At 71.6% G+C, this 56238-nt stretch carries 54 protein-coding genes and 1 tRNA gene (2 of these 55 running past the window's edge); 42 read left to right on the top strand and 13 right to left on the bottom strand.

Features of this window, described 5'->3' with window-relative positions; all coding sequences use genetic code 11:
- The 10 genes from secY to truA all read left to right on the top strand — a co-directional run.
- Positions 1-58 carry the end of a preprotein translocase subunit SecY gene (secY, locus tag LMU33_RS16920; RefSeq protein ID WP_228621217.1) on the top strand. The gene continues 1256 nt to the left of window position 1, outside the view, so 58 of the gene's 1314 nt are visible here — the last part of the coding sequence; its start codon lies beyond the left edge, outside the window; its stop codon occupies positions 56-58.
- Positions 58-720 carry an adenylate kinase gene (locus tag LMU33_RS16915; RefSeq protein ID WP_228621216.1) on the top strand — a complete coding sequence of 221 codons (663 nt, stop codon included), beginning with the start codon at positions 58-60 and terminating at the stop codon, positions 718-720. Before secY ends, LMU33_RS16915 begins: the two co-directional genes overlap by 1 nt.
- 100 nt (positions 721-820) lie before the next feature.
- Positions 821-1657, top strand: a complete 837-nt coding sequence (gene map / locus LMU33_RS16910; protein WP_228621215.1) for a type I methionyl aminopeptidase — start codon at positions 821-823, stop codon at positions 1655-1657.
- A 158-nt stretch (positions 1658-1815) separates the two neighbouring features.
- Entirely contained in the window at positions 1816-2037 is a 222-nt protein-coding gene (infA, locus tag LMU33_RS16905) for a translation initiation factor IF-1 (RefSeq protein ID WP_003948620.1), read from the top strand.
- Positions 2038-2096: 59 nt separating this feature from the next.
- Positions 2097-2210, top strand: a complete 114-nt coding sequence (rpmJ, locus tag LMU33_RS16900; protein WP_003998809.1) for a 50S ribosomal protein L36 — start codon at positions 2097-2099, stop codon at positions 2208-2210.
- A 196-nt stretch (positions 2211-2406) separates the two neighbouring features.
- Positions 2407-2787: a 30S ribosomal protein S13 gene (gene rpsM, locus LMU33_RS16895; RefSeq protein WP_009300593.1), complete on the top strand. Its 381-nt coding sequence runs from the start codon at positions 2407-2409 to the stop codon at positions 2785-2787.
- Positions 2788-2852: 65 nt separating this feature from the next.
- Complete coding sequence (gene rpsK, locus LMU33_RS16890; RefSeq protein WP_003956432.1) at positions 2853-3257, top strand: 30S ribosomal protein S11; 405 nt, start codon at positions 2853-2855, stop codon at positions 3255-3257.
- Positions 3258-3403: 146 nt separating this feature from the next.
- Entirely contained in the window at positions 3404-4426 is a 1023-nt protein-coding gene (locus LMU33_RS16885; protein WP_003966937.1) for a DNA-directed RNA polymerase subunit alpha, read from the top strand.
- An 85-nt stretch (positions 4427-4511) separates the two neighbouring features.
- Positions 4512-5006 carry a 50S ribosomal protein L17 gene (gene rplQ / locus LMU33_RS16880; RefSeq protein WP_228621214.1) on the top strand — a complete coding sequence of 165 codons (495 nt, stop codon included), beginning with the start codon at positions 4512-4514 and terminating at the stop codon, positions 5004-5006.
- Between the two features lie 91 nt (positions 5007-5097).
- The gene (gene truA, locus LMU33_RS16875) at positions 5098-5952 is read left to right on the top strand and encodes a tRNA pseudouridine(38-40) synthase TruA (RefSeq protein WP_228621213.1); all 855 of its coding nucleotides are present in this window, start codon (positions 5098-5100) and stop codon (positions 5950-5952) included.
- A gap of 1 nt (position 5953) precedes the next feature.
- Here the strand turns inward: truA and LMU33_RS16870 are convergent, their stop codons facing one another.
- Entirely contained in the window at positions 5954-6832 is an 879-nt protein-coding gene (locus tag LMU33_RS16870; protein WP_228621212.1) for a hypothetical protein, read from the bottom strand.
- 257 nt (positions 6833-7089) lie between these two features.
- Here LMU33_RS16870 and rplM point away from each other — a divergent pair, with 257 nt between their 5' ends.
- The 4 genes from rplM (at position 7090) to LMU33_RS16850 (ending at position 10293) form a co-directional block, all read left to right on the top strand.
- On the top strand, positions 7090-7533 hold the full coding sequence (rplM, locus tag LMU33_RS16865; protein WP_228621211.1) for a 50S ribosomal protein L13: 444 nt from the start codon (positions 7090-7092) through the stop codon (positions 7531-7533).
- 41 nt (positions 7534-7574) lie between these two features.
- Complete coding sequence (rpsI, locus tag LMU33_RS16860; RefSeq protein ID WP_228621210.1) at positions 7575-8087, top strand: 30S ribosomal protein S9; 513 nt, start codon at positions 7575-7577, stop codon at positions 8085-8087.
- A 138-nt stretch (positions 8088-8225) separates the two neighbouring features.
- Positions 8226-9584, top strand: coding sequence for a phosphoglucosamine mutase (glmM, locus tag LMU33_RS16855; RefSeq protein WP_228621209.1), 1359 nt, complete (start codon positions 8226-8228; stop codon positions 9582-9584).
- 196 nt (positions 9585-9780) lie between these two features.
- Positions 9781-10293, top strand: a complete 513-nt coding sequence (locus tag LMU33_RS16850) for a hypothetical protein (RefSeq protein ID WP_228621208.1) — start codon at positions 9781-9783, stop codon at positions 10291-10293.
- Between the two features lie 97 nt (positions 10294-10390).
- Here LMU33_RS16850 and coaA read toward each other — a convergent pair whose 3' ends face one another.
- Entirely contained in the window at positions 10391-11359 is a 969-nt protein-coding gene (coaA, locus tag LMU33_RS16845; protein WP_228621309.1) for a type I pantothenate kinase, read from the bottom strand.
- A gap of 170 nt (positions 11360-11529) precedes the next feature.
- On the opposite strand from coaA, the gene glmS reads away from it, so the two are divergent.
- Complete coding sequence (gene glmS / locus LMU33_RS16840) at positions 11530-13377, top strand: glutamine--fructose-6-phosphate transaminase (isomerizing) (protein ID WP_228621207.1); 1848 nt, start codon at positions 11530-11532, stop codon at positions 13375-13377.
- An 84-nt stretch (positions 13378-13461) separates the two neighbouring features.
- Here the strand turns inward: glmS and LMU33_RS16835 are convergent, their stop codons facing one another.
- Positions 13462-14241, bottom strand: coding sequence for an SDR family NAD(P)-dependent oxidoreductase (locus tag LMU33_RS16835; RefSeq protein ID WP_228621206.1), 780 nt, complete (start codon positions 14239-14241; stop codon positions 13462-13464).
- 99 nt (positions 14242-14340) lie between these two features.
- Between LMU33_RS16835 and LMU33_RS16830 the strand changes: the two genes are divergently transcribed.
- The 6 genes from LMU33_RS16830 to tsaE all read left to right on the top strand — a co-directional run bounded on the left by LMU33_RS16830 (position 14341) and on the right by tsaE (position 20365).
- A complete protein-coding gene (locus LMU33_RS16830; RefSeq protein WP_228621205.1) occupies positions 14341-14712 on the top strand; it encodes a holo-ACP synthase in 372 nt (123 codons plus the stop codon).
- Between the two features lie 44 nt (positions 14713-14756).
- On the top strand, positions 14757-16190 hold the full coding sequence (locus LMU33_RS16825; protein ID WP_228621204.1) for an NAD(P)H-hydrate dehydratase: 1434 nt from the start codon (positions 14757-14759) through the stop codon (positions 16188-16190).
- Positions 16191-16318: 128 nt separating this feature from the next.
- Positions 16319-17254 (top strand): L,D-transpeptidase, encoded by a 936-nt coding sequence (locus LMU33_RS16820; RefSeq protein WP_228621203.1) that lies wholly within the window; start codon positions 16319-16321, stop codon positions 17252-17254.
- A gap of 55 nt (positions 17255-17309) precedes the next feature.
- Positions 17310-18473 carry an alanine racemase gene (gene alr / locus LMU33_RS16815; RefSeq protein ID WP_228621202.1) on the top strand — a complete coding sequence of 388 codons (1164 nt, stop codon included), beginning with the start codon at positions 17310-17312 and terminating at the stop codon, positions 18471-18473.
- 154 nt (positions 18474-18627) lie between these two features.
- The gene (locus LMU33_RS16810) at positions 18628-19887 is read left to right on the top strand and encodes an alpha/beta fold hydrolase (protein WP_228621201.1); all 1260 of its coding nucleotides are present in this window, start codon (positions 18628-18630) and stop codon (positions 19885-19887) included.
- Positions 19853-20365 (top strand): tRNA (adenosine(37)-N6)-threonylcarbamoyltransferase complex ATPase subunit type 1 TsaE, encoded by a 513-nt coding sequence (tsaE, locus tag LMU33_RS16805; protein WP_228621200.1) that lies wholly within the window; start codon positions 19853-19855, stop codon positions 20363-20365. Before LMU33_RS16810 ends, tsaE begins: the two co-directional genes overlap by 35 nt.
- A 338-nt stretch (positions 20366-20703) precedes the next feature.
- On the opposite strand, the gene LMU33_RS16800 is transcribed toward tsaE, so the two are convergent.
- On the bottom strand, positions 20704-21252 hold the full coding sequence (locus LMU33_RS16800; protein WP_228621199.1) for a hypothetical protein: 549 nt from the start codon (positions 21250-21252) through the stop codon (positions 20704-20706).
- Between the two features lie 168 nt (positions 21253-21420).
- Here LMU33_RS16800 and tsaB point away from each other — a divergent pair, with 168 nt between their 5' ends.
- The 5 genes from tsaB to LMU33_RS16775 all read left to right on the top strand — a co-directional run bounded on the left by tsaB (position 21421) and on the right by LMU33_RS16775 (position 24083).
- Positions 21421-22077 carry a tRNA (adenosine(37)-N6)-threonylcarbamoyltransferase complex dimerization subunit type 1 TsaB gene (tsaB, locus tag LMU33_RS16795; protein WP_228621198.1) on the top strand — a complete coding sequence of 219 codons (657 nt, stop codon included), beginning with the start codon at positions 21421-21423 and terminating at the stop codon, positions 22075-22077.
- A 17-nt stretch (positions 22078-22094) separates the two neighbouring features.
- Complete coding sequence (gene rimI, locus LMU33_RS16790; protein WP_228621308.1) at positions 22095-22589, top strand: ribosomal protein S18-alanine N-acetyltransferase; 495 nt, start codon at positions 22095-22097, stop codon at positions 22587-22589.
- On the top strand, positions 22582-23670 hold the full coding sequence (gene tsaD / locus LMU33_RS16785) for a tRNA (adenosine(37)-N6)-threonylcarbamoyltransferase complex transferase subunit TsaD (RefSeq protein ID WP_228621197.1): 1089 nt from the start codon (positions 22582-22584) through the stop codon (positions 23668-23670). Before rimI ends, tsaD begins: the two co-directional genes overlap by 8 nt.
- The gene (locus tag LMU33_RS16780) at positions 23667-23924 is read left to right on the top strand and encodes a hypothetical protein (RefSeq protein ID WP_228621196.1); all 258 of its coding nucleotides are present in this window, start codon (positions 23667-23669) and stop codon (positions 23922-23924) included. Before tsaD ends, LMU33_RS16780 begins: the two co-directional genes overlap by 4 nt.
- A gap of 86 nt (positions 23925-24010) precedes the next feature.
- Positions 24011-24083 (top strand) — tRNA-Arg (locus LMU33_RS16775).
- Between the two features lie 41 nt (positions 24084-24124).
- Here the strand turns inward: LMU33_RS16775 and LMU33_RS16770 are convergent.
- Together LMU33_RS16770 and LMU33_RS16765 are read right to left on the bottom strand one after the other, a co-directional pair.
- Complete coding sequence (locus LMU33_RS16770) at positions 24125-24994, bottom strand: COG4705 family protein (RefSeq protein ID WP_228621195.1); 870 nt, start codon at positions 24992-24994, stop codon at positions 24125-24127.
- A 157-nt stretch (positions 24995-25151) separates the two neighbouring features.
- On the bottom strand, positions 25152-27461 hold the full coding sequence (locus LMU33_RS16765) for a beta-xylosidase/alpha-l-arabinosidase (protein ID WP_228621194.1): 2310 nt from the start codon (positions 27459-27461) through the stop codon (positions 25152-25154).
- Between the two features lie 130 nt (positions 27462-27591).
- Here LMU33_RS16765 and LMU33_RS16760 point away from each other — a divergent pair, with 130 nt between their 5' ends.
- The 4 genes from LMU33_RS16760 to LMU33_RS16745 all read left to right on the top strand — a co-directional run bounded on the left by LMU33_RS16760 (position 27592) and on the right by LMU33_RS16745 (position 31739).
- Positions 27592-28623 (top strand): LacI family DNA-binding transcriptional regulator, encoded by a 1032-nt coding sequence (locus LMU33_RS16760; protein ID WP_228621193.1) that lies wholly within the window; start codon positions 27592-27594, stop codon positions 28621-28623.
- 260 nt (positions 28624-28883) lie between these two features.
- A complete protein-coding gene (locus LMU33_RS16755) occupies positions 28884-29927 on the top strand; it encodes an LCP family protein (RefSeq protein ID WP_228621307.1) in 1044 nt (347 codons plus the stop codon).
- Between the two features lie 135 nt (positions 29928-30062).
- Entirely contained in the window at positions 30063-30419 is a 357-nt protein-coding gene (locus tag LMU33_RS16750; protein ID WP_228621192.1) for a YciI family protein, read from the top strand.
- Between the two features lie 42 nt (positions 30420-30461).
- Positions 30462-31739 carry an RNA polymerase sigma factor gene (locus tag LMU33_RS16745; RefSeq protein WP_228621191.1) on the top strand — a complete coding sequence of 426 codons (1278 nt, stop codon included), beginning with the start codon at positions 30462-30464 and terminating at the stop codon, positions 31737-31739.
- Here the strand turns inward: LMU33_RS16745 and LMU33_RS16740 are convergent.
- Entirely contained in the window at positions 31733-32917 is a 1185-nt protein-coding gene (locus LMU33_RS16740) for a class I SAM-dependent methyltransferase (RefSeq protein WP_228621190.1), read from the bottom strand. The genes LMU33_RS16745 and LMU33_RS16740 overlap by 7 nt on opposite strands.
- A 91-nt stretch (positions 32918-33008) precedes the next feature.
- Between LMU33_RS16740 and LMU33_RS16735 the strand changes: the two genes are divergently transcribed.
- The 4 genes from LMU33_RS16735 to groL all read left to right on the top strand — a co-directional run bounded on the left by LMU33_RS16735 (position 33009) and on the right by groL (position 37157).
- A complete protein-coding gene (locus tag LMU33_RS16735) occupies positions 33009-33944 on the top strand; it encodes a polysaccharide deacetylase family protein (protein WP_228621189.1) in 936 nt (311 codons plus the stop codon).
- Positions 33945-33997: 53 nt separating this feature from the next.
- The gene (locus tag LMU33_RS16730) at positions 33998-34798 is read left to right on the top strand and encodes a polysaccharide deacetylase family protein (protein WP_228621188.1); all 801 of its coding nucleotides are present in this window, start codon (positions 33998-34000) and stop codon (positions 34796-34798) included.
- 302 nt (positions 34799-35100) lie between these two features.
- A complete protein-coding gene (gene groES / locus LMU33_RS16725) occupies positions 35101-35409 on the top strand; it encodes a co-chaperone GroES (protein WP_039652762.1) in 309 nt (102 codons plus the stop codon).
- A 122-nt stretch (positions 35410-35531) separates the two neighbouring features.
- On the top strand, positions 35532-37157 hold the full coding sequence (gene groL, locus LMU33_RS16720; RefSeq protein ID WP_228621187.1) for a chaperonin GroEL: 1626 nt from the start codon (positions 35532-35534) through the stop codon (positions 37155-37157).
- 75 nt (positions 37158-37232) lie between these two features.
- Here groL and LMU33_RS16715 read toward each other — a convergent pair whose 3' ends face one another.
- From LMU33_RS16715 to LMU33_RS16705, 3 genes are all read right to left on the bottom strand, one after another.
- On the bottom strand, positions 37233-37940 hold the full coding sequence (locus tag LMU33_RS16715) for an ester cyclase (RefSeq protein ID WP_228621186.1): 708 nt from the start codon (positions 37938-37940) through the stop codon (positions 37233-37235).
- A 77-nt stretch (positions 37941-38017) separates the two neighbouring features.
- On the bottom strand, positions 38018-38791 hold the full coding sequence (locus tag LMU33_RS16710) for an SDR family NAD(P)-dependent oxidoreductase (RefSeq protein ID WP_228621185.1): 774 nt from the start codon (positions 38789-38791) through the stop codon (positions 38018-38020).
- Positions 38792-39017: 226 nt separating this feature from the next.
- Entirely contained in the window at positions 39018-39686 is a 669-nt protein-coding gene (locus LMU33_RS16705; protein WP_228621184.1) for an MOSC domain-containing protein, read from the bottom strand.
- Positions 39687-39766: 80 nt separating this feature from the next.
- Here LMU33_RS16705 and LMU33_RS16700 point away from each other — a divergent pair, with 80 nt between their 5' ends.
- Complete coding sequence (locus LMU33_RS16700; protein WP_228621183.1) at positions 39767-40666, top strand: LysR family transcriptional regulator; 900 nt, start codon at positions 39767-39769, stop codon at positions 40664-40666.
- 227 nt (positions 40667-40893) lie between these two features.
- Here LMU33_RS16700 and LMU33_RS16695 read toward each other — a convergent pair whose 3' ends face one another.
- Positions 40894-41223 (bottom strand): WhiB family transcriptional regulator, encoded by a 330-nt coding sequence (locus LMU33_RS16695; protein WP_228621182.1) that lies wholly within the window; start codon positions 41221-41223, stop codon positions 40894-40896.
- Positions 41224-41603: 380 nt separating this feature from the next.
- Here LMU33_RS16695 and LMU33_RS16690 point away from each other — a divergent pair, with 380 nt between their 5' ends.
- The 4 genes from LMU33_RS16690 (at position 41604) to LMU33_RS16675 (ending at position 47019) form a co-directional block, all read left to right on the top strand.
- Positions 41604-42215 carry a response regulator transcription factor gene (locus tag LMU33_RS16690; RefSeq protein WP_003948568.1) on the top strand — a complete coding sequence of 204 codons (612 nt, stop codon included), beginning with the start codon at positions 41604-41606 and terminating at the stop codon, positions 42213-42215.
- Between the two features lie 1259 nt (positions 42216-43474).
- Positions 43475-44062, top strand: a complete 588-nt coding sequence (locus tag LMU33_RS16685) for a sigma-70 family RNA polymerase sigma factor (RefSeq protein WP_228621181.1) — start codon at positions 43475-43477, stop codon at positions 44060-44062.
- Between the two features lie 164 nt (positions 44063-44226).
- On the top strand, positions 44227-45735 hold the full coding sequence (gene guaB / locus LMU33_RS16680) for an IMP dehydrogenase (protein ID WP_228621180.1): 1509 nt from the start codon (positions 44227-44229) through the stop codon (positions 45733-45735).
- Between the two features lie 159 nt (positions 45736-45894).
- Positions 45895-47019 (top strand): GuaB3 family IMP dehydrogenase-related protein, encoded by a 1125-nt coding sequence (locus LMU33_RS16675; protein WP_228621179.1) that lies wholly within the window; start codon positions 45895-45897, stop codon positions 47017-47019.
- A gap of 64 nt (positions 47020-47083) precedes the next feature.
- Here LMU33_RS16675 and LMU33_RS16670 read toward each other — a convergent pair whose 3' ends face one another.
- Complete coding sequence (locus LMU33_RS16670; protein WP_228621178.1) at positions 47084-47647, bottom strand: hypothetical protein; 564 nt, start codon at positions 47645-47647, stop codon at positions 47084-47086.
- A gap of 153 nt (positions 47648-47800) precedes the next feature.
- Positions 47801-49009: a nucleotide sugar dehydrogenase gene (locus LMU33_RS16665; RefSeq protein ID WP_228621177.1), complete on the bottom strand. Its 1209-nt coding sequence runs from the start codon at positions 49007-49009 to the stop codon at positions 47801-47803.
- A 278-nt stretch (positions 49010-49287) separates the two neighbouring features.
- On the opposite strand from LMU33_RS16665, the gene LMU33_RS16660 reads away from it, so the two are divergent.
- From LMU33_RS16660 to LMU33_RS16650, 3 genes are all read left to right on the top strand, one after another.
- Positions 49288-50997: a glycerol-3-phosphate dehydrogenase/oxidase gene (locus LMU33_RS16660; protein ID WP_228621176.1), complete on the top strand. Its 1710-nt coding sequence runs from the start codon at positions 49288-49290 to the stop codon at positions 50995-50997.
- A 198-nt stretch (positions 50998-51195) separates the two neighbouring features.
- Complete coding sequence (locus tag LMU33_RS16655; protein WP_228621175.1) at positions 51196-53349, top strand: serine/threonine-protein kinase; 2154 nt, start codon at positions 51196-51198, stop codon at positions 53347-53349.
- 163 nt (positions 53350-53512) lie between these two features.
- A protein-coding gene (locus LMU33_RS16650; protein ID WP_228621174.1) for a serine/threonine kinase C-terminal domain-containing protein crosses the window boundary here: on the top strand, positions 53513-56238 show its 5' portion. The gene runs 172 nt beyond the window's last position; the window shows 2726 of its 2898 coding nt (coding positions 1-2726); it begins with the start codon at positions 53513-53515; its stop codon lies beyond the right edge, outside the window.

Below are 56238 nucleotides of genomic sequence, written 5' to 3'. Positions count from 1 at the left end.
GGTGAAGCAGATCGAGAGCCAGCTCCAGCAGCGCAATTACGAAGGGTTCCTCCGCTGATGCGTATCGTCCTCGTCGGGCCGCCGGGTGCCGGTAAGGGAACGCAAGCCGTCCGCCTCGCCGAGAAGCTGGCGATCCCGCACATCTCCACGGGCGACCTGTTCCGGGCCAACATCAGCCAGCAGACCGAGCTGGGCAAGCTCGCGAAGTCCTACATGGACGCCGGCAACCTCGTCCCCGACGAGGTCACGATCGCCATGGCCAAGGACCGCATGGAGCAGCCGGACGCCGAGAAGGGCTTCCTGCTGGACGGCTTCCCGCGCAACGTGTCGCAGGCCGAGGCGCTGGACCAGCTCCTGGAGATCGAGGGCATCAAGCTGGACGCCGTCCTCGACCTGGAGGTCCCGGAGGCGGAGGTCGTCAAGCGCATCGCCGGCCGCCGCATCTGCCGCAACGAGTCCTCGCACGTCTTCCACGTGACGTACAGCCCGCCGAAGAAGGAGGGCGTGTGCGACGTCTGCGGCGGTGAGCTGTACCAGCGCGACGACGACTCCGAGGACACCGTCCGCAAGCGGCTCGAGGTCTACCACACGCAGACCGAGCCGATCATCGACTACTACAAGGCGCAGGGCCTGGTCGTGACGATCTCCGCCCTGGGCCCCGTGGACGAGATCACGCAGCGGGCGCTGGAGGCCCTCAAGCGCGAGAAGGCCGAGCAGTAACAGCCCGGCTCCTTCGGCCGCGGTGCCCGCCCCGGGTGCCGCGGCCGTACTGTTGTACAGATGTCCCAGCCGATGTGAGTGACGGAGAGCGCAGGCCCCCATGGTGCAGATCAAGACGCCCGAGCAGATCGCGAAGATGCGTGCGGCGGGTCTGGTCGTCGCCGCCATCCACGCGGCCACCCGCGAGGCCGCGGTGCCCGGCGCCTCCACCAAGGACCTGGACGAGGTCGCCCGCAAGGTGCTCGCCGAGCACGGCGCCAAGTCGAACTTCCTCGGTTACGGCGGCTTCCCCGCGACGATCTGCACCTCCGTCAACGAGGTCGTCGTCCACGGCATCCCCTCCGACGAGGTCGTCCTCAAGGACGGCGACGTCATCTCCATCGACTGCGGCGCGATCGTCGACGGCTGGCACGGCGACGCGGCCTACACGGCGTTCGTGGGCTCCGGTCATGCCCCGGAGCTGATCGAGCTCTCCCGGGTGACCGAGGAATCGATGTGGGCCGGCATCGCGGCCATGAAGCAGGGCAACCGGCTGGTCGACGTCTCCCGCGCGATCGAGACGTACATCCGCCGCCAGCCGAAGCCGGGCGGCGGCAAGTACGGGATCATCGAGGACTACGGCGGCCACGGCATCGGCACCGAGATGCACATGGACCCGCATCTGCTGAACTACGTCGACCGCCGCCGGGGCAAGGGCCCCAAGCTTGTGCCCGGCTTCTGCCTCGCGATCGAGCCGATGGTCTCCCTCGGCACCCCGCGCACCGAGGTCCTCTCCGACGACTGGACGGTCATCACGACCGACGGCACCTGGTCCTCGCACTGGGAGCACTCGGTGGCGCTCACCGAGCAGGGCCCGCTGGTGCTGACGGCTCCCGACGGGGGCAAGGCCAAGCTGGCGGAGTACGGCATCACGGCCGCGCCCGACCCGCTCGCCTAGAGCGCGCCCGCTCGCTTAAGGATCACCCTGATGGGGCAGACTCCCTCGATTCGCGTTTCCGGGTGGGCCGACGTAGACTGACTCGTCGGCTCTCGTGTACCCGCATGTCCGCATGCCCCTCGTGAGTCGATCAAGGTAGTCGATTCGAAGGGCGAAGCGTGGCCAAGAAGCAAGGTGCCATCGAGATCGAGGGCACTGTCGTCGAGTCTCTTCCGAACGCGATGTTCAAGGTCGAGCTCCAGAACGGCCACCAGGTCCTGGCACACATCAGCGGCAAGATGCGTATGCACTACATCCGCATCCTCCCTGACGACCGGGTCGTGGTGGAGTTGTCTCCTTACGACCTGACGCGTGGCCGGATCGTCTACCGGTACAAGTAGATCTTGCCCGCATCCCGCTCCGGCGGGGTGGTGGCACTGACCCGGAGAACCTCAATCCAATGAAGGTCAAGCCGAGCGTCAAGAAGATCTGCGACAAGTGCAGGGTGATCCGCCGTCACGGTCGGGTCATGGTCATCTGCGAGAACCCGCGCCACAAGCAGCGCCAGGGCTGACGCACGACCGTAACCCTCTGCACCTCTATCGCAGAGATTCGCGCGACGCGAGCTGAATATGTTCATACGCAGGACCCAAACCGTCGCAAGCGGTTTGACACCCCCGGTTCGGAGGCCGGGGACCCGGTTCGTACCTGGTACGGCGGCCGGGATCCGGTTCTGCGGAAGACCTCCGAAGATCACCAGGAGCCATTGAATGGCACGCGTTTCCGGTGTTGACATCCCGCGCGAAAAGCGCGTGGAGGTCGCCCTGACCTACGTGTTCGGCATCGGCCGGACCCTCTCGAAGGAGACGCTGGCTGCGACCGGCGTCGACCCGAACACCCGCGTTCGCGACCTCTCCGAGGAGCAGCTCGTCGCGATTCGTGAGTACGTCGACAACAACATCAAGACCGAGGGTGACCTCCGTCGCGAGATCCAGGCCGACATCCGCCGCAAGGTCGAGATCGGCTGCTACCAGGGTCTGCGTCACCGTCGCGGTCTGCCCGTCCGCGGTCAGCGCACCAGCACCAACGCCCGCACCCGCAAGGGCCCGCGTCGCGCCATCGCCGGCAAGAAGAAGCCGGGCAAGAAGTAGTCCGCAGCGGACACCTGTCCACGGTCTTCGCTGTAGGACCGACCACCTCCCGTAGGAGTTAGTAGATGCCCCCCAAGGGACGTCAGGGCGCTGCCAAGAAGGTGCGCCGCAAGGAAAAGAAGAACGTCGCTCACGGCCACGCGCACATCAAGAGCACGTTCAACAACACGATCGTCTCGATCACGGATCCGTCCGGCAACGTGATCTCCTGGGCCTCCGCCGGCCACGTCGGCTTCAAGGGCTCCCGGAAGTCCACGCCGTTCGCCGCGCAGATGGCCGCCGAGTCGGCTGCCCGCCGCGCGCAGGAGCACGGCATGCGCAAGGTCGACGTGTTCGTCAAGGGCCCGGGTTCCGGTCGTGAGACCGCGATCCGCTCCCTGCAGGCCACGGGCCTCGAGGTCGGCTCCATCCAGGACGTCACCCCGACCCCGCACAACGGCTGCCGTCCGCCGAAGCGCCGCCGCGTCTGAGGCCAGGCTGCTCGTCGGGTTCGGGCGGTACGGCTCCGTAAGGGTCGTACCGCCCGTACCCTTGCAGTACCCGCACTTTTCACGGGGTGCGGTTTCCGTCGGACGTCAAATAGCGGGCGTCCACGAATGAAGGATCTGATCCACACATGCTGATCGCTCAGCGACCCTCGTTGACCGAAGAGGTCGTCGACGAGTTCCGCTCCCGGTTCGTGATCGAGCCGCTGGAGCCGGGCTTCGGCTACACCCTCGGCAACTCCCTGCGCCGTACCCTCCTGTCGTCGATCCCCGGCGCTGCTGTCACCAGCATCCGCATCGACGGTGTCCTGCACGAGTTCACCACCGTGCCGGGTGTGAAGGAGGACGTCACCGACCTGATCCTCAACATCAAGCAGCTGGTCGTCTCCTCGGAGCACGACGAGCCGGTCGTGATGTACCTGCGCAAGCAGGGCCCGGGTCTGGTCACCGCCGCCGACATCGCGCCCCCGGCCGGTGTCGAGGTGCACAACCCCGACCTCGTCCTCGCCACGCTCAACGGCAAGGGCAAGCTGGAGATGGAGCTGACGGTCGAGCGTGGCCGCGGTTACGTCTCCGCCGTGCAGAACAAGCAGGTGGGCCAGGAGATCGGCCGTATCCCGGTCGACTCCATCTACTCGCCGGTGCTCAAGGTCACGTACAAGGTCGAGGCCACGCGTGTCGAGCAGCGCACCGACTTCGACAAGCTGATCGTCGACGTCGAGACCAAGCAGGCCATGCGTCCGCGTGACGCCATGGCGTCGGCCGGCAAGACGCTGGTCGAGCTGTTCGGTCTCGCCCGCGAGCTGAACATCGACGCCGAGGGCATCGACATGGGCCCGTCCCCCACGGACGCCGCCCTGGCCGCCGACCTCGCGCTGCCGATCGAGGAGCTGGAGCTCACGGTCCGCTCCTACAACTGCCTCAAGCGTGAGGGCATCCACTCCGTGGGTGAGCTCGTCGCCCGCTCCGAGGCCGACCTCCTCGACATCCGCAACTTCGGTGCGAAGTCGATCGACGAGGTCAAGGCGAAGCTGGCCGGCATGGGCCTGGCCCTGAAGGACAGCCCGCCCGGATTCGACCCCACGGCCGCTGCCGACGCCTTCGGCGCCGACGACGACGCGGACGCGGGTTTCGTGGAGACCGAGCAGTACTGATCGGTCGTAGCCGGTGAGCATCCGCTCATCGGGTTCCTGACCCCGGTACCTGACACGGCCGGGGCAGACACACAGGAGAAGAACAATGCCGAAGCCCACCAAGGGTGCCCGTCTGGGCGGCAGCGCCGCGCACGAGAAGCTGCTCCTCGCGAACCTGGCGAAGAGCCTCTTCGAGCACGGCCGTATCACCACCACCGAGGCGAAGGCCCGCCGCCTGCGCCCGTACGCCGAGCGTCTGATCACCAAGGCGAAGAAGGGCGACCTTCACAACCGCCGTCAGGTGCTCCAGGTCATCACGGACAAGGGCGTCGTCCACACGCTCTTCACCGAGATCGGCCCGCGGTACGAGAACCGTCCCGGTGGCTACACCCGCATCACCAAGATCGGTAACCGCCGTGGCGACAACGCGCCCATGGCCGTCATCGAGCTGGTCGAGGCGCTGACGGTGCAGCAGAAGGCCGTGGGTGAGGCCGAGGCCGCCACCAAGCGTGCGGTCAAGGAGGCCGACGAGGCCAAGGCTGCGGAGACCACCGAGGCGCCGGCCGAGGAGGCCGCTGCCGAGGAGTCGACGGAGGCCTGAGTCTCTGCCTGACGCCGGAAGCGGGTCCGCCCTTCGGGGCGGGCCCGCTTTCACGTTTTTTCAACGGACACGGCCCTGAAAGAATTCGCGTGTGACTGAAGAAGTACAGCCCGGTTTCGTACGCCTCCGCCTCGACCTCTCCTACGACGGCACCGACTTCCACGGCTGGGCCAAGCAGGCCGGCGGCAGGCGGACCGTGCAGGGCGAGATCGAGGACGCCCTGCGGACGGTGACGCGGTCGAAGGAGACGTACGACCTGACCGTGGCCGGACGGACCGACGCCGGCGTGCACGCGCGCGGGCAGGTGGCGCACGTCGATCTGCCCGAGGAGGTCTGGCGGGAGCACCACGAGAAGCTGCTCAAGCGGCTCGCCGGGCGGCTGCCGAAGGACGTGCGGGTATGGGCGCTCAGGGAGGCTCCCAGCGGCTTCAACGCCCGTTTCTCGGCGGTCTGGCGGCGCTACGCCTACCGGGTGACGGACAACCCCGGGGGAGTGGACCCCCTGCTGCGCAACCACGTCCTCTGGCACGACTGGCCCCTCGACGTGGACGCCATGAACGAGGCCGCGCGGGCGCTGGTCGGCGAGCACGACTTCGCCGCGTACTGCAAGAAGAGGGAAGGGGCCACGACCATTCGGACCCTTCAGGAGCTGAGCCTGGTGCGCGGGTCCGACGGGATCGTCACCGCCACCGTGCGCGCCGACGCCTTCTGCCACAACATGGTGCGCTCGCTGATCGGTGCGCTGCTGTTCGTCGGGGACGGGCACCGCGGGCCGGAGTGGCCCGGAAAGGTGCTGGCCGCGGGGGTGCGGGACTCCGCCGTGCACGTCGTACGGCCGCACGGGCTGACCCTGGAGGAGGTCGGCTACCCCGCCGACGAGCTGCTGGCCGCGCGCAGCAGGGAGGCCCGGAACAAGCGCTCGCTTCCGTCGGCGGGGTGCTGCTGAGCTACCGGTTCGCCGCTGCGGAGGCCTGGGCCTGGCCGCGGCGGTAGATCTGGTTGAAGATGAACTGCTGCAGGTCGTTGCCGGCGGAGAAGACCTTGGTGTCCTTGTTGGTGACGTTCTTGCCGTTGAGGAAGCCGCCGGTGGTGAAGTAGGCGTAGCGGCCGACGGCGTTCGTCGTCGTCAGGCAGATCGCGGCGTTGCAGAAGTTCTTGACGCCCTTGCCGGGCAGGGAGCGCACCACGGCCTTCTTGGCGGCCTGCTTCCTGACCTTCGTGGCCTGCGCCTGGTCGTCGAAGACGGCGACGCCGACGGTGACCGCGACGCCGCCGTTGGTGTAGGTCGCGCGGATCAGGCGGGTGCAGCCGTCCGCGGTGAGGATCTTCGGCAGGTTGCCGCCGGCGGCCGAGGCGCAGTTCGTGGTGTCGGCCGTGGCGCCCTTCTTGTACACGGTGTCGCCCATGGTGAGCTGGGTGCCCGGGAAGAGGGTGTCGGCGCTGAGCGGCGCGGTGTCCTTCTTGGCGCTGGATATGAAGTCCTTGGGGTCCAGCGGTGGCGGGGCGCTGGTGGGCGCGAAGGACGGCGTGGCCGAGCCGCTGGGCACCGAGGCGCTCGCGGGCAGGTTGGTGGGCGCGCCGTGGGCGTCGTTGCCGCTGTTCGCGGAGACGACGGCCATGGCGACGGCCGTGCCGACCACGACCGTGGCGACCGCGCCGACGCCGACGAAGAGCAGCTTGCGGCGCTTGTTGCGGCTCTCCGAGGCCTCGGCGAGCGCCGCCCAGTCCGGGGTTCCGTCATCACCGCCGGTGTTCCAGGACTGCTGCTGGGAATGCGGTTTCCAGGGATCCCACTGAGACTGGGGTCCCCCCTGCCCGTAACTCATGGGGCGCATCTTAGACGGGGGGCGACGGTCGGCACGCTGCGCGCTCGTTTTGACCCTCACCGACGACCCCGGTATTCTGCTTGTTCGTTGTGTATTGGCTTGCTCATTCTCACGGGACGGGCCCTTACACCGGTCCACCGGGCCGATGACCAGCGACCCCACGTACGCGGTATGCGTCGCCGCCGTGCGGTCCAGGCTGTCGTGATCGTTTCGGTGACCTGTTCAGGACCATTCACTCGAAGCGAAGGCTACGAACCGTGCGTACGTACAGCCCCAAGCCCGGCGATGTGACGCGCCAGTGGCACGTCATCGACGCTCAGGACGTTGTCCTGGGCCGTCTCGCCACCACTGCAGCGACCCTCCTCCGGGGCAAGCACAAGCCGATCTACGCGCCGCACGTCGACGCTGGTGACTTCGTCATCATCATCAACGCCGACAAGGTGCACCTCTCCGGCAACAAGCGGACCCAGAAGATGGCGTACCGCCACTCCGGCTACCCGGGTGGTCTGCGCTCCGTCCGTTACGACGAGCTGCTTGCCAAGAACCCCGAGAAGGCCGTCGAGAAGGCCGTCAAGGGCATGCTCCCCAAGAACACCCTGGGCCGTCAGATGCTCACGAAGCTGAAGGTCTACTCGGGCGACCAGCACCCGCACGCTGCCCAGCAGCCGGTGCCGTTCGAGATCACCCAGGTCGCGCAGTAAGTCCGGCCACCCCTAAGACCGAAGAGAATCTGAGGAGAATCGTGGCCGAGACCACTGCCGAGCAGCCGATCGAAGAGATCGACATCGAGAGCTACACCACCGAGTCCGAGGTCCCCGTCGAGGGCGAGTACACCTCGGAGTCCCTGGCCTCCCGCTTCGGCGAGCCCCAGCCGGCCGCCGGCCTGGGCCGCCGCAAGAACGCCATCGCCCGCGTCCGGATCGTTCCGGGCACCGGCAAGTGGAAGATCAACGGTCGCACCCTCGAGGACTACTTCCCGAACAAGGTGCACCAGCAGGAAGTCAACGAGCCCTTCAAGGTGCTCGAGCTCGACGGCCGTTACGACGTCATCGCCCGCATCGCGGGTGGCGGTGTCTCCGGTCAGGCCGGTGCTCTGCGCCTCGGTGTCGCCCGTGCCCTGAACGAGGCCGACGTCGACAACAACCGCGGCCCGCTGAAGAAGGCCGGCTTCCTCAAGCGCGACGACCGTGCGGTCGAGCGCAAGAAGGCCGGTCTGAAGAAGGCCCGCAAGGCTCCGCAGTACAGCAAGCGCTAAGCGTCGCCTGCTCGTACTCCGAACGCCCCGGCGGCACGCCACATGTGCCGTCGGGGCGTTCGTTTATCCCAGTCGAGGGCGTATAACGACACAAGACGCTCAGGTGCTCAAAGGCTTGTGCGATCGGATGGAGGACAAGTGGGACGACTCTTCGGCACGGACGGCGTGCGCGGTGTCGCCAACGCGGACCTGACGGCCGAGATGGCGCTCGGTCTGTCCGTTGCGGCGGCCCACGTGCTGGCCGAGGCGGGCACCTTCGAGGGCCACAAGCCGACGGCGGTGGTCGGTCGGGACCCGCGGGCGTCCGGGGAGTTCCTTCAGGCGGCGGTGGTCGCGGGCCTGGCCAGCGCCGGCGTGGACGTACTGAGCGTCGGCGTGCTGCCGACGCCCGCCGTGGCGTATCTCACCGGCGCGCTCGGCGCCGACCTGGGCGTGATGCTCTCCGCCAGCCACAACGCGATGCCGGACAACGGCATCAAGTTCTTCGCCCGCGGCGGCCACAAGCTCGCCGACGAGCTGGAGGACCGGATCGAGGCGGTGTACGAGTCCCACCGGCACGGCGAGCCGTGGCAGCGGCCGACGGGTGCGGGCGTGGGCCGCGTGCGGTCGTACGACGAGGGCTTCGAGCAGTATGTCGGCCACCTGCTGTCCGTCCTCCCTAACCGGCTCGACGGACTGAAGATCGTCCTGGACGAAGCGCACGGCGCGGCCTCGGGGGTCTCGCCGGAGGCGTTCGCGCGGGCCGGCGCCGAGGTCGTCACGATCGGCGCCGCGCCGGACGGCCTGAACATCAACGACGGCTGCGGCTCGACCCACTTGGGCCTGCTCAAGGCCGCGGTGCTCGAGCACCGCGCCGACTTCGGCATCGCGCACGACGGCGACGCCGACCGGTGCCTGGCCGTGGACCACACCGGCGAGGAGGTCGACGGCGACCAGATCCTCGCCGTGCTGGCGCTGGCCATGCGGGAGCACTCCGCGCTGCGGGCCGACACCGTCGTCGCCACCGTGATGTCCAACCTGGGCTTCAAGCTGGCGATGGAGAAGGCCGGGATCCACCTGGTGCAGACCGCCGTCGGCGACCGGTATGTGCTGGAGGAGATGAAGGAGCACGGGTACGCCCTCGGCGGCGAGCAGTCCGGGCACGTCATCGTCCTCGACCACGCGACCACCGGTGACGGCACGCTGACCGGGCTGCTGCTGGCGGCACGGGTCGCGGAGACCGGGCGCAGCCTGCGTGAACTGGCGTCGGTGATGGAGCGGCTGCCGCAGGTCCTCATCAACGTGCCGGACGTGGACAAGTCCCGGGTCAAGACCTCGGCCGAACTCGCGGCCGCCGTCGCCGAGGCGGAGCGGGAGCTGGGGGAGACGGGGCGGGTGCTGCTCCGGCCGTCCGGCACCGAGCCCTTGGTGCGGGTGATGGTCGAGGCGGCCGACATCGACCAGGCGCGGTCCGTGGCCGGCCGGCTGGCCGACGCGGTGAAGTCGGCGCTGGGGTAGTCCTGCGGGATCCGGCCGGGCCGGAAGCGCTTCCCGCCCGGACGTCCCACACGTGTGCGTCCTTTCGTGCGACGTGAGTCACCCTATGAACGCAATAGAGGATGCGTAATCGATCGCTGTCGGTATCCCTTCCGTCGAGGCCGCCCCGTGTGGCGCGCCCCCCTCGACGGAAGTGAGAAAACGCAGCATGAAGATCGTGAGCAGTACCTTGAAGCGAGTGGTCGGTCCGGCCCTGGTGGCGGGTCTGGTCGTCACCTCGGTCGCCACTCCGGCCGCCGCCCAGGCACCGGGCTCCACGGCGTTCCGCCTCTTCGGCAGCCTCGCCGTGCTCCAGGCGCGCGCCGGCGTGGCGAACCAGGTCACGGCCACCGTTTCCGGCACCCATCTGATCCTCACCGACACCACGGGCATCGCGGTCGGCCCGGGCTGCACTCGGCTGTCCCCCAACACCGCCGACTGCGGCGCTGTCACCAGCCTCGCCGTCCAGCTGGGCGACGGCAACGACACCTTCGACGGTTCCACGGCTCCGATCAACACCACCGTCGACGCCGGTACGGGCATCGACAAGGTGACCACCGGCAGCGGCAACGACACGATCGGTGTGCAGGACAACGCCCCCGGCGACAACGTGGACTGCGGCGGGGGTAGCGCGGACACGGCGTTCCGCGACACCGGCGACACGGTCACCAACTGCGAAAGAGTCTTCTAGAGACCGCCCGCCTCCGCCGTACGCTCACGCTGTCTGGTCCGCAGCCACTTCCGGGCCGGCGGCGTGAGCGGCCTGCGGTCTTCGGGGCGGCCCCTGTCTAGAGCTTGCGCAGTCTCAGCCGCTGGACCTTGTGGTCCGGGCCCTTGCGGACCACCAGGGTGGCCCGGCCGCGGGTGGGGGCGATGTTCTCGACCAGGTTGGGCTTGTTGATCGTCCGCCACAGGGTGCGGGCGTAGTCGAGGGCCTCGTCCTCGGAGACCTGGGTGTACTTGCGGAAGTACGAGTCCGGGTCCTGGAAGGCGGTCTGGCGCAGCTTCTGGAAGCGGCTGAGGTACCAGCGCTCGATGTCCTCGGCGCTCGCGTCGACGTACACGCTGAAGTCGAAGTAGTCGGCGAGACCGACCCGGGTGCGGCCGTCCTTGCCGGGCAGGGCGGGCTGCAGGACGTTCAGGCCCTCGACGATCAGGATGTCGGGGCGGCGGACCGTGAGCTTCTGGTCCCGGACGATGTCGTAGATGAGGTGGGAGTAGACGGGGGCCGTGACCTCGCCCTTGCCCGCCTTGACGTCGGCGACGAAACGGGTCAGGGCCCGGCGGTCGTAGGACTCGGGGAAACCCTTCCGTGACATCAGGCCGCGCGCCTGGAGCTCCTTGGTGGGCAGCAGGAAACCGTCCGTCGTCACCAGCTCCACCCGCGGGTGCTCGGGCCAGCGGGAGAGCAGTGCCTGCAGGAGGCGGGCGACCGTGGACTTTCCCACGGCCACCGAGCCGGCGACGCCTATGACGAACGGGGTGCCGGACTGGGAGCCCTGCTCGCCGAGGAAGGTGTTCAGCGCGCCTCTGAGACCGTCCGTGGCGCCGACGTAGAGATTGAGGAGCCGGGAGAGCGGGAGGTAGATGTCCCGCACCTCGTCCAGGTCGATCACATCGCCCAGACCGCGCAGCTTCTCCACCTCCTCGGCGGTGAGCGGCAGCGGCGTCTTGTCGCGCAGCGCGCTCCACTCGGCGCGGGTGAGGTCGACGTAGGGAGTCGCCTCCGGCCTGTGCCGGTGGGCGCTCCGGGGCATCGAGGAGACCGGTGAGATCACAGTCCATTGTTAACGGAGTTTGAACACGACGGCGGGTGGGCTCCGTCACGCCTTCGGCCACCGGACGGCCCTCGTACGACGGTGGGAATTTCCGATTTCGGGCAGGCGGAGGCCAGTTCCGTCCGTTCACGGGTCGTAGGCTGCGACTCATGTGCGGAATCGTTGGATACGTAGGGTCACAGTCGGCGCTCGAGGTCGTGATGGCCGGGCTGAAGCGGCTGGAGTACCGGGGTTACGACTCGGCGGGCGTCGCCGTGCTGGCCGACGGCGGGCTGGCCGCGGCGAAGAGGGCCGGGAAACTGGTCAATCTGGAGAAGGAGCTGGCCGAACGGCCGCTGCCGGCGGGCCCGACGGCCATCGGCCACACCCGCTGGGCCACGCACGGCGGCCCCACGGACGCCAACGCCCACCCGCATCTCGACAACGCGGGCCGGGTCGGCGTCGTCCACAACGGCATCATCGAGAACTTCGCGGTCCTGCGGGCCGAACTCGCCGAGCGCGGCCACGAACTGACCTCCGAGACGGACACCGAGGTCGTCGCCCACCTGCTGGCCGAGGAGTTCTCCGCGTGCGCGGACCTCGCGGAGGCCATGCGGCTGGTCTGCCGGCGGCTGGAGGGCGCGTTCACGCTGGTCGCGGTGCACGCCGACGAGCCGGACGTGGTCGTCGGCGCGCGGCGGAACTCGCCGCTGGTGGTCGGCGTTGGAGAGGGTGAGGCGTTCCTGGCCTCGGACGTGGCCGCGTTCATCGCCCACACGCGGTCGGCGATCGAGCTGGGCCAGGACCAGGTGGTGGAGCTGCGCCGCGACGGAGTGACGGTGACGGGCTTCGACGGCCGCCCGGCCGAGGTCCGCAGTTACCACGTGGACTGGGACGCCTCCGCCGCGGAAAAGGGGGGTTATGACTATTTCATGCTCAAGGAGATCGCCGAGCAGCCCAAGGCGGTCGCCGACACGCTGCTGGGCCGCATCGACCCGTCGGGTTCGCTGACGCTGGACGAGGTCCGCATCTCGCCCTCCGAGCTGCGCGAGATCGACAAGGTCGTCATCGTCGCGTGCGGTACGGCCTTCCACGCCGGCCTGATCGCCAAGTACGCCATCGAGCACTGGACGCGCATCCCGTGCGAGGTGGAGCTGGCCAGCGAGTTCCGCTACCGGGACCCGATCCTGGACGGCCGCTCCCTGGTCATCGCCATCTCCCAGTCCGGCGAGACCATGGACACCCTGATGGCGCTGCGGCACGCCCGCGAGCAGGGCTCCAAGGTGCTGGCGATCTGCAACACCAACGGCTCGACGATCCCGCGCGAGTCGGACGCGGTGCTGTACACGCACGCCGGGCCCGAGGTCGCCGTGGCCTCCACCAAGGCGTTCCTGACCCAGCTGGTGGCCTGCTACCTGGTGGCGCTGTACCTGGGCCAGGTGCGCGGCACCAAGTGGGGCGACGAGATCCAGGCCGTGATCAAGGACCTGTCCCGCATCTCGGTCGAGGTCGAGCAGGTCCTGGAGACGATGGAGCCGGTGCGCGAGCTGGCCCGGAGCCTGGCGGCGAAGAACACGGTGCTGTTCCTGGGCCGGCACGTGGGCTACCCCGTCGCCCTCGAAGGCGCCCTGAAGCTCAAGGAGCTGGCCTACATGCACGCCGAGGGCTTCGCGGCGGGCGAGCTGAAGCACGGTCCGATCGCGCTGATCGAGGAGGACGTGCCGGTCGTGGTCGTCGTCCCGTCCCCGCGCGGCCGCTCCGTCCTGCACGACAAGATCGTCTCCAACATCCAGGAGATCCGGGCCCGCGGGGCGCGCACGATCGTGATCGCGGAGGAGGGCGACGAGGCGGTGGTCCCGTACGCCGACCACCTGATCCGCGTCCCGGCCACCCCGACCCTGCTGCAGCCGCTGGTGGCGACGGTGCCGCTCCAGGTCTTCGCCTGCGAGTTGGCCACCGCCCGGGGGAACGAGGTGGATCAGCCTCGGAATCTGGCGAAGTCGGTCACCGTGGAGTAGCTACTCGTCTGCCGGGTGCGGTTGTTTGCCGGCTGCGGGTCCGATGGGGCTGGTCGCGCAGTTCCCCGCGCCCCTGCGGGGCGCTCAGTGCACCGAGAAGCCGCCGTCCACGAAGATCGACTGGCCGGTGACATAGGCGGAGGCGCGGCTCGCGAGGAAGACGGCCGCGCCTTCGAAGTCCTTGGCCAGGCCGTTGCGGCCGGTCATCGTGCGGGCGGCCAGGGCGGCCACCTTCTCGGGGTCGGACGACAGCCGCCGGTTGAGCGGCGTCATCACGAACCCCGGCACCAGGGTGTTGACGGTGACGCCGTACGGCGACCAGGCCTCGGCCTGCGAGCGGGCCAGTGACTCCAGCGCGCCCTTCGAGACGCCGTACGCCCCGCTCTGCACGAAGGCGCGGTGGGCCTGCTGGGAGGTGATGTGGATGATCCGGCCGAAGCCGCGCTCCGCCATGCCGGGCCCGAACCGCTGCCCCAGCAGGAAGGGCGCCTGAAGGTTCACGGCCATGGTGGTGTCCCACACGTCCTCGCCCAGTTCGCCCATCGGCGGCCGCAGGTTGATCCCGGCGGAGTTGACGAGGATGTTCGGCTCACCGAAGACACCGGCCGCCTCCTCGGCCGCCGCCCGCACACCGTCGCGCGTGCCCAGGTCGGCCGCGACCCAGCCGGCCCGGCAGCCGTCGGCCGTCAACTCGCCGACGGTCTCCTCCAGTTGCTCCTTGGTGCGGGCCACGAGCACCACGCCGGCGCCGGCCCGCGCCAGCGCCCCGGCGATGGCCCGGCCGATGCCGGAACTGCCTCCGGTCACCACGGCGACACGGCCGTCCAGCGAGAAGAGTTCGGAGAGATAGGCCTGGGACGTCATGAACGGAGCCTAGACGGCGGGGGCCCTGACCGGCAGTCGGGTTTCGGCAGGTGGGCGGGTGCCGCCGGGTGCGGGTCCGCGGACCGTAGGCTGCCCGGCATGAGCATCATCGGAGTGGGGATCGACGTCGCCGAGATCGACCGGTTTCGTGCGTCCCTGGAGCGGACGCCCGGGCTGGCCGACCGGCTGTTCGTGGCGCGGGAACTGCTGCTGCCCAGCGGGGAGCGGCGCGGGGTCGCCTCGCTCGCGGCCCGGTTCGCCGCCAAGGAGGCGCTGGCGAAGGCGCTGGGGGCGCCGCCCGGGCTGCACTGGACCGATGCCGAGGTGTACGTCGAGGACAGCGGGCAGCCCCAGCTGCGGGTGACGGGCACCGTGGCCGCGCGGGCCGCGGAGCTGGGCGTGCGGTCCTGGCACGTGTCGCTCAGTCATGACGCGGGCGTCGCCTCGGCCGTGGTGGTGGCCGAGGGGTGAGCCCCGGGTGTGGGCGGTGGCGGTTGCGGGGCAGACTCGGTGCCATGCGTAGTGCGTACAGCGTGGAGACGGTGAGGGCGGCCGAACGGGCACTGATGGCGCGGCTGCCGGAGGGTGCGCTGATGCAGCGGGCCGCCGCGGGGCTGGCCGCCGCCTGCGCCGAGTTGCTCGGGCGGGTGTACGGCAGCCGGGTGGTGCTGCTCGTCGGCAGTGGCGACAACGGCGGGGACGCCCTGTACGCCGGGGCGCGGCTGGCCCGGCGCGGAGCCGGGGTCACGGCCGTCCTCCTGACGCCCGAGCGGGCGCACGCGGGCGGGCTCGCCGCGCTGCGGCGGGCGGGAGGCGCGGTCGCCGCGGCCGAGTCCGCCGACGGGCTGATCGGGCGGGCCGACCTCGTCGTGGACGGGATCGTCGGGATCGGTGGCAAGGGCGGGCTGCGGCCCGAGGCCGAGGCCCTGGCCCGGCTCGCCGAGCGGTCCCGCGCCGCCGTGGTGGCCGTGGACCTGCCCAGCGGGGTCGAGGCGGACACCGGGGAGGTGCGGGGGGCCGCGATCCGGGCCGATCTGACGGTGACCTTCGGAACCTACAAGCCGGGCCTGCTGATCGATCCCGCGCGGGAGTACGCCGGGGTGGTGCGGCTCGTCGACATCGGTCTCGACCTGCCCGCCGGGCCCGAACTCCATGCCCTGCAACACGCCGACGTGGCACGGCTGTTGCCGGTGCCCGGCGCGGAGAGCGACAAGTACCGGCGCGGGGTCGTCGGGATCGCCGCCGGGTCCGCGCGCTATCCCGGCGCCGCCGTGCTCGCCGTCTCCGGGGCGCTGCGGGGCGGGGCGGGGGCCGTGCGGTACGTCGGGCCCGCGGGGGCGGCGGTCATCGCCCGCTTCCCGGAGACGCTGGTGTCGGACCTGGGGCCGGCGAAGGCGGGGCGGGTGCAGGCCTGGGTGGTCGGGCCCGGCGCCGGGGAGGACGCGGCGACCGTGGCCGAGGTGCTCGGGGCGGACGTGCCGGTGCTGCTCGACGCGGACGGGCTGCGGCTGGCCGAACGGGACGCGGTGCGCGGGCGTACGGCACCGACACTGATGACGCCCCATGCCGGGGAGGCGGCCGCGCTGCTCGGGGTACGGCGGGAGCAGGTCGAGGGGGCCCGCTTGGCCGCGGTACGGGAGCTGGCGGCGGTGTACCGGGCGACGGTGCTGTTGAAGGGCTCCACGACCCTGGTCGCCGACGCCGGGGGCGGGGCCGCGCGGGTGAACGCCACGGGGACCTCCTGGCTGGCCACGGCGGGCAGCGGTGACGTGTTGTCGGGTCTCGCCGGGTCGCTGCTGGCGGCGGGCCTGTCCGCGCTGGACGCGGGGAGTGCGGCGGCGTACCTGCACGGCCTGGCGGGGAGGTTCGCGGCGAACGGGGCGCCGGTGGGGGCGCATGACGTGGCCGAACGGATTCCGGCCGCCTGGAGGGACGTGCACGCGCGGTAGCCGACGGGGGCGCGACCAGCCCCACGCCCCCGCGCCCCGACGACGACCGACGTACCCAGGTCCATCCCCCGGGTGATCCTCCCGCGCGGCGCCGCTGATCCGGCGGAGCCCCGCGCTTGGCTGATCGCATGATCAGCAGACGAATCGCGTCCAGAGGCGTCGCGGTGTTGCTCGCCACCGCGACGGCCCTCCCGGCGGCCGGCACCGCCATGGCCGCCTCGACGGCCGGCGCTCCCGCGGCCACTGCTCCCGCGGTCGGCGCTCCCGTACCCCCCGCCCCTGCCCCCGCCTCCGAGCTGGTCCCCGGTGTCGCCCCCGCGCCCGGCCAGTCCTGGCAGATCGACACGCCCGACCAGGCGTTGCCGCCGAAGGTGTACACGCCCACCGCCCAAGAGGACGCCGTGGAACCGAAGGCCGCGGCGCCGGGGACGTACGACCTCATCGAGTACGTGCCGCTCGCCGACGCCATCGCCAAGGCGACGTGCAGCAAGCAGGCCGGGCCCTATCAGCGGCAGGTGGAGGGGTGGCTGAAGCTGAAGGTCGACGGGAAGCAGTCCACCGCCGACTGCAAGGCCATCCGCGCCTTCCAGCTCAAGTACAAGATCAAGCCCGCCATCGGCTTCGCCGGGCCCGTCACCTGGTCGACCATGATGCTCGTCTCGGCGAAGAAGAACCCGAACGCCGCCAAGAAGTGCCCGGTCCGGTCGTACAAGGTCGCCTGTGTCGATCTGGACCGTCAGCTCACCTGGGTGCAGAAGGGCTCCAAGGTGGTGTTCGGGCCCGTGCCCATGCGCAGCGGGCGCACGGGGCACGTCACGCGCAAGGGCTGGCACACCATCTACTGGCGGCACAAGAACCACTGGTCGACCCTGTACAACCAGCCCATGCCGTATGCCCAGTTCTTCGACGGCGGCGAGGCCTTCCACGCCGTCTACGGCAGCATCTACACCACCGTCGGCTCCTACGGCTGCGTGAACCTGACGCTCGGCGACGCCCGCAGACTGTGGGACGTGCTGAAGAAGGGCGACCACGTCTACGTATGGGGGAAGCGACCGGGTACCTGAGGTTACTGAGACTGCGACCGGGGCCCTCACGGCCCTCTGAGACACTGGGGGCGCGATGAGTGAGACTGCGACTGTGCCGACCGCCCCCCTGCGCGCCCGCGCCGAGATCGACCTGGGCGCCCTGCGGGCCAATGTGCGCGCCCTGCGTGCCCGGACGCCGGGCGCGGCCCTGATGGCCGTGGTCAAGTCCGACGGCTACGGCCACGGGGCGCTGCCGTGCGCCCGCGAGGCCCTCGCGGCGGGCGCGACCTGGCTCGGCACGGCCACGCCCGAGGAGGCCCTCGCGCTGCGCGCGGCCGGACTGCCGGGCCCCATCCTGTGCTGGCTGTGGGTGCCGGGCGGTCCCTGGCGGCAGGCGGTCGAGGCCGGCATCGACGTGTCGGTGAGCGGCCTGTGGGCGCTGCGCGAGGCCGTCGCGGCCGCCAGGGAGGCCGGCCGGCACGCACGCGTGCAGCTCAAGGCCGACACCGGGCTCGGCCGCAACGGCTGCCAGCCCGGGGCGGACTGGGCGGAGCTGGTCGCCGAGTCCCTGCGCGCCGAGGCCGAGGGGCTGGTGAAGGTCACCGGGCTGTGGTCGCACTTCGCCTGCGCCGACGAGCCCGGCCATCCCTCCATCGCCGCCCAGCTCGACCGCTTCCGGGAGATGCTGGCGTACGCCGAGGAACAGGGTGTGCGCCCCGAGGTGCGGCACATCGCCAACTCGCCGGCCACCCTCACCCTGCCCGAGACCCACTTCGACCTGGTTCGCGCGGGTATCGCCCTGTACGGCATCTCGCCCAGCCCGGAGTTGGGCACCCCGGCCGACTTCGGGCTGCGCCCGGTGATGACGCTCAGCGCCTCGCTGGCGCTGGTCAAGCACGTCCCCGGCGGGCACGGCATCAGCTACGGCCACCACTACGTCACGCCCGGCGAGACCACCCTCGGCCTGGTGCCGGTGGGTTACGCGGACGGCATTCCCCGGCACGCCTCCGGCACCGGTCCGGTGCTGGTCGACGGAAAGTGGCGCACGGTCGCCGGCCGGGTGGCCATGGACCAGTTCGTGGTGGACCTCGGCGGCGACGAGCCCGAGGTGGGCAGCGAGGCCGTGCTGTTCGGGCCCGGCGACCGCGGTGAGCCCACCGCCGAGGACTGGGCGCAGGCCTGCGGCACGATCGCGTACGAAATCGTCACGCGGATCGGAACCCGGGTTCCGCGCGTCTATGTGAACGGGTCCATGTGACCGCGTCCATGTGAGCGGGGAAGGACTCGGGTAGCCCGTTCGGGACGCGCGACCTGGATCACGTGTAACTCCGGTCATACCTGTTACAGCGGCAGCACAGGCACCATCGTCGGACCCACCCAGCGAACTGCAGTACGGCGAAGAGGAGCGGTACGTGAGCGAGAGCAGTGCCGAGGCCGTGGCGGACGTCGTCGCCTCGGCGGCCGCCGCCTCCGCCGCGGGGGCGGTCGGCAGCTGGCGCAAAGCGACCGGCATCGCCGGTGCCGCGATAGGCGTGATCGCCGCGGGTGCGGCGGCCGGCGTCGCCATAGAGCGGATGACGGTGGGGCGCGGGATGCGCAGGAAGGCCCGGCTCGCGCTGGACTCCGCGGGCCCCTACGGGACCCTGCGCGGCACCCCCGGCAAGGCGATCGCCGACGACGGCACCGAGTTGTACTACGAGGTCGACGAGGCCGATCCCGACCCTGGCCAGAACCTCTCCCCGCGCCGGCGCCGGCTGTTCGGCCGCAAGGCCCCCGCCCCGGTCACCGTCGTCTTCTGCCACGGCTACTGCCTCAGCCAGGACTCCTGGCACTTCCAGCGCGCGGCCCTGCGCGGGGTCGTGCGCACCGTGCACTGGGACCAGCGCAGCCACGGCCGCTCCGGGCGGGGCGTGGCCCAGACCCGGGACCGGGTGCCGGTCACCATCGACCAGCTCGGCCGCGATCTGAAGGCCGTCCTCGACGCCGCCGTACCGGAGGGCCCGATCGTGCTGGTCGGTCACTCGATGGGCGGGATGACGATCATGGCGCTCGCCGCCCAGTTCCCCGAGCTGATCCGGGACCGGGTCGTCGCCACCGCGCTCGTCGGTACCTCGTCAGGACGTCTCGGCGAGGTCAACTTCGGGCTGCCGCTCGCCGGCGTCAACGCGGTGCGCCGGATCCTGCCCGGAGTGCTGAAGGCGCTCGGGCAGCAGGCGGAGCTGGTGGAGAAGGGGCGCCGGGCCACCGCCGACCTGTTCGCCGGCATCATCAAGCGCTACTCGTTCGCGGGGCGGGACGTCGACCCGGCCGTCGAGCGGTTCGCGGAGCGGATGATCGAGTCCACGCCGATCGACGTGGTCGCCGAGTTCTACCCGGCCTTCAGCGACCACGACAAGACCGAGGCGCTCGCCTGCTTCCGGGAGATGCCGGTGCTGGTCCTGGCCGGCGTGCAGGACCTGGTCACGCCCAGCGAGCACAGCGAGGCCATATCCGACCTGCTGCCCGAGGCCGAGCTGGTCCTCGTCCCGGACGCCGGGCACCTGGTGATGCTGGAGCACCCGGAAGTGGTCACCGACCGCCTCGCCGACCTGCTCACCCGAGCGGGTGCGGTACCCGCAGGGGCTACGGTTATGGGCTATGGAAGCACCAGCAGCACCGCAGGACCCCGCTGAGACCCGGCTGACGATCACCTCGCCCGAGCAGATGCGCGAGCTGGGCCGCAGGCTGGCCAAGCTGTTGCGCGCGGGCGACCTGGTGATGCTCAGCGGTGAGCTCGGCGCGGGCAAGACCACGCTGACCCGCGGGCTCGGCGAGGGGCTCGGCGTGCGTGGCGCGGTCACCTCCCCGACCTTCGTGATCGCCCGGGTGCACCCCTCCCTCGGCGACGGCCCGCCCCTCGTCCACGTGGACGCCTACCGGCTCGGCGGCGGCCTGGACGAGATGGAGGACCTCGACCTCGACGTCTCGCTGCCCGACTCGGTGATCGTGGTGGAGTGGGGCGAGGGCAAGGTCGAGGAGCTGACCGAGGACCGGCTCCAGGTCGTCATCCACCGCGCCGTCGGAGACACCACGGACGAGGTACGGCACGTCACCCTGACGGGGCTGGGGGAGCGCTGGGCGGAGGCCGACCTGGAGACGCTCACGGCCTGAGCGCCGGGTATTCCGACAAGCCGTCGGCAAGATGTTGCGCGGGACGTCCCGGGCATGGTCACATGGTGTCCAGCCCGTGGTTAGGCCTGCCTAACCACGCCCGCCCCCGCACATCAGGAGGCGTCCATGACCGAGTCCGGTCCCACCGCCGTGTCCATGCGCGACCTCTTGGCGTCGTGCGAGGCGGCGAAGGCGGTTTCCCGTGCACCCCGGGCCCCTGAGGAACGCCCCGAAGGGGCGCGCGGCTGCGCTGAGGATGCGGCTGCCGACGCGCGGGCGCGACCAGTGACGACGGACCCGCAGGCGAACGACGTCCCCTCACAGCACCCCACCGCGGCCTAACGAATCACCACCACCCGCACCCCGATCGTCGCGAACACCCACATCGCATCCCCGTCGACCCGCGTCTCCCGGATCCCGCCCGTCCGCACGCCCGGATCGCCGGCGGCCGCCCGCGGAGCGACCGCCGCGCTGAACCCGATCGCGATCCCGTCCACGCTGGTGAACCGGACCACGTGCTCGACGGGCACACCGTCGGTGCCGGTCGTCGCGCTCGACCGGGACGTCACCCAGTACACGCCCGGCGGAGGGTCGACAGTGCCGGGATCGACCTTGAAACTGCGCTCCAGCCGGTTCCCGCCGTCGACCAGCCAGACCCGGTCGTCGTCCACCGAGTACACGACCCGTTCACCCGTACCGGACCCGCCCGGCACCGCGGTCGGGCTGTGCCGGTGTGCCTTGGCGGTCACCGAGACGGACGCGTTCGGGCCGGGCCTGCCGCTCAGGCTCGCCGGTGCGTTCGCCTGGGCCTGGTAGGCGAGGAGGCCGACGGCGCCGAGGGCCGCCGCGGTGAGGCCGGCCACGATCGCCGAGCTGGTCCCTGCCACGTGCGCTCACCTCTGCCTCGTGCGCTCCGCCTTGCGTGCTCTGCGCGTGCGCTGTGTCCCGTGCACTGTGTCTCATGCGATATGTCGTACTTCGTACAGACCGTAGCAGTCAGTGACCGTCCGCCCCGGACGGCCGTGCACGCGGCGCGGGCGCCGTAGGCTGTTCGCGTGCTCTTGCTCGCTCTGGATACCGCAACACCCGCCGTCACCGTCGCGCTGCACGACGGCACGGACGTCATCGCCTCGTCGAGTCAGGTGGACGCGCGCCGGCACGGAGAGCTGCTGCTGCCGGCCGTGGACCGTGTGCTCGCCGAGGCCGGGCTCAGGCTGGACGCCGTCACCGGCATCGTCGTCGGCATCGGCCCCGGCCCCTACACCGGCCTGCGCGTCGGCCTCATGACCGCCGACACCTTCGGTCTGGCGCTCGGCGTCCCCGTCCACGGCGTGTGCACGCTGGACGGCCTCGCCTACGCCGCCGACATCGAGAAGGGCCCCTTCGTCGTGGCGACCGACGCCCGGCGCAAGGAGGTCTACTGGGCGACGTACGCCGACTCCCGCACCCGGCTGACCGACCCGGCCGTGGACCGGCCGGCCGACATCGCCGAGCAGGTCGCGGGTCTGCCGGCGGTGGGCGCGGGCGCGCTGCTCTACCCGGACACGTTCCCGAGCGCCCACGAGCCCGAGCACGTCTCCGCCGCCGCCCTCGCCTCGCTCGCCGCGGAGAAGCTGGCCGCCGGCGAGGAGCTGCCGGCACCCCGGCCGCTGTACCTGCGCCGCCCGGACGCCCAGGTGCCCAAGAACTACAAGGTGGTCACCCCGAAGTGACCGTACGACTGCGCGAGATGCGCTGGTGGGACATCGACCCGGTCCTGGAGCTGGAGAAGGACCTGTTCCCCGAGGACGCCTGGTCCCGGGGCATGTTCTGGTCCGAGCTGGCGCACGCGCGGGGTCCCGAGGCGACCCGGCGCTACGTCGTGGCGGAGGACGAGGACCGGATCGTCGGATACGCGGGCCTCGCCGCCTCGGGTACCGCACCGGACAGCGACTCCGCCGCGGTCGGTGACATCCAGACCATCGCCGTGGCCCGCGGCCTGCAGGGCACCGGCCTCGGCGGGCGGCTGCTGACCGAGCTGCTGAGGGCGGCCACCGCCTTCGAGTGCGCCGAGGTCATGCTCGAGTGCCGGGTCGACAACGTCCGCGCCCAGAAGCTCTACGAGCGCTACGGCTTCGAACCCATCGGCTTCAGACGCGGCTACTACCAGCCGGGCAACGTGGACGCCCTGGTCATGCGCCTGACCGACCCTTCTTCAGTACAAGGAACCGAGATCAATGGCTGACGAACCGCTCGTCCTCGGCATCGAGACCTCTTGCGACGAGACCGGCGTCGGCGTCGTCCGCGGCACCAGCCTGCTGGCGGACGCCGTCGCCTCCAGCGTGGACGAGCACGCCCGCTTCGGCGGTGTCGTGCCGGAGGTGGCGTCCCGGGCCCACCTGGAGGCGATGGTCCCGACCATCGACCGCGCGCTGCAGCAGGCGGGCGTGAGCGCCAGGGACCTGGACGGCATCGCCGTGACCGCCGGTCCCGGTCTCGCGGGCGCCCTGCTCGTCGGTGTCTCGGCGGCCAAGGCGTACGCCTACGCCCTCGGCAAGCCCCTGTACGGCGTCAACCACCTCGCCTCGCACATCTGCGTCGACCAGCTGGAGCACGGCCCGCTGCCCGAGCCGACGATGGCCCTGCTGGTCTCCGGCGGCCACTCCTCCCTGCTGCTGTCGGAGGACATCACCGCCGACGTCCGCCCGATGGGCTCGACCATCGACGACGCGGCCGGCGAGGCCTTCGACAAGATCGCCCGGGTGCTCAACCTGGGCTTCCCGGGCGGCCCCGTCATCGACTGGTACGCGCGCGAGGGCGACCCGGAGGCGATCGCCTTCCCACGCGGCCTGAGCGGCCCCCGCGACCCCGCCTACGACTTCTCCTTCTCCGGCCTGAAGACGGCCGTGGCCCGCTGGATCGAGGCCAGGCGCGCGGCCGGCGAGGAGGTCCCGGTCCGTGACGTGGCCGCCTCCTTCCAGGAGGCCGTCGTGGACGTCCTGACCCGCAAGGCCGTCCGCGCCTGCAAGGACGAGGGCGTCGACCACCTGATGATCGGCGGCGGTGTCGCGGCCAACTCCCGGCTGCGCGCCCTCGCTCAGGAGCGCTGCGAGGCGGCCGGCATCCGCCTGCGCGTCCCGCGCCCCAAGCTGTGCACGGACAACGGCGCGATGGTGGCGGCGCTCGGCGCCGAGATGGTCGCCCGGGGCCGGGCCGCCTCCGGCTGGGACCTGTCGGCCGACTCCTCGCTGCCGGTCACCGAACCGCACGTCCCCGGCGACCACGACCATGTGCACGAGGTCAGCAAGGAGAACCTGTACTCGTGACCGTGGCGCTGATGTGGGAGGCCCGGGCCGTCGAGGGCCGGGGCGAGGAACTGCTGGCCTGGGTGCGGGAACAGCCGCTGGACCCGGAGCCGTTGCGCCGCGAGACCTTCCGCGCGCCGCAGGACCGCGTCCTGGTCATCACCTGGTGGGACGCGCCGTACGACGCGGGGATCCCGGAACTGCCGGAGCCTGCCGAGGAGTTGGTGTCGCGCCCGGTGCACCGCTGGCGGTTCGAGTCGGTGGCCGGCGGCTGAGTTGGCAAGATCCCCCCGATCTGCGCTATGATCATCACACGGCGAACGGGCGGAACCCGGAAACGGAGAACCGCCTCGGACGCAGTGCGTTGGTGGTCCAAGGAAAGACGTCCCGCTTCCTGCGGGGAGATGCAGGTGCAAGGCCTGCCCGGCGCTCCACAGGAACCCCGCCCCCGGTGATCCGGAGGCGGGGTTTCGCGTTATCGGCGCCCGGCCTCCTCGGGCTGGACCGCCTCCGCCCCGGGGCCCCCGAAGGCGTGGCCCGCGGCTCGGCGTTCCTTCACCTGCGCGTACCCCATCAGGCCGAACAGCACCGCGAGCAGCACCGCCGAGGAACCGGCCGTACCCAGGTCCAGACCGCCCTTGGCGACCGGCTTGGTCAGGAAGTCGCCGGCCGTGGCGCCCAGCGGGCGGGTCAGCACGAACGCGATCCAGAAGAGCAGGACGTTCGGCACCGCCGGGACCCTCATCAGGGCCACGAGGAGCAGCAGGAGGCCGGTCACCAGGGACGCGCCGCCCAGATAGCCCAGGCCCGAGCTGTCGGACAGGAAGTCGCCCATCGAGGTGCCGAGGGTGTTGGAGACGAGGATCGCCGACCAGAACAGGGCCTCGCCCCGGAAGGTGACGATCTCGGTGATCTGGAAGGTCATCCCGCTCAGCTTCCAGCCGAGGAAGATCAGCAAGAGGATCGAGACCAGGATCGCGGCGCCCTCGGGATAGCCGAGGCCGAGCCCCTGCGGGCCCCAGCCGAGGCGTGTCGCGCCGTTCGCGAGGTACTTCTCGCTGGCGTCCCGGTTCATGAAGTCGGACATGGTGGTGCCGGCCATGGAGGTCGACAGGATCACGGTCCAGTAGAAGAACGGGTTGTAGCGCGCGGAGCGCAGCTGGACCACCAGCGTCACCACGAAGACCAGGAAGAGGGCGATGGTGGTGAGGAAGTAGCCGAGTTTGAGCGTCTGGGCGAACAGGTCGCCCGCGGTCTCGCCCAGGGTCGTCGCCGCGATCTTCATGATCCAGAACGCCAGGGTGACCTCGGGCAGCTTCTTCATGACGGATTGCGTGGTTGTCACGGGCGTCAAGGTTGCTCCTGTGAGGGGGTGTCAGATGATCAACGACCCTGTCAGGGGCAACCTGAAACCATCCTGAACGCCCGTGTCAGGGATCTTGCGGAAGAGCGTTCACTGTGCTTCCGCCGTGACTCCATACGTGCCACCCGGCCCCTGAGGTTCAATCAGTTCCCCGGGACACCACCACATCGCACCGCAGTCGCCGCTCGGACCCGACCGCCCGGACCGGCCCCGTCAGCCGCAGCCGCACCCGGTGCCGTACGTCCGTGCTCGACGCCGCCAGCCGCAGCTCCAGCGCTCCCGGCTCCACCACGCGTGCCCCCGTGCGGTCCGTGAACGAGGACAGGTCGGCGTGGAAGCGGAAGGCCAGCCGGCGGGACGCGCCCGACGGCAGCTCCACCCGCCGGTACCCGATCAGCCGTACGTCGGGCCGGGTCACGCTCGCCACCGGGTCGTGCAGATACAGCTGGACGACCTCGGCGCCGGCGCGGTCGCCGGTGTTGCGGACGGTCAGGGAGAGCTCGTATGCGCCGTCCGTCGCGATCTCGGCCTCGGGAGCGTGGACGTCCTCCCACGCGAACGTCGTGTACGAGCGGCCGTGGCCGAACGGGTACAGCGGGGTCGGGTCCAGGCTGCTGACCTCGCCGGCCAGGCCCAGCGGGGGCTGGAGATAGGTCCAGGGCTGGCCGCCGGGCACGCGCGGCACGCTCACCGGGAGCCGCCCGGAGGGGTTCACCCGGCCGGACAGCACCCCGGCCACCGCGGATCCTCCCTCCTCGCCGGGGAAGAAGGCCTGGACGACCGCGCCGAGCCGGCCGTGCCAGCGGCCCAGGGCGTACGGCCGCCCGGTGAGCAGGACCAGCACCACCGGGACGCCCGTCGCCACCAGACGGTCCAGCAACTTAGCTTGCACGCCGGGAAGTCGGAGATCGGTCACGTCACAGCCCTCGCCCGAGGTGCCCCGGCCGAACAGGCCCGCCCGGTCGCCGAGCACCGCCACGCACACGTCCGCCTCCGCCGCCCGGGCCACCGCCTCCTCGAAGCCGGCCGTGTCCGGGTCCGAGACCCCGCAGCCCTCGGCGAAGGTGACCTTGGCGTCCGGGAGTTCGGCGCGCACGGCGTCCAGGACCGTGGGGATCTCGATGCCGGGCGGGACGTCGGGGTGGTGGGTGAGGACGTGGGAGGGGAAGGAGTAGCAGCCGAGCATGGCGAGCGCGTCCGCCGCGCGCGGGCCGACCACCGCGATCCGGGAGTCGGGGGCCAGCGGCAGCAGCCCGTCGGGATTGTCCAGCAGGACCACCGACTCCTCGGCCAGCCGCCGGGCCACGGCACGGTTCTCCGCCGAGTCCAGGTCCACCGGGCCCTGCGGTTCCGGCCGCCAGTCCGGATCCAGCAGGCCCAGCTCGCACTTCTGCAGCAGCACGCGCCGGGCCGCCCGGTCCACCAGCGACTCCGGGATGCGGCCCTCGCGTACGGCGGTGACGAGCGGGGTGCCGTAGCACTTCACGGTCGGCAGCTCGACGTCGATGCCCGCGGCCAGCGCCCGGTGCGCCGCCTCCGCCTCGTCCGCCGCGACCCGGTGCAGGGTCTCGAGGAACCCGATGCCGAAGTAGTCGGCGACCACCGTGCCGGTGAAGCCCCACTCCTCGCGCAGCAGCTCGGTCAGCAGGCGCGGGTCCGCGGAGGCGGGCACGCCGTCGGTCTCGGTGTAGGCCGCCATCACCGACCGGGCCCCGCCCTCGCGCAGGGCCATCTCGAACGGCGGCAGCGTGACGTCCGCGAACTCCCGTACGCCTGCCCGCACCGGCGCCAGGTTCCGGGCGCCCGCCGAGGACGCGTACCCGGCGAAGTGCTTGAGCGTGGCGACCACCCCGGCCGACTCCAGGCCGCGCACATAGGCCGTGCCGATCGTGCCGACCAGGTACGGGTCCTCACCGATCGTCTCCTCCACCCGTCCCCAGCGCGGGTCGCGGACCACGTCCAGGACGGGGGCGAGGCCCTGGTGGACGCCGCACGCGCGCAGGTCCTGGCCGATGAGGCGGCCCATCTCCTCCACCAGCGCCGGGTCGAAGGCCGCACCCCAGGCGAGCGGCACCGGGTACGCCGTCGCGCGCCAGGCGGTGAACCCGGCCAGGCACTCCTCGTGGGCGACGGCCGGGATGCCGAAGCGGCCGGCGGCGGCGATCCGGCGCTGGGCGCGGGCCAGTGCCCGGGCGCCGAGGGCGGGGTCCACGGGCGCGGTGCCGAAGGAGCGGGTCAGCTGGCCGAGGCCGTGGGTGATCAACTCCTCCCAGTCGAGGTCGGCGGTCATCTCGCGCTGCAGGGGGGCCACGCCGTCGCCGTCCGTGGCGGCGCCCACCCACACGCCGTACAGCTGGGCGGCCTTCTCCTGAAGGGTCATCCGGGCGAGCAGGTCGGTCACGCGGGCGTTGGCGGGCAGGGCGGGGTCGCGCCAAGGAGCGGTGGTCATGGAACTCCCGTCACTCTGACTGTCGCTCACGTATGTTCCCGAATGTTTCGATGACAATACCGAATGTTCCGGGAACCTATGGCGCACACTGGCCTTCGTCAAGGGGTGCTGCGGGGATACGATCGCGCGCATGAAGCCTGCGAAGCCCACAGAAACGCAGACGGCAACCCTCGCCGAAATCGCCCGTGAGGCCGGGGTGTCGGCTCCGACTGTTTCGAAGGTGCTCAACGGCCGTGCCGACGTCGCCCCCGCCACCCGCACCCGGGTCGAGGAACTGCTGCGCGCCCACGGCTACCGGCGCCGCCGCGCCGAAGCGTCCCGCTCCCCGCTGATCGACCTGGTCTTCCACGAGCTGGAGAGCGCCTGGGCGCTGGAGGTCATCCGGGGCGTGGAGAACGTGGCAAGGGACGCCGGGCTGAGCGTCGTCCTGTCCGAGTCGGCCGGCCGGCTCACCCCGGGCCGCACCTGGGCCGACCAGGTGGCCGCGCGCCGCCCGCACGGCGTGGTGCTGGTGCTGTCCGGACTCGACGAGTCCCAGCGGGCGCTGCTGACCAGCCGCTCCATCCCGTTCGTGGTGATGGACCCGGCGGGCGACCCGGGCCCGGAGGTGCCGTCCATCGGCGCCACCAACTGGCAGGGCGGACTCGCCGCCACCCGTCATCTCGTCGAGCGCGGCCACACCCGGATCGGCGCGATCAGCGGCCCGTCGAGGATGATGTGCAGCCGGGCCCGCGTCGACGGCTACCGCGCGGCCCTGGAGACGGCTGGCCTGCCGGTCGACCCCTCGCTGGTCGTGGCCGGCGACTTCCACCACGACGCCGGCTACCGCCTGGGCCTGCAGCTGCTGCGCCGCCCCGACCGGCCGACGGCCGTCTTCGCGGGCAACGACCTGCAGGCGCTCGGCCTGTACGAGGCCGCCCGTGAGCTGGGCCTGCGCATCCCGGAGGACCTCAGCGTGGTCGGCTTCGACGATCTGCCGGTGGCCCGCTGGGTCGGCCCGCCGCTGACGACCGTACGGCAGCCGCTGACCGAGATGGCCGAGGCCGCCGCCCGCCTGGTGCTGGAGCTGGGGCGCGAGCAGGAGGACCGGGCGGCGACCCGGGTGGAGCTCGCGACCAGCCTCGTCGTCCGCAGCAGTACGGCGGCGCCCGCGGCCGTGTGACGGCGTCGGCCGGAAGCTGTCGTATTGACGGTGGGGTGGGCGCCCCCACACTCCTCCGAAGTCATTCGGTTGCACGACCGAAACTTTCGGCAGCAATGCGCGATGCCGAGGCCGACCGGATCGTCGCCTTCGCCCGGGCCCACCACCAGCAGGTGCGCGGCCACACCGCGGATGAGGAATTCCGAAGAAAACCGACTCACACCGCTTGCGCTAACAGTCCCCTAATAATTCGGACTTACGTTCCTGGCGTGACGCGACACATGGAGCACGACGAGGAGCAAGGCGAAGCAGGCAGACGGGTGGGCCGGCGGCCGGGAGCGCTGAGGATCGTCGGCCTCACCCTCGCGGGCGCCCTGGTGCTGGGCACGGGCGCGGTGGGCTGGGTGTACTGGCATCTCAACCACAACATCAAGAGCGTCGACATCGACAGCGCGCTCGGCGACGACCGCCCGGCGAAGGCGGTGATCGCCCCGGCGGCCACCGCCTCCGCGCTGCCGACCGGCTCCCTGAACATCCTGGTCCTCGGCTCGGACTCGCGCAGCGGCAAGGCCAACAAGGAGCTCGGCGGCGGCGACAGCTCCGGCGCCCGCTCGGACACGGCGATGGTCGTGCACATCGACGCGGGCCGCACGAAGGCCACGGTCGTCAGCATCCCCCGCGACACCCTCGTCACCCGCCCGTCCTGCCCGCTGGCCTCCGGCGGCGCGACGGCGGTGGCCTACGGCGCGATGTTCAACACCGCCTACGAGGTGGGCGGGCCGGTGTGCGCGGTGAAGACCGTCGAGTCGATCACGAACGTCCGCATGGACCACTACATCGAGATCGACTTCTCCGGCTTCGCCAAGCTGGTCGACGCGCTCGGCGGGGTCGACGTCACCACCACGCAGGACATCGACGACGACTACAGCCATCTGCACCTGAAGGCCGGCCCCCACCACCTCGACGGCACGCAGGCCCTCGCGCTCGCCCGCACCCGGCACGGCATAGGAGACGGCAGCGACCTCGGCCGCATAGGGCTGCAACAGATGCTGGTCAAGGACCTGCTGGAGCAGATGGCCGGCACGAACCTGCTCACCGACCCCGCCAGGCTGTACCGGGTCGCCGACGCGGTCACCGCGAGCCTCACCACCGACACCGGCCTGGACTCCCTGAGCGAGCTGATGCGGCTCGGCCAGAGCCTGAAGGGCCTCACGGCCGACCATGTGAGGACGGTGATGATGCCGGTCGTCACCGCCCCCTCCGACCCCAACCGCGTGATCGCGAAGGAGCCGGCGGCGACCGGCCTGTGGGCGTCCCTGCGCTGAGCCGGCACGGCCCTGACGAAGATCGGAGACATCCGCCGGAAAAATCTTCGGTGAGCGTGTCGATCCGGGTGTCTTCCGTTCGACGCATGGGTGAGCGGCGGGGACGGACCCCGCCGCCCGACCGAAGGAGTCACCATGCCCCGCTACCTGTCGCTCGTGCGCATCGACGAGTCCTCCGCCCCTGCCGAGGGCCCCAGCCCCGAGCTGATGCAGCGGATGGGCGAGCTGATCGAGGAGGTCACCAAGGCCGGCGTCATGCTCGACACCGCCGGGCTCACCCCGACCGCCGAGGGCACCCGGGTGCGCTGGGAGGGCGGCAGGATCTCCGTCACCGACGGGCCGTTCACCGAGACCAAGGAGGCCATCGGCGGCTACGCCATCATGCAGTGCAAGGACAAGGCCGAGGCCCTGGAGTGGGCCAAGCGGTTCCTGCAGGTCCACGAGGACTTCTGGACCGTGACCTGTGAGGTGCGGGAGATCGCCGAGGGCTGAGTGCCTGGCGCCGTGCCGTACGGCGGTGTTGCATGGTGGGCTGTGGAACCACAGCCCACCGCCGCGCCCACCGCCGCGCACACGATCGAGACCGTCTTCCGTCTGGAGTCACCCCGGGTCATCGCCGGCGTCGCGCGGATCGTCCGGGACGTCGGCATCGCCGAGGAACTGGCGCAGGACGCGCTGGTCGCCGCCCTGGAGCAATGGCCCCGCGACGGCGTGCCCGGCAACCCCGGCGCCTGGCTCATGGCGACGGCCCGGCACCGCGCCGTCGACCTGATCCGGCGCCGCGAGACCTACGCCCGCAAGCTGCAGGAGATCGGCCGGGACCTCTCGCGGTCGGCTCCGCCGTCGTACGAGGAGCCCGCCGACCCCGACGACATCGACGACGACCTGCTCCGGCTCGTCTTCACCGCCTGCCACCCGGTGCTGTCGCCCGAGGCCCGCACCGCGCTCACCCTGCGCCTGCTCGGCGGCCTGAGCACGGCCGAGATCGCCCGCGCCTACCTCGTCCCGGAGCCGACGATCGCCCAGCGCATCGTCCGCGCCAAACGCACCCTGGCGAAGCAGAGCGTCGCCTTCGAGGTGCCCTACGGCCCCGACCGCGAGGCCCGCCTCGGCTCCGTCCTGGACGTCATCTACCTGATCTTCAACGAGGGGTACGCGGCCACCGCCGGCGACGACCTGCTCCGCCCCGGCCTGTGCGAGGACGCGCTGCGCCTGGCCCGCGTCCTGTCCGCGCTGATGCCCAAGGAGCCGGAGGTGCACGGGCTGACCGCGCTGCTGGAGTTCCAGGCGTCCCGCACGGCCGCCCGTACCGGACCGGGCGGCGAACCGGTGCTGCTGAAGGACCAGAACCGCCGCCGCTGGAACCGCATGCTCATCGCCCGTGGCATCCGCGCCCTGGACCGGGCCGGCGCCACGGCGACCGGCGCCCCGGGCCCGTACGCCCTCCAGGCGGCCATCGCCGCGTGCCACGCGCACGCCCACCGCTACGAGGAGACCGACTGGCGTGCCATCGCCACCCTGTACGGCCTGCTGGCCGCCTGTGCCCCGTCCCCGGTGGTCGAGCTGAACCGCGCGGTCGCCGTGTCGATGGCCGACGGCCCGGCCGAGGGCCTGAAGCTGGTGGACGCCCTGACGGCCGAACCCGCCCTGCGCGACTACCACCTGCTGCCCAGCGTCCGCGGCGACCTGCTCGCCCGCCTCGGCCGTACCGCGGAGGCCCGCACGGAGCTGGAACGAGCCGCCGGCCTGGCCCGCAACGAACGCGAGCGGCAGCTGTTGCTGACGAGGATCCGTTCCCTCGCTGATCACTGAGGGTTCGGGTGGCGCGGTGTCACGGGGGCCCCGATCAGCATGGCCGGTGCGCCCGCGACCCGGGTGAGGAACACCGTCGCCGCGTTCGGCCCCTGTGGCTTGACCTTCCTGCGCAGTTCCTCCGGCTCGACGGCCGACCCGCGCTTCTTCACGGTCAGCGTGCCGACCTCGCGCTCTCGCAGCAGGGCCTTCAACTTCTTGACGTTGAAGGGGAGTCGGTCGGTGATCTCGTAGGCGGAGGCGTACGGGGTGGGGCGCGGTTCGTCGGCGGTGACGTAGGCGATGGTGGGGTCGATCAGGCCGCCGTCCAGCTGCTGCGCAACCTCGGCGACCAGATGGGCGCGGATGACGGCGCCGTCGGGCTCGTACAGGTAGCGGCCCACCGGCCGGACCTCCGGGTCGGGCAACCCCTCGCCGAGGAGGGTGCGCGGGCCGGGCAGCAGGGTGGCACGCACCGCTCCCGGCTCGGTGCCGAACCACACCACGGCCTCCTTCACGTCGCCGCCGTCCGAGATCCACTCGGCCTCGGCGTCGGCGGGGACGGCCTCGTGCGGAATGCCGGGCGCCACCTTCAGTGCCGCGCGGGGTGCCGAACGGGCGGCCTCGACAGCCCAGGACAGGGGCGGCGAGTACGCCTCCGGGTCGAAGATGCGGCCGCGCCCGCCGCGCCGGGCAGGGTCCACGAACACGGCGTCGTAGCCGCCCGTGTCCACCTCGGTGACGTCCGCCTCGCGCACCTCGATCAGCTCGTCCAGCCCCAGTGCCTCGGCGTTCGCCCGCGCCACGGCGGCGGTCGCCGGATCGCGGTCCACGGCCAGCACCCGGATCCCCGCCCGGGCGAACGCGATCGCGTCCCCGCCGATCCCGCAGCACAGGTCGGCCACGGAGGACACGCCGAGACCCCTGAGCCGCTCCGCGCGGTACGTCGCCACACTCGTCCGGGTCGACTGCTCGACCCCGTTCGGCGTGAAGAACATCCGTCCCGCGTCCGCCGCCCCGAACTTCGCCGCCGCCCGCTGCCGCAGCCGGGCCTGGCCGAGCGCGGCCGACACCAGCTCGGCGGGATGGTCGCGGCGCAGCCGGGTGGCGACGGCGAGTTCGTCGGCGGGGGCGGTGTCGCGGACCTCGTCGAGGAGGGCACGGCCTTCGGGGGTGAGGAGGAGAGCGAGGTCGTTCACCGGGTCATTGTCGGCCAGTCGGTGGATCGTGCGCCTTCCGGCCGCGGTGTCGGCCCGGGCTCCGGGTCCTGCCCTGGAAGGATCCGGCACTATGCGAGTAGTCGTACAAAACGATAAAAATCGGTCCCGTCGTGGGCGTCTCACCCTCGGCTGCGGAGCCGCCGCGCTGGCCTGTTCCACACTTCTGTCCAGCTGCGCCGGCTCCACCGACACGACTCGCCCCGTCCCCGCCCAGGGCGGCCCCGTGCATGTCCTGAGCCCCCAGGACCGCCAGGCCGCCGAACATGCCCGCCGGGCCGCCGAACACGCCCGCCTGGTCGCCGCCGCCAGGCGCTGGGGCCTGGCCCAGGTGCCGCTTGCGCCGCCCCCGCCGCCCAGGACCAAACCGGAGATCACCGCCCGGGCCGGTTTCGAGGTCGAACACCAGGAGGACTGGGACCTGCCCCCGGTCTTCACCACGATCCCCACCAGGAAGAAGATCGTCTTCCTCACCATCGACGACGGCTCGGAGAAGGACCCGAAGTTCCTGCGGATGATGCAGGACCTGCAGATCCCCTACACCGCCTTCCTCAGCAACTACCTGGTCAAGGACGACTACGGCTACTTCCGCACGATGCAGTCCTACGGCCACACCCTCAACAACCACACCCTGCACCACCCCTACCTGCCGGGCTTGTCCTACGAGGACCAGAAGCACGAGATCTGCGGCATGCAGGACATCATGAACAAGCGGTTCGGCAGGCGCCCGACGGTCTTCCGGCCCCCTTACGGCAACTACAACCAGGACACCCTGCGCGCCGCCAAGGCCTGCGGCATCAAGTACGCGCCGATCTGGAACGAGGAGGTCTACGTCGACCACTGGGAGTACCGCGAGGACGACCAGAAGATGCGCCGCGGCGACATCGTCCTCACCCACTTCCGCGGCCGCTCCGACTGGAACGGCACGATGATCGACGACATGCGCCGCTTCCTGGACAAGGTCACGCGCGAGGGCTACGCCGTGGCCCGCCTGGAGGACTACCTGTGAGGCCGGGGGCGGGACGCGGGAGACCGGGCCGCGGGCGGCGCCCGGTCCGGTACTTGGGCGCGCTCCTCGTCCCGGCCCTCCTCCTCACCGGCTGCGCCCAGTCCGTCGACCCCATCGAACGCCTCGGCAAGAAGGCCGCCGAGGGCGTACGCCCGCACGGACCCGCTCCCGACCAGACCTACCGCCGCTGGGGCCTGACCGAGCCCCTCGCCCGCCCGCCGCAGCCCGCCGCCCGCGCCCTCCCGCTCGGCCCGCAGACCGGGGACCGTGCCCTGCCCCGCGTCCTGGACCACGTCCCCACCCGCGACCGGGTCGTCTTCCTCACCTACGACGACGGCGCGGAGAAGGACCCCCGCTTCGTCGCCATGGTCCGCGAACTCCGGCTGCCGGTCAGCATGTTCCTCACCGACAGCGTCGCCGGCCCCGGCTACGGCCACTTCGCCCGCCTGCACGGGCTCGGCGCCGGCATCGAGAACCACACCCTCGACCACCGCGCGCTCGCCGGACTGCCGTACGCCGGGCAGCGCGCCGAGATCTGCGGCCAGCAGGACAGGCTCAGGGCCCGCCTCGGCCTGCGCCCCCGCCTCTTCCGCCCGCCGTACGGCGCGTACGACACCACCACCCTGCGCGCGGCGGCCCGCTGCGGCATCTCCACGGTCGTCCTCTGGCGCGCCGCGATGACCCCGACCGAGCTCGTCTACACCCACGGCGAGCACCACCTCCGCCCCGGCGACATCGTCCTGGTCGGCCCGGACGAGACGGCGGGCCCGAGCCGGCGGGAACGCACGGCGAGGCTGCTGCGGAGGGTGCAGCAGGCGGGGCTGACGGTGGGAAGGCTGGAGGACTACCTGTAGAGCACCTTTCCGGTGCCGGCCGGCACATATCAGCCCGTCCGGGGGCGGCAGCCCCAGGGCGGGCGGGGCGGCACAGGCCCGCCGGAAAGCAGCCGGAAGGCAGATCTTCGGCCGACGCGCCGCACGGCATTGGCACTCCGCTTGACCGAGTGCTAATCGCGGTCATAGTCTCGGCTCTGGCACTCCCCCCTGGAGAGTGCCAACAAAGCGACGGGCAGGTCCGGCACCCGCGACGACGGATCGACCTGGTCGCCACCTCAGACAGTTAACCCCGTGAGATCTCCGAAGGGGGAGGTCGGATCGTGACGACCGCCAGCTCCAAGGTTGCCATCAAGCCGCTCGAGGACCGCATCGTGGTCCAGCCGCTGGACGCCGAGCAGACCACGGCCTCTGGCCTGGTCATCCCGGACACCGCGAAGGAGAAGCCCCAGGAGGGCGCCGTCCTCGCCGTGGGCCCGGGCCGGTTCGAGAACGGCGAGCGCCTTCCGCTCGACGTCAAGGTCGGCGACGTCGTCCTCTACAGCAAGTACGGCGGCACCGAGGTGAAGTACAACGGCGAGGAGTACCTCGTCCTCTCGGCTCGCGACGTGCTCGCGATCATCGAGAAGTAGTCACCTCGAGCATTCTTTTGCTCCTGAGCTGCGCCCCTGGCCCCCGCGACCGATAAAGAAGCCGGGCGCCCGGGGCGCAGTTGTCTTTACCACCCATAGATTCCGAGAGGGCTCCCGCTGTCATGGCGAAGATCCTGAAGTTCGACGAGGACGCCCGTCGCGCCCTCGAGCGCGGCGTCAACAAGCTGGCCGACACGGTGAAGGTGACGATCGGCCCCAAGGGCCGCAACGTCGTCATCGACAAGAAGTTCGGCGCCCCCACCATCACCAACGACGGTGTCACGATCGCCCGCGAGGTCGAGATCGAGGACCCGTACGAGAACCTCGGTGCGCAGCTGGTGAAGGAGGTGGCGACCAAGACCAACGACATCGCGGGTGACGGCACCACCACCGCCACCGTGCTGGCCCAGGCGCTGGTGCGCGAGGGCCTGAAGAACGTCGCCGCCGGCGCCTCCCCGGCCGCCCTGAAGAAGGGCATCGACGCGGCCGTCAAGGCCGTCTCCGACGAGCTGCTCGCCTCGGCCCGCCCGATCGACGAGAAGTCCGACATCGCCGCCGTCGCCGCGCTGTCCGCCCAGGACCAGCAGGTCGGCGAGCTCATCGCCGAGGCGATGGACAAGGTCGGCAAGGACGGTGTCATCACCGTCGAGGAGTCCAACACCTTCGGTCTGGAGCTCGACTTCACCGAGGGCATGGCCTTCGACAAGGGCTACCTGTCGCCGTACTTCGTGACGGACCAGGAGCGCATGGAGGCCGTCCTCGACGACCCGTACATCCTCATCAACCAGGGCAAGATCAGCTCCATCCAGGACCTGCTGCCGCTGCTGGAGAAGGTCATCCAGGCCGGCGCCTCCAAGCCGCTGCTGATCATCGCCGAGGACGTCGAGGGCGAGGCCCTGTCGACCCTGGTCGTCAACAAGATCCGCGGCACCTTCAACGCCGTCGCGGTGAAGGCCCCCGGCTTCGGCGACCGCCGCAAGGCGATGCTGCAGGACATGGCGATCCTCACCGGCGCCACCGTCATCTCCGAGGAGGTCGGCCTCAAGCTCGACCAGGTCGGCATCGACGTGCTCGGCTCCGCCCGCCGCGTCACCGTCACCAAGGACGACACCACGATCGTCGAGGGTGCCGGCAAGCAGGAGGACCTCACCGGCCGCGTCGCCCAGATCAAGGCCGAGATCGAGAACACCGACTCCGACTGGGACCGCGAGAAGCTCCAGGAGCGCCTCGCGAAGCTGGCCGGCGGCGTGTGCGTGATCAAGGTCGGCGCCGCCACCGAGGTGGAGCTGAAGGAGAAGAAGCACCGTCTGGAGGACGCCATCTCCGCGACCCGCGCCGCGGTCGAGGAGGGCATCGTCTCCGGTGGTGGCTCCGCCCTGGTGCACGCCTCCAAGGTCCTCGAGGGCAACCTCGACAAGACCGGCGACGAGGCCACCGGTGTCGCGGTCGTCCGCAACGCCGTGGTCGAGCCGCTGCGCTGGATCGGCGAGAACGCCGGCCAGGAGGGCTACGTCATCGTCTCCAAGGTCAAGGACCTGGAGAAGGGGCAGGGCTACAACGCCGCCACCGGCGAGTACGGCGACCTGGTCAAGGCCGGCGTCATCGACCCGGTGAAGGTCACCCGCTCCGCCCTGGAGAACGCCGCCTCCATCGCCTCCCTGCTGCTCACGACCGAGACCCTGGTCGTCGAGAAGAAGGAAGAGGAAGAGCCGGCCGCCGCGGGCCACGGCCACGGCCACGCCCACTGAGCCCGAACGCTCACCACGAAGGCCCGGTTCCCCGCGGGGGAGCCGGGCCTTCGCCCTGTGCGGGACATGCTCCCTCTACCGCTCCAACTCGTCGAGCGCACCCAGCTGTTGCATCAGGCCCAGCTGGTCGTGCTGCCACCACATCTCGGCGATCTTGCCGTCGTCCGTGAGGCGGAACAGCGTCAACCCGGTCATGGTGACCTGCCTGCCGGTGGGCGGGATGCCGAGGAAGTCGCCGTGGTGCGTGGCGTTCCAGGTCCACCGCGCGCAGGCCCGGTCGCCCTGGGTGAGCACGTCCTCGAGCGTGAACGTGAAGCCGAAGCCTCCGCGCCACATCCGGAATTCGCTGCGGGCGTTGTCCAGCCCGATGGTGTCCTGGGGGTTCACCGGATCGTGGCTGTGGATGTCCTCGTCCAGCAGGTCGTTGAGCGGCGGCAGTTCACCGGAGGTCTGCAGCGCCGCGAAGAACCGCCGCACCGTGCCCTCGGCCAGCCGCTCGTCCCGCACGACGTCCAGATCGGTGAACGTCGGGCTCTCGTCGCACAGGGCGACCATCTCCTGGAAGATCCGGTCGGTCTCCGGGAGCTTCGAGTTCCGCATCGCCTCCTCGTACGACGGGAACTCCACCACTTCGACGATGTGCGACGCGTCGGAGCGGTCCTTGCCGACCAGCGCGTGCGTCGCCGTCCGCTTCCCCTTGGTCTGCGCGACCCAGTCGTCCATCAGCCGGTTCATCTCGTCCAGCCGGCTCGTCCTGCACTCGATGAGCTGTACGAAGGTCATGACGCCGCCTCCCGGCCCCCCTGGCCCGGTCTGTGTCACGCTCATTTTCGCACCGGGACGGCAGCGCCACCCGTCCGCTACTGCGGCCCGTACTTGCGCCCCGTCTTCGACGTGATCCCGCCCAGCAGCCCGCGCGGAGCCACCTTCACCAGGCCCATCAGCGCCTTGTAGCGGGGGTCGGGGATCGACAGGGACTTGCCGCGGGCCAGGTCGGACAGGGCAGCCGCGACGAGTTTGTCTGCGTCGAGCCACATCCAGCCGGGGATGTTGTCCGTGCCCATCCCGGCCCGCTGGTGGAACTCGGTGCGCACGAAGCCGGGGCACAGGGCCATCAGGCGGACACCGCTGCCGGCGAGGTCCTTGGCCGCGCCCTGCGTGAACTGCACGACCCAGGCCTTGGAGGCGCCGTAGGTGCCCCGGGGGACGAAGGCGGCCACGGAGGCGACGTTGACGACACCGCCCCGGCCCCGCTCGCGCATCGCCTCGGTCGCCGCCGAGGTCAGCCGGAGCACCGCCTCGCAGTGCACCTTGAGCATCCTGAGCTCGTCGGCCAGCGCCACGTCCAGATAGCGGCCCTTGTTGCCGAAGCCGGCGTTGTTGACCAGCAGGTCGACCGGGTTCTTCCGGTCGCCGAGGCGGTCGGCCACCGCCTCGATGCCCTTGTCCTCGGCCAGGTCGGCGCTCAGCACCTCCACCTCGATGCCGTGCCGGTCGTGCAGTTCGGTCGCCTGTTCGCGCAGCCTCTTGGCGTCCCGGGCCACCAGGACGAGGTCGTGCCCGTCAGCCGCCAGCCGCCGCGCGAACGCGGCACCGATCCCCGCGGTCGATCCCGTAATCAGAGCCGTTGTCATGACCCAAGGTTAGTGACCCGGAGCGAGCGCGTCCGCTGCCCCCGGACACGGGAGTTGGCCCGCGCGGGGCGGGGCGACGGCCCGTGCGACGAGGCGCGCGGGGCTGGGCAGGCCCTCACGGGGGCGGTCCTGCGCGGCGTACGCCCCCTCCCGCACCGGGCGTCCCGGACCTCCCGGTGGGCCCGTTCGGCCCGGCCGGCTCGCCGCGCTCATGGGTGACGGCCGCTCAGCCCGCCTGCTCCGCCATGTACTTGCGGGCCTTCGCCAGTGTCTCCGGGTGCAGCGCCTCGCCCGCCGCGAGCAGCCGCGGCAGCAGCTCCCGCTCGGTGGTGACCGCGCGGAACTGCAGCGCCGCCGTCACCCCGTGGTCCGGCCGGTGAACGATCTCGATCGGATCGCCCGCCCGTATCTCACCCGGTTCGATCACCCGGAGGTAGGCACCTGTTGCGCCCTTCTGTGTGAACCTCTTGACCCAGCCGCGTTCGCCCAGATGGCCCTGGAAGGTGCGGCACGGGATCCGGCCCGAGGTCACTTCCAGGACCACCCCGGAACCGATCCGCCAGCGCTCGCCGATCAGCGCGCCGGAGACGTCCAGGCCGTCCGTGGTCAGGTTCTCCCCGAAGCAACCGTTGGCCAACGATCGGCCGAGTTCGCGCTCCCAGTCGTCCAGGTCCTCGCGCGCGAAGGCGTACACCGCCTGGTCGTCCCCGCCGTGATGCCGCAGCTCGCACACCGCGTCCCCGGCCAGCCCGCTCCCGCCGACCCCCTTGGGGCCCGGCGCCGCCACCCGCACCGGCCCGTCGGCCGGCCTCTTGTCGATGCCCGTCACGCCCTCCGCCTGGTCCGTGTACGGCACTGGCTGCGGGCGACCCAGATTGACCGAGAGAAGCTTCATGACCGCACGGTACGGGACCACACCTCAAAGCGTCGAGCGAATATCGCGCACCATCCCCAAGCTGCGCTTATGCTTTAGGGGTGATCGAGGCCCGTCATCTCCGCGTCCTGCGTGCCGTCGCCGCCACCGGTTCCTTCTCGGCGGCGGGGCGCGAACTGGGCTGCACCCAGCCCGCCGTCAGCCAGCAGATGAAGGCCCTGGAGACCTCGGTCGGCACGCCGCTGCTGGTGCGCAGCGGCCGCGAGATGCGGCTGACCCAGGCCGGGGAAGCCCTGGTCAGGCACGCCTCCGGCATCCTCGCCGGGCTCACCGCGGCCGAGGAGGAGGTCGCGGCCATCGCGGGCCTGCGTGCCGGCCGGGTGCGGCTGGTCTCCTTCCCCAGCGGCAGCTCCACCCTGGTCCCCACCGCCCTGGCCGCCCTGCGCGCCGCCCATCCCGGCACCCGCGTCTCCCTGGAGGAGGCCGAGCCCCCGACCTCCGTCGAGCTGCTGCGCGAGGGCGACTGCGACCTGGCCCTGGCCTTCCGCTACGAGGGTGCGGCGGTCACCGAGGACTGGGACGACCTCGTCGCACGGCCCCTGCTGATGGACCGGCTGGTGGCGCTGGTGCCCGAGCGGCACCGGCTCGCGCGCGCGGAGAGCGTCGCCATCGGCGAGCTCGCCCAGGAGCCCTGGATCGCGGGCTGTCCGCGCTGCCGCGGCCAGCTGGTCGAGGTGTGCGAGGGGGCCGGTTTCACCCCGCGCATCGACTTCGCCACGGACGACTATCCCGCGGTGGCCGGCCTGGTCGGCGCGGGCCTGGGGGTCGCCGTGCTGCCCCAGCTGGCGGTGGAGTCGGTACGGCCCAGGGGCGTGCGCACGGTACGGCTGGAACCGGCGGTCCGGCGCGAGATCGTCGCGCTCACCCTGCCCGACCTGGCACAGGTGCCGGCCGTGGCGGCGACGCTGGAACAGCTGGCCCGGGCGGCGGGGCGCGGCTAGCGGGTCGAGTCCGGCCGACGGCTGGAGGTCCGGGTCCGTCCGGGTGGTCGGGCGCGGCCGGGAGCAGGCGGGGTGCGACGGGCATCCGGCCCGGTGCCATGCGACCGGGGACAGGTCACGCCCCGGGTGCGGGCGGCGCCAGAGTCAAGGGCACGCACGTGGCGAGGCGGCGTGCCCTGGTGGGGGGATGGGTGCACCCGGTGGTCCGTGGGTGCAAAAACGTTCCTTCAGTGGTTGGGGGCGGCGTCCGAGCCGGCGGCCGAAGCCGTCACCAGGCGGTTGCGCGCGCGCCCCATCAACTCCTCACGCTCGTCCTCGGTCAGGCCGCCCCACACGCCGTACGGCTCGCGTACCGCCAGCGCGTGCGCCGCGCACTCTGCGCGGACAGGGCACCTCATACAGACCTCCTTGGCCGAGTTCTCGCGAGCGCTCCGAGCCGCCCCGCGCTCGCCCTCGGGGTGGAAGAAGAGCGAGCTGTCCACGCCCCTGCAGGCAGCCAGCAGCTGCCAGTCCCACAGGTCCGCGTTCGGTCCGGGAAGGCGGGAGAAATCTGCCATTACGTGACCCCTTGTAGCCGTTCTGAGCGGATACGGTGCCAACGACCGTACATCTCCGGTCTAAGGAGATGAAAATATGACTCATTGCGAATCTAGCCTCGGACACCGCAAAACGGGAAGAAAAGGGGCCAAACGGGGCATGGTTGTGATGAAAAGTTGAGGGTCTGTTGGTCGCGTCTGCACCGTGTCGGGGCCCTCACATAGAGTGCCGAAGACGGCCCGTAGCCCCGTAACTCTTTCGAGTGACCGTCGTTGAGAGTGCGGAGGCGGTTGAAAACACAAGAGCTCGGGCAGGCGTCCGAGACGGTCGACCGCACAGGTGACGATTCCGTACCAGCCTGGAGGCTCAAGGTGACGCGCATCAGCTGCGGAGGGCGGTCATGACATCCGTCCTCGTCTGCGACGACTCCCCGCTTGCCCGAGAAGCGCTCCGCCGCGCGGTCGCGACCGTGCCCGGTGTCGAGCGCGTGACGACGGCGGCCAACGGCGAGGAAGTCCTCCGCCGCTGGGGCGCCGACCGCTCCGACCTCATCCTGATGGATGTGCGCATGCCCGGCCTGGGCGGCGTGGAAACCGTGCGCCGGCTGCTGTCCGCCGACCCCGGCGCGCGCATCATCATGCTCACCGTCGCCGAGGACCTGGACGGCGTGGCCCTCGCGGTCGCCGCCGGCGCCCGGGGCTACCTGCACAAGGACGCCTCGCGCGCCGAGCTGCGCGCCACGGTGACGCAGGCCCTCGCCGACCCGACCTGGCGGCTGGCCCCGCGTCGGCTCCGCTCGGCCGAGATGGGCGCCGCGCCCACGCTCACCGCGCGCGAGATCCAGGTCCTGGAGGGCATGAGCCACGGCCGCTCCAACGCCGAGATCGGCCGCGAGCTGTTCCTCTCCGAGGACACGGTCAAGACGCACGCGCGGCGCCTGTTCAAGAAGCTCGGGGCTTCGGACCGGGCCCACGCCGTGGCGCTCGGCTTCCGCTGGGGACTGGTCCGGTAGACGGTGCCCGGCCCTGCGGGGCGGGCGGGGCCGGTCCGGCGCCGGGTGCCACTCCCGGAGCCGGACGCATATCCGCCTCCCCGGGCAGCAGCGCAATGTCTCACCGGCCCCTTCGGGGAGCCCCGGGCCGACTGCCGAACCGAACCCGTCGCACGTACGGCACCGCACGGGGCTCAGGCGCCGAAGCGCCGCGCCTCGGCCCCGCGCGGTGCCGGACGAGCGCGCGCCCTTCGGGGGCGCCGTCGGTCCCGAGGCGGCACCGGCACGCGCGCGTACGCGGAACTGCACTGCGGCTCCGTTGCGGCACGGGCACGTCCTGTCCGGCGCCGCCGCGGGTGGCGCGGACGATCGCCCTGCGCGGCGTGGCGTCCGTGTGCTGCGCGCGGAACGGTCGCCGGTGCAGGGGCGGCTGCCTCGGGCGGGCATGTCCTGCGCAGCTGTCCGGCGGTGCGTGGCGGCGTGGGCGGGCGTGTCATGCGCAGCATTGCCGCGCGTGGCGGGACGACCGCGGTCGCGCGCGGTGTGGACGATCGCCCTGCGGGGCGCAGTTTCCGTGTGCTGTGCGTGGAACGGTCGCCGGTGCGGGGGCGGCTGCCTTGGGCGGGCATGCCCTGCGCAGCTGTCCAGCGGTGCGTTGCGGCCGCGGGCGGGCGCGTCCTGCCCGGAATTGCCGTGTGGGCGACGATCACCCCATGCACTGCGCGCCGCCCCTGCGCGGGGCACGGGTGCGTGCCTCGGCTCCGGTGTCGAATCGACGCGTCCCGGTCATGGTCCCGGTCCGCTCGAAGAGGTGGTCCGGTGACTCTGGGAGGTGGGTGCCGGTGAAAGACCCCGACGGGGGTTCCCGTTGCCCGGGGAAGCGGCCGTGATGCGCCGTCGAGAGGTGGACCCGGTCACACCCGAGGAGCCGGGCGGCAGGCGGTCGGCCGGGCGCGTGAACGGAGATCCACTCCGGCAACACCCGTGGTCGGCGCCGCCCGGTGAGGCCGGGGACGGACACGGCCGGGCCGTCCGCGCCCCGGCCGTACGGCTTCGCAGGGTGCTTCGGAGGGCGGCGTACGGGTCGACCTGGCGGGCGCGCGCTGCTCGTTTCGGCGCGGATGCCGCATCCTTGAGATGTGGAGTCTCTCGGGGACGAGTCGGTCGAGCGGAAGGGGAGGGCGCAGGAGATGAGTGCCGGCGCACCTGCTCATAACGCTTCAGTGCACAACCACGAGCACAATGCGACGGACCGGACGGCCACAAGGCACCATGGACCGATGCGCGACGACGAGGCGGGCACGGCCCACGGGGCGATCGGTGCGCTCGTCCATCGCGCCGTCGACGGGGACCAGCAGGCCACGCACGACCTGCTCGCCCATGTCCACCCGCTGGCGCTGCGCTATTGCCGCACCCGGCTGTCCCGGCTGCCCGGCGACGCGCGTCACTTCGTCGAGGACCTCGCCCAGGAGGTCTGCGTCGCCGTCCTGCTCGCGCTGCCCCGCTACCGCGACACCGGCCGCCCCTTCGAGGCGTTCGTCTTCGCCATCGCCTCCCACAAGGTCGCCGACCTGCAGCGTGCCGCGATGCGCCACCCGGGTTCGACGGCGGTGCCCTCCGACGAGATGCCGGAACGGCCCGACGACTCCCTCGGCCCCGAGGAGCGCGCCCTGCTCAGCAGCGACGCCGAGTGGGCCAAGAAGCTGCTGGCCAACCTCCCCGAGAACCAGCGCGAACTGCTCCTGCTGCGCATCGCCGTGGGCTTGACCGCGGAGGAGACGGGGCAGATGTTGGGAATGTCACCCGGCGCGGTCCGGGTCGCCCAGCACCGGGCACTGAGCCGCCTGCGCGCGCTCGCCGAGCAGTAACACCCTTGTGAGAAGCCTCTGCAGCTCCCTTCGGTGAGCAGGCACGCTTCCGCTTCCGTACGAACATACGAAGCCTGAAGTCACCCCGTACCGTGGAATTTGCTAGCGATGCTTCCCGTTAGCATGGACATCCGCACCGATCAAGGCCATTTGGGGAAGGTGTCATGACTGCCAACGTCGACGGAGTGCCCGGAAAATTCGCGACACTCGGGCTGACCTACGACGACGTGCTGCTGCTGCCGGGCCCGTCGGACATGGCACCCGACGAGATCGACACCGCCTCGTACGTCTCCAAGAACGTGCGGGTCAACATCCCGCTGCTGTCGGCGGCCATGGACAAGGTGACCGAGTCCCGCATGGCCATCGCGATGGCCCGCCAGGGCGGCGTCGGCGTGCTGCACCGCAACCTCTCCATCGAGGACCAGGCCAACCAGGTCGACCTGGTGAAGCGCTCCGAGTCCGGCATGGTCACCGACCCCATCACCATCCACCCGGACGCCACGCTCGCCGAGGCCGACGCGCTGTGCGCCAGGTTCCGCATCAGCGGCGTCCCGGTGACCGACGGCGACAAGAGGCTCCTCGGCATCGTCACCAACCGTGACATGGCCTTCGAGAGCGACCGCGGCCGCCGTGTGCACGAGGTCATGACGCCGATGCCGCTGGTCACCGGCAAGGTCGGCATCTCCGGCCCGGAGGCCATGGAGCTGCTGCGCAAGCACAAGATCGAGAAGCTGCCGCTGGTCGACGACGCGGGCATCCTCAAGGGCCTGATCACCGTCAAGGACTTCGTCAAGGCCGAGCAGTACCCGAACGCCGCCAAGGACGCCGAGGGCCGTCTCCTGGTCGGCGCGGCGGTCGGCGTGGCCGGTGACGCCTTCGAGCGCGCCCAGGCCCTGATCGAGGCGGGCGTCGACTTCATCGTGGTCGACACCGCGCACGGCCACTCCCGGCTGGTCGGCGACATGATCGCCAAGATCAAGTCGAACTCCTCGGGCGTCGACGTCATCGGCGGCAACATCGCCACCCGCGACGGCGCCCAGGCCCTGGTCGACGCGGGTGCCGACGGCATCAAGGTCGGTGTCGGACCGGGCTCCATCTGCACCACGCGCGTGGTCGCCGGCGTCGGCGTCCCGCAGGTCACCGCGATCTACGAGGCCGCGCTCGCGGCCAAGGAGGCCGGGGTCCCGGTCATCGGCGACGGCGGTCTGCAGTACTCCGGCGACATCGCCAAGGCCCTGGTCGCGGGCGCCGACACGGTCATGCTCGGCTCGCTCCTCGCGGGCTGCGAGGAGTCCCCGGGCGAGCTGCTGTTCATCAACGGCAAGCAGTTCAAGTCGTACCGCGGCATGGGCTCGCTGGGCGCCATGCAGACCCGTGGCGACCGCAGGTCCTTCTCCAAGGACCGCTACTTCCAGGAGGGCGTCGCCTCCGACGAGCAGCTGATCCCCGAGGGTATCGAGGGCCAGGTGCCCTACCGCGGCCCGCTGTCCTCCGTCGTGCACCAGCTGGTCGGCGGTCTGCGCCAGTCGATGTTCTACGTCGGCGGCAGGACCGTGCCCGAGCTGCAGGCGGGCGGCCGGTTCGTGCGGATCACCTCGGCGGGCCTGAAGGAGAGCCACCCGCACGACATCCAGATGACGGTCGAGGCGCCCAACTACAGCAGCAAGAAGTAGCTCTCAGGCAGTACGACCGCGCATCCACGCGCGCGTGAAGACCGAGCAGCGGCGGTCCCGGAGCACCGGGGCCGCCGTTGTCGTCCCCGCGGAGGGCTTCTGTCGTAGCCGTCGGCGATACTGGAAGGCGCTGCAACGCATAGGGAAAGGCCTAGAGACGTGACTGAGATCGAGATCGGGCGCGGCAAGCGCGGCCGCAGGGCGTACGCCTTCGACGACATCGCCGTCGTCCCCAGCCGCCGTACGCGGGACCCGAAGGAGGTCTCGATCGCCTGGCAGATCGACGCCTACCGCTTCGAGCTGCCCTTCCTGGCCGCTCCCATGGACTCCGTCGTCTCCCCGGCCACCGCGATCCGCATCGGTGAGCTCGGCGGCCTCGGCGTGCTCAACCTCGAGGGCCTGTGGACGCGGTACGAGGACCCGCAGCCGCTGCTGGACGAGATCGCCGAGCTGCCCGTCGAGCGGGCGACCCGCCGGCTGCAGGAGATCTACGCGGCTCCCATCAAGGAGGAGCTGATCGGCGCGCGCATCAAGGAGGTGCGCGACTCCGGCGTGGTCACGGCGGCCGCGCTCTCCCCGCAGCGCACCGCCCAGTTCTCCAAGGCGGTCGTGGACGCGGGCGTGGACATCTTCGTCATCCGCGGTACGACGGTCTCGGCGGAGCACGTGTCGTCCTCGCACGAGCCGCTGAACCTGAAGCAGTTCATCTACGAGCTGGACGTCCCGGTGATCGTCGGCGGCTGCGCCACCTACACCGCGGCCCTGCACCTGATGCGCACCGGCGCGGCCGGCGTCCTGGTCGGCTTCGGCGGCGGCGCCGCCCACACCACGCGCAACGTGCTGGGCATCCAGGTGCCGATGGCCACGGCCGTCGCCGACGTGGCCGCGGCCCGCCGCGACTACATGGACGAGTCCGGCGGCCGGTACGTGCACGTGATCGCGGACGGCGGTGTCGGCTGGTCCGGAGACCTGCCGAAGGCGGTCGCCTGCGGCGCCGACGCGGTGATGATGGGCTCCCCGCTGGCCCGCGCCACGGACGGGCCCGGCAAGGGCCACCACTGGGGCATGGAGGCGGTCAACGAGGAGCTGCCGCGCGGCCAGAAGGTCGACCTGGGCACGGTCGGCACCATCGAGGAGATCCTCACCGGCCCGTCCCACACCCCGGACGGCTCGATGAACTTCTTCGGCGCCCTGCGCCGCGCGATGGCCACGACCGGCTACAGCGAGCTGAAGGAGTTCCAGCGGGTCGAGGTGACCGTCGCGGACAGCCAGCACCGCCGCTGACGCGTACGACGCACAGGGCCCGGCCACCGAGAGGTGGCCGGGCCCTGCCGTTTGCGCGAAGGCGTTACGCGGCGGCCTTCTTGGTGCCGGAGAACGCGGCGAACCCGGCGATGCCGAAGAAGAGGAAGGTCAGCGGGTCGGCTTCTTCCTTCCAGGCCTTCTGGACGATGTCGAAGTGGTCGAAGAAGACCTGGGAGAAGCTCAGGCCGGTCGCCTTGGCGCCGATCATGGCCTCGCCCACCAGCTGACCGAAGTAGACGGAGGCCAGGGACAGGACGACGGCGGCGATCGGGAGGACGGGGTTGCGGCCGCCGACCTTGCCCGCAGCGACACCGACGACGAAGCCGACGCCGACGGCCGCGTAGCCGATCTCGTGCTTGGTGGCGCCGATGATGAGGCCGTAGAGCGCGGCGGCGGCCACGGCGGCGACGACCGCGGCGACCAGGCCGAGGACGAGGTTGTTCCGGGCCGGTGCGGGCGGCACCGGTGCGGCGAAGGCGCCGGGCTGGGGCGCGTGGGCGCCCGGCTGCGGCGGGTACGGCGCACCGGCCGGGGCCTGCTGGGCGTACGGGTTGCCGTCGGCCGGTCCGGACGTGGGCGGCTGCGGCGGTGGTGCTGACTGGCTCATGACAGAAATCCCCCCGAGATGGAGCACGACTGTAAGGACGGATGCGGAAGGCCCGCGCACGTGCGCTCGCCGCGCACGTGTGTGCGGCGAGTCCGGGGGAGACTAACAGCCGGGGACGACAACACCCCCGGCCGTTTTCCGTTCGTGACCGGCTCAGAGCCGGTGTGCCGCCCCGGTGGGCGTGGCCCCGCGCGTGTCCAGCAGCAGCTGCGCCTTCACCGACAGGCCCTGCAGGTCGTACGTGCGGTGCTGCTGGAGCAGGATCGTCAGGTCGGCCTCGGCGGCGGTGTCGTAGAGCGAGTCCGCGCGGGGGACCGGGCGCTCCAGGACGTTCCAGGAGGCCACGAGCGGGTCGTGGTAGCTGACGGAGGCGCCCAGCTCCATCAGCCGGATCGCGATCTCCTGGGCCGGGGTGCCCTGCAGATCGGCGAGATCGGGCTTGTAGGTGACGCCGAGCAGCAGCACGCGCGCGCCGCGGGCGGACTTGCCGTGTTCGTTGAGGAGGGTGGCCGCGCGCTGGACGACGTACCGGGGCATCCGGCTGTTGACCTGCTGGGCCAGCTCCACCATGCGCAGGGTGCGGGTGGCGTGCCCGGTCAGGTCCTGCGGGACGCCGTGCCCGCCGACGCCGGGCCCGGGCCGGAAGGCCTGGAAGCCGAAGGGCTTGGTCTCGGCGCACCGGATCACGTCCCACAGATCGACGCCCAGCTCATGACAGAGCACGGCCATCTCGTTGACGAGCGCGATGTTGACGTGCCGGAAGTTGGTCTCCAGCAGTTGTACGGTCTCCGCCTCGCGCAGTCCACGCGCGCGTACCACCTTGTCGGTGATCCGGCCGTAGAAGGCGGCGGCCGACTCGGTGCAGGCCGGGGTGAGGCCGCCGATGACCTTGGGGATGTTGGCGGGGGCGTGGTCGCGGCTGCCGGGGTCGACCCGGCTGGGCGAGTAGGCGAGGTGGAAGTCCCGGCCGGCGCGCAGCCCCGAGCCCTCCTCCAGCAGGGGGCGCAGGAACTCCTCGGTCGTGCCGGGGAGCACCGGCGACTCCAGGATGACGGTGGTGTGCGGGCGCAGCCGCTGGGCGAGGGCGCGGGCGGCCGCCTCCACCTGGCCGAGGTCGAGTCCGCCGTCGGCGCCGCGCGGGGTCGGCGCGCAGATCACCGCGGTGCGCACCCGGCCGAGCTGGGCCGGGTCGGTGCCCGGCCGGAAGCCGGCGGAGAGCATCCGGCGCAGCTCGGCGGGGCTGAGTGAGCCCGCCTCGGGGCCGGTGGCATAACCGACGGTGGGGATGCCCGCGGCGACAGCGGCCTGGGCGAGCGGCAAACCGTAGGGGCCGAGTCCGATGACGGCGAGGTCTGCGGGCATGGCTGGGCCGTCCTTCCCAATAGCCGAAGCGGGACAGTTGCGCAATCGCTGTGGACAGCGTGAGCGAGCGCTATGCCAGGCTAGGTACATATATGACCGTTATGTGTGATTGTGTTCGTGTGTCTTCCGAGGGTTGTGCGCGAGTTGTCCACAGGTTGGGAGCCCGTGGTGGCTGAAGTCGGGCAAGCCGGTCAGAATTTGGGCAGGAGGAGGGATGAACCGGGCTTCGCCCACCGGGTGCGGCCCACGCGAGCGAGTCTGCGACAGCGGGAGGCAGCGTGAGGACAGCGACTCTGGGGCCGACGCAGCGCGCCGAGGCACTGGCGGCGATGGCGGAGCGGGAGCTGGACGTGCTGGTGGTCGGCGGCGGAGTCGTCGGCGCGGGCACCGCTCTGGACGCCGTCACACGCGGCCTGTCCACCGCTCTGGTCGAGGCCCGCGACTGGGCCTCCGGCACCTCCAGCCGGTCCAGCAAGCTGATCCACGGCGGTCTGCGCTATCTGGAGATGCTCGACTTCGCGCTCGTCCGCGAGGCCCTGAAGGAGCGCGGACTGCTCCTGGAGCGGCTCGCCCCGCACCTGGTCAAGCCGGTGCCGTTCCTCTACCCCCTGCAGCACAAGGGCTGGGAGCGGCTCTACGCCGGCTCGGGCGTCGCGCTCTACGACGGGATGTCCATGGCCCGCGGCCACGGCCGGGGCCTGCCCCTGCACCGCCATCTGACCCACCGTCAAGCCCTGCGCGTCGCACCCTGCCTGAAGCGGGACGCCCTGGTCGGCGCCCTGCAGTACTACGACGCCCAGATGGACGACGCCCGCTTCGTGGCCACGCTGGTGCGCACGGCGGCGTCCTACGGCGCGAAGGCGGCCAACCGCGCACGCGTGACCGGGTTCCTGCGCGAGGGCGAGCGGGTGGTCGGTGCGCGGGTGCACGACCTGGAGGGCGGCGGGGAGTACGAGATCCGCGCCAAGCAGATCGTCAACGCGACCGGGGTGTGGACCGACGACACCCAGGCCATGGTGGGGGAGCGGGGACAGTTCCACGTCCGCGCCTCCAAGGGCATCCACCTGGTCGTGCCCAAGGACCGCATCCACTCCAGCACCGGCCTGATCCTGCGCACCGAGAAGTCCGTCCTGTTCGTCATCCCCTGGGGCCGGCACTGGATCGTCGGCACCACCGACACCGACTGGAACCTCGACAAGGCCCATCCGGCCGCGTCCAGCGCCGACATCGACTACCTGCTGGAGCACGTCAACTCGGTGCTCGCGGTGCCGCTCGGCCGCGACGACGTGCAGGGGGTGTACGCCGGTCTGCGTCCGCTCCTCGCCGGCGAGTCCGACGCCACCAGCAAGCTGTCCCGCGAGCACACGGTCGCCCATCCGGTGCCGGGACTCGTGGTCGTGGCGGGCGGCAAGTACACCACCTACCGCGTGATGGCCAAGGACGCGGTCGACGCGGCGGTGCACGGCCTGGACACGCGGGTCGCCGACTGCGTGACGGAGGAGACCCCGCTGCTGGGCGCGGAGGGGTACCAGGCGCTGTGGAACGCGCGCGCCCGGATCGCCGCCCGAGCCGGACTGCACGTGGCCCGCGTGGAACACCTGCTGAACCGGTACGGCTCCCTGGCCGAGGAACTGCTGGACCTCATCACCGCCGATCCCGCGCTGGGCCGGCCCCTGCAGGGCGCCGACGACTATCTGCGCGCCGAGGTGGCGTACGCCGCCTCGCACGAGGGCGCCCGGCACCTGGACGACGTCCTCACCCGCCGCACCCGCATCTCCATCGAGACCTTCGACCGGGGCACCCGCAGCGCCCGCGAGGCGGCCGAGCTGATGGCACCGGTCCTCGGCTGGGACAAGGACCAGATAGAGCGCGAGGTGGAGCACTACGAGAAGCGGGTGGAGGCCGAGCGCGAGTCCCAGCTCCAGCCCGACGACCAGACGGCGGACGCGGCGAGGCTGGGAGCGCCGGACATAGTGCCGTTCACATGAGGGAGTGTGGCCGAAGCCGGCCCGTGAGCCGGCTGCCCGGCACCGGCCGAATGCCCGTCACCCCTGCCGAAACCAGGCGCATTTCCCCGAAACCGGTGCACCGGATCCCGCCTGGGCCGAATGGCCCCCTGGGCGTCGGCCACTTGTCGAGTGAGAGACAATGGAGGCTCTGTCAGGGCGGGTTGTATGAGGGGACGCATGTCGGAGGCGGAGCGGGCGGGAACATCTCGTCAGGGGACTCGTCAGGACAAGAGCGAGCGTCGTCTCCTCGCCGGGCGGTACCGGCTGGGAGACGTGCTGGGCCGGGGCGGCATGGGCACGGTCTGGCGCGCCGAGGACGAGACCCTGGGCCGGACGGTGGCGGTCAAGGAGCTGCGGTTCCCGTCGAACATCGACGAGGAGGAGAAGCGGCGCCTGATCACGCGCACCCTGCGCGAGGCCAAGGCGATCGCCCGGATCCGCAACAACAGCGCGGTGACGGTCTACGACGTGGTCGACGAGGACGACCGGCCGTGGATCGTCATGGAGTTGGTGGAGGGCAAGTCCCTCGCCGAGGTCATCCGCGAGGACGGCCTGCTGGAGCCGAAGCGCGCCGCCGAGGTGGGGCTCGCCATCCTCGACGTGCTGCGCTCCGCGCACCGCGAGGGCATCCTGCACCGGGACGTGAAGCCGTCGAACGTGCTCATCGCCGAGGACGGCCGGGTCGTGCTCACCGACTTCGGTATCGCGCAGGTCGAGGGCGACCCGTCGATCACTTCCACCGGCATGCTCGTCGGCGCCCCCTCCTACATCTCGCCCGAGCGTGCCCGCGGCCACAAGCCGGGTCCGGCGGCCGACCTGTGGTCGCTGGGCGGCCTGCTGTACGCGGCGGTCGAGGGCGTGCCCCCGTACGACAAGGGCTCGGCGATCGCCACCCTCACCGCGGTGATGACCGAGTCCCTGGAGGAGCCCAAGAACGCGGGCCCGCTCAGGGACGTCATCTACGGCCTGCTCACCAAGGACCCGGCCAAGCGGCTCGACGACGCGGGCGCCCGGGCCATGCTCAACGCCGTGATCCACGCCGCCGAGCCGGAGCCGATGGACGCCACGCGCGTGGTGCCGCTGCCGCCGCAGCCGGGCCTGTCCGAGGGCAAGCGGGGCGAGGAGGCCGGGGAGAAGTTGCGCGGCGCGCTGCGTTCGGTCCGCAAGGCGGCCGGGGCGGCCGCGTCCGCACGGACGAAGAACGGCGGCGACACGACGGCGCCGGGCGCCGGTGAGGCCGCAGGTGCGGGCGGTGCCGCCGCGGGCGGGGCACGTCCTGCCGCCCAGGGCGGAACGCGGCCCACGCCTTCCTCCGGCGGAGCGCGGCCGACGCCGTCCTCCGGCGGAGGGCGCCCCGCGCCTTCCTCTCGTGGAGCGCGGCCCACTCCGTCCCCCGGCAGCACGCGCCCCGCGCCCTCCGGTGGGGCCGGCGCCGGATCCGCCGGGAGACAGGCGGGTCCTGCCGCCGGCGCCTCGGGTGCCGCCGGTGCGCCGAACTCCAGCGCGAGCAAGCCGAGTTCGGGCTGGCCCGTGATGCCGCCGCCGGACCTGGACCTGCCGCAGCGGCCGGTGCCGAGGGCGCCGCTGACCGACGTGGTGCCCAAGCGCACGCTGGTGATCATCGCCGTGGTGGTGGTCCTCGCGGTGCTCGGCACCGTCCTGGCCATCGTCCTGAGCGGCGGCGACAAGGACGGCAAGAGCAGCGGGGCCAGGGCGGCGGCGAGCGCGAGCGCGTCCACCAAGCAGGACAAGGGTGACAAGGGCACCGGCAGCGGGACCCGGGCAAACGGGGCGAGTCCGTCGTCCGGTGGCACCGGTGCCACCTCGGGCGCCGCCGTCGACGCGAGCGCGTCCACCGACGACTCCGGCAAGTCCGGTGCCAAGGACGCCGGGAGCGCGCCGGCGGTGACGACCCGCAAGGCCGGCCAGGGGTACTCGATCGGGCTGCCCAAGGGCTGGTCGTACAACTCGACCGACAGCGGGGGCGACCGCTACACCGGTCCTGACGGGCAGAAGCTGCTCATCGGCTGGACCGGCAGCCCCAAGAGCGACCCGGTGGCGGACTGGAGGAACCAGGAGCACGGGATGATGCGTTCCCAGTACCAGCGGATCCGCATCGAGAAGGTCGACTACCGCGGCTGGAACACGGCCGACTGGGAGTTCACGTACGTCGACGGCGGCACCGAGTACCGCACCATCGACCGGGGATTCGTGGTCAACGGCCATCTCGGTTACGGACTGATGTACACGGCGAAGGCCGCGAACTGGGACAGCCGGTTGCGCAAGGACACCTGGAAGACGCTCACCACGTCCTTCGAGCCCAAGTCGTAGGTGCTCGGCGCCGGTTTGGGGCGTGAGAATCCGTCATCCACTCAATGCGGGTTGCCTCCGGCACGTATCGTGAATGGTTGCGGACCGTACGCAGCCGGAAGTGTGTGCGAAACGGGTCGTGAGGCGAACGGAAGTGACCGACCGGGCGGCCGGGGGAGGCAACGTGGACGACTACGCGGGTCGGGTGCTCGCCGACCGCTACCGCCTGCCGTTGCCGCCCTCCGACGAGTACGAACTCACCGAGACCCGCGCCTTCGACACCTACAGCGGCCAGGAAGTGCTGGTCCGGCAGGTGCCGTTGCCCGAGGTCGTCGAGGCCGAGGTGCTCGATGCGGAGGGACTGCCCGAGGGCTTCACCGCGCGTGAGCGCGGGAACCGGCGGACGCCGGACGCCCGGACCGCGACCCGGCGGCCCGCCGACCCGGCGGTGCGGCGCGCCGTCGAGGCCGCGCAGGCCGCGGCCTCGATCCCCGACCATCCGCGCCTCGACCAGGTCTTCGACGTGTTCGCCGAGGGCGGGTCGCTGTGGATCGTCAGCGAGTTGGTGGGCGCGCGCCCGCTGGCCGCGCTGCTCGCCGAGCAGCCGCTGTCGCCGTACCGGGCGGCCGAGGTCGCCGCCGACGTGCTCATGGCGCTCCGGGTGCTGCACGCGCACGGCTGGGTGCACCGCAACATCACCGCCCGCACGGTGCTCGTCTGCGACGACGGCCGCGTGATGCTGACCGGCCTCGCCGTGGGCGCCGCGGAGGAGGCGTTGTGCGGGTACGACCCCGTCCCGGCCCAGGAGAGTTTCGAAGACGGCGGAGCGTGCGCGGACAGGACCGGTCGCGCCGGTTACGGGTCCGGAGGCCCGGATACGCCTCCGATCGCTGGGGGAGGGCGAGGTTCCTCCGTTGCGGGTGCCGGCGGCCGTGCCGGTGGTGAGCTCCAGGGCTCGTCCGGGCCCGGCAGTGTGCCGTCCGCGGATGTCGACCCCGAGGCGGCGCGCCGCGCCGCCATCCAGGCAAGGGCGGCCGGAGGGCTGCCGGCGCCGGGGGCGAACGGGGCGTCCGGCGGGACCGGTGCGCCCGGCCCGGCGGGGCAACGGCCCCTGGAGAACGGCGCGGACATCCGTGCCGCCCGCGCCGGGGCCATCGCCGCGTACCGCGCGGGTGCACGGGCTGCCGCCCGGGTGCAGGAGGCCCGGCAGAGCGGGCCCGCTGCCCTGCCCGGGGCCCGGCCGCCGGCCGAGGGCGACGCCGACGGCATGCCCCGGCCGCCGTACTCCGGCGGCCCGGGCACCACGACCCCGCCCGGACGGATCGCCGACCCCTACGGAGTACAGGGCGCCCCCTGGCACGGCGCCTCCCCCCGCCCCGGCGCCGGTGACACCTTCCGAGCCCTGAACGGCGGCCCGCAGCGCCCCGGGCTCCCCACGGCGGACCCCCAGGCCCCCGGTCACCAAGAGGGTCTGCCCTCCTATGGCCCGGGTCCGGTTCGTCAGGGCTCGCTGGTGCCGCCGGGCGCCTCCGGTTCCGCCCGCCCCGGCGTACCCCTGCCGTTGCAGGCTTCCGGCGCCGACCCCGCCACGGCCTCCGGGACCGGCCAGGGCCCCGGCCACCAAGAGGGCCTGCCCCCCTACGGCCCCGGAACGGCCCACCAAGGCGCGCTCCTCCACCCGCACGCCGCCGGACCGGCTCACCGCGGCCCGGACTCGTCGTCGTACGCCGACCCCGCCCACCACGGCCCGCCCCTCCCCTCGCACGCCACCGGCAGCGCCCCCGCCCACCCCCACTGGAACGACCCCGCTGCGGCCGGTGCCCGGCGTGGGCCGGGGAGTGCGTTGGCGGCCGAGCGGGCGCGGCAGGTGCGGATGACCGTGGTGGGGCCGGTGACCGAGCGGTGGGCGCCGGAGCAGGCCGGCCCCGTGCACGAGAACTGGCAGCTGGCGGCGCCGATCGGACCGGCCACCGACCTGTGGGCGCTGGGCGCGTTGTTGTTCCGGGCCGTGCAGGGACACGCGCCGTACCCGGAGGAGTCGACGGCCGAGCTGGTGCAGCTGGTGTGCGCCGAGCCGCCCGCCTTCGCCGAGGAGTGCGGCCCGCTCCGGCCGGTCGTGGAGTCGCTGCTGCGCCAGGACCCCACCGAGCGCCTGGACTTCGAGGAGCTGAACGGCTGGCTGCGCTCGCTGGTGCGGTCCGCGCCCGAGCCGGACGCCGGCACCCATGTCGTACCCGTGCCGCCCGCAGACCCGAGCCGGCTGCCGATCGTCCGGCGCCGCGGCGAGCTGGTGCGGCTGCGGCGACGGCGCGCCGGACTGCCCGAGGTCCATCCGCACGCCCGGCACAAGCGCGCCCGGGCCCCGGAGGAGGCCCGTTCGCCGCGCAGACTCGGCCGCACCCTCCTTCTGCTGATCCTGCTCCTGCTGGCCGGCGCGATCGCGTACGCGATGCTGTTCATGCCCAAACAGGGCGACAGCGGCGCCGCGGGCAGCCCGGACCGCACGGGCAGCGCCGGTCAGGCCGCTCCCGCGCCCTCGTCCACCCAGCGGCCCTCCTCGAAGCAGGGCGGCAGCCCCTCCGCGCCCGCCACCGAGACCCAGCCCCAGACCGGCGGCGATCCGACCGTCGCCGACGGCTTCGCCCTGCGCAAGGACCCCGAGGGCTTCGAGATCGCCGTGCCCAAGGGCTGGGACCGCACCCCCAAGAACGGCAGCGGCCAGGTGGTGTACGCGCACGGCGACTTCGAGCTGATCGTCGTACCCGGACGGGACGGCGCCTCGGGCTACGGCAGCGACCCGATGACCTACCAGCGTGACAAGGAGAGCGAGCTCCAGCCGTACCGCGCCTCCAGCTGGGCCACGGCCACCGGCCTGAGAACCATCGAGGTGGGCGGGCGGACCATGGCCGA

Source organism: Streptomyces barringtoniae, from assembly GCF_020819595.1.
In the GTDB taxonomy this organism is placed as follows: domain Bacteria; phylum Actinomycetota; class Actinomycetes; order Streptomycetales; family Streptomycetaceae; genus Streptomyces; species Streptomyces barringtoniae.
The sequence above is the reverse complement of the archived record's forward strand: the minus strand, read 5'-3'. Positions and strand labels throughout refer to the sequence as shown.

Excerpts from the sequence above, each read along its gene's own strand:
- LMU33_RS16915 (WP_228621216.1), top strand. The coding sequence starts at position 58 with ATGCGTATCGTCCTCGTCGGGCCGCCGGGTGCCGGTAAGGGAACGCAA.
- map (WP_228621215.1), top strand. The coding sequence starts at position 821 with ATGGTGCAGATCAAGACGCCCGAGCAGATCGCGAAGATGCGTGCGGCG.
- rpmJ (WP_003998809.1), top strand. The coding sequence starts at position 2,097 with ATGAAGGTCAAGCCGAGCGTCAAGAAGATCTGCGACAAGTGCAGGGTG.
- rpsM (WP_009300593.1), top strand. The coding sequence starts at position 2,407 with ATGGCACGCGTTTCCGGTGTTGACATCCCGCGCGAAAAGCGCGTGGAG.
- rpsK (WP_003956432.1), top strand. The coding sequence starts at position 2,853 with ATGCCCCCCAAGGGACGTCAGGGCGCTGCCAAGAAGGTGCGCCGCAAG.
- LMU33_RS16885 (WP_003966937.1), top strand. The coding sequence starts at position 3,404 with ATGCTGATCGCTCAGCGACCCTCGTTGACCGAAGAGGTCGTCGACGAG.
- rplQ (WP_228621214.1), top strand. The coding sequence starts at position 4,512 with ATGCCGAAGCCCACCAAGGGTGCCCGTCTGGGCGGCAGCGCCGCGCAC.
- LMU33_RS16870 (WP_228621212.1), bottom strand. The coding sequence starts at position 6,832 with ATGAGTTACGGGCAGGGGGGACCCCAGTCTCAGTGGGATCCCTGGAAA.
- coaA (WP_228621309.1), bottom strand. The coding sequence starts at position 11,359 with ATGCCCCGGAGCGCCCACCGGCACAGGCCGGAGGCGACTCCCTACGTC.
- glmS (WP_228621207.1), top strand. The coding sequence starts at position 11,530 with ATGTGCGGAATCGTTGGATACGTAGGGTCACAGTCGGCGCTCGAGGTC.
- LMU33_RS16835 (WP_228621206.1), bottom strand. The coding sequence starts at position 14,241 with ATGACGTCCCAGGCCTATCTCTCCGAACTCTTCTCGCTGGACGGCCGT.
- LMU33_RS16830 (WP_228621205.1), top strand. The coding sequence starts at position 14,341 with ATGAGCATCATCGGAGTGGGGATCGACGTCGCCGAGATCGACCGGTTT.
- LMU33_RS16825 (WP_228621204.1), top strand. The coding sequence starts at position 14,757 with ATGCGTAGTGCGTACAGCGTGGAGACGGTGAGGGCGGCCGAACGGGCA.
- LMU33_RS16820 (WP_228621203.1), top strand. The coding sequence starts at position 16,319 with ATGATCAGCAGACGAATCGCGTCCAGAGGCGTCGCGGTGTTGCTCGCC.
- alr (WP_228621202.1), top strand. The coding sequence starts at position 17,310 with ATGAGTGAGACTGCGACTGTGCCGACCGCCCCCCTGCGCGCCCGCGCC.
- tsaE (WP_228621200.1), top strand. The coding sequence starts at position 19,853 with ATGGAAGCACCAGCAGCACCGCAGGACCCCGCTGAGACCCGGCTGACG.
- rimI (WP_228621308.1), top strand. The coding sequence starts at position 22,095 with ATGCGCTGGTGGGACATCGACCCGGTCCTGGAGCTGGAGAAGGACCTG.
- tsaD (WP_228621197.1), top strand. The coding sequence starts at position 22,582 with ATGGCTGACGAACCGCTCGTCCTCGGCATCGAGACCTCTTGCGACGAG.
- LMU33_RS16765 (WP_228621194.1), bottom strand. The coding sequence starts at position 27,461 with ATGACCACCGCTCCTTGGCGCGACCCCGCCCTGCCCGCCAACGCCCGC.
- LMU33_RS16760 (WP_228621193.1), top strand. The coding sequence starts at position 27,592 with ATGAAGCCTGCGAAGCCCACAGAAACGCAGACGGCAACCCTCGCCGAA.
- LMU33_RS16755 (WP_228621307.1), top strand. The coding sequence starts at position 28,884 with ATGGAGCACGACGAGGAGCAAGGCGAAGCAGGCAGACGGGTGGGCCGG.
- LMU33_RS16750 (WP_228621192.1), top strand. The coding sequence starts at position 30,063 with ATGCCCCGCTACCTGTCGCTCGTGCGCATCGACGAGTCCTCCGCCCCT.
- LMU33_RS16735 (WP_228621189.1), top strand. The coding sequence starts at position 33,009 with ATGCGAGTAGTCGTACAAAACGATAAAAATCGGTCCCGTCGTGGGCGT.
- groL (WP_228621187.1), top strand. The coding sequence starts at position 35,532 with ATGGCGAAGATCCTGAAGTTCGACGAGGACGCCCGTCGCGCCCTCGAG.
- LMU33_RS16715 (WP_228621186.1), bottom strand. The coding sequence starts at position 37,940 with ATGACCTTCGTACAGCTCATCGAGTGCAGGACGAGCCGGCTGGACGAG.
- LMU33_RS16710 (WP_228621185.1), bottom strand. The coding sequence starts at position 38,791 with ATGACAACGGCTCTGATTACGGGATCGACCGCGGGGATCGGTGCCGCG.
- LMU33_RS16705 (WP_228621184.1), bottom strand. The coding sequence starts at position 39,686 with ATGAAGCTTCTCTCGGTCAATCTGGGTCGCCCGCAGCCAGTGCCGTAC.
- LMU33_RS16695 (WP_228621182.1), bottom strand. The coding sequence starts at position 41,223 with ATGGCAGATTTCTCCCGCCTTCCCGGACCGAACGCGGACCTGTGGGAC.
- LMU33_RS16690 (WP_003948568.1), top strand. The coding sequence starts at position 41,604 with ATGACATCCGTCCTCGTCTGCGACGACTCCCCGCTTGCCCGAGAAGCG.
- LMU33_RS16685 (WP_228621181.1), top strand. The coding sequence starts at position 43,475 with ATGCGCGACGACGAGGCGGGCACGGCCCACGGGGCGATCGGTGCGCTC.
- guaB (WP_228621180.1), top strand. The coding sequence starts at position 44,227 with ATGACTGCCAACGTCGACGGAGTGCCCGGAAAATTCGCGACACTCGGG.
- LMU33_RS16670 (WP_228621178.1), bottom strand. The coding sequence starts at position 47,647 with ATGAGCCAGTCAGCACCACCGCCGCAGCCGCCCACGTCCGGACCGGCC.
- LMU33_RS16665 (WP_228621177.1), bottom strand. The coding sequence starts at position 49,009 with ATGCCCGCAGACCTCGCCGTCATCGGACTCGGCCCCTACGGTTTGCCG.
- LMU33_RS16655 (WP_228621175.1), top strand. The coding sequence starts at position 51,196 with ATGTCGGAGGCGGAGCGGGCGGGAACATCTCGTCAGGGGACTCGTCAG.